General features: G+C 37.8%; 57 protein-coding genes and 1 pseudogene (1 of these 58 running past the window's edge). 23 read left to right on the forward strand and 35 right to left on the reverse strand.

Translation table 11 applies throughout. The features are described from left to right. Positions 1-384 precede the first annotated feature (384 nt). Genes BW724_RS21700 through coaA form a run of 5 tightly spaced genes read right to left on the reverse strand, consistent with a single transcriptional unit; the run spans position 385 to position 4,397 of the window. On the reverse strand, positions 385-762 hold the full coding sequence (locus tag BW724_RS21700; RefSeq protein WP_088077150.1) for a RidA family protein: 378 nt from the start codon (positions 760-762) through the stop codon (positions 385-387). Between the two features lie 38 nt (positions 763-800). Next, positions 801-1,757 carry a 5-oxoprolinase subunit C family protein gene (locus BW724_RS21705; protein WP_235849042.1) on the reverse strand — a complete coding sequence of 319 codons (957 nt, stop codon included), beginning with the start codon at positions 1,755-1,757 and terminating at the stop codon, positions 801-803. 4 nt (positions 1,758-1,761) lie between these two features. After that, entirely contained in the window at positions 1,762-2,535 is a 774-nt protein-coding gene (locus BW724_RS21710) for a LamB/YcsF family protein (RefSeq protein WP_088077152.1), read from the reverse strand. A gap of 2 nt (positions 2,536-2,537) precedes the next feature. After that, positions 2,538-3,407 (reverse strand): 5-oxoprolinase subunit PxpB, encoded by an 870-nt coding sequence (gene pxpB / locus BW724_RS21715; protein ID WP_088077153.1) that lies wholly within the window; start codon positions 3,405-3,407, stop codon positions 2,538-2,540. 39 nt (positions 3,408-3,446) lie between these two features. Further along, entirely contained in the window at positions 3,447-4,397 is a 951-nt protein-coding gene (gene coaA / locus BW724_RS21720) for a type I pantothenate kinase (RefSeq protein WP_088077154.1), read from the reverse strand. Between the two features lie 631 nt (positions 4,398-5,028). On the opposite strand from coaA, the gene BW724_RS21725 reads away from it, so the two are divergent. The 5 genes from BW724_RS21725 to BW724_RS21745 all read left to right on the forward strand — a co-directional run bounded on the left by BW724_RS21725 (position 5,029) and on the right by BW724_RS21745 (position 10,883). Next, positions 5,029-6,045 carry an ABC transporter ATP-binding protein gene (locus BW724_RS21725; protein WP_088077155.1) on the forward strand — a complete coding sequence of 339 codons (1,017 nt, stop codon included), beginning with the start codon at positions 5,029-5,031 and terminating at the stop codon, positions 6,043-6,045. Next, on the forward strand, positions 6,038-7,027 hold the full coding sequence (locus tag BW724_RS21730; protein WP_088077156.1) for an ABC transporter ATP-binding protein: 990 nt from the start codon (positions 6,038-6,040) through the stop codon (positions 7,025-7,027). Before BW724_RS21725 ends, BW724_RS21730 begins: the two co-directional genes overlap by 8 nt. Before the next feature lie 68 nt (positions 7,028-7,095). Then, entirely contained in the window at positions 7,096-8,808 is a 1,713-nt protein-coding gene (locus BW724_RS21735) for an ABC transporter substrate-binding protein (RefSeq protein WP_088077157.1), read from the forward strand. A 138-nt stretch (positions 8,809-8,946) separates the two neighbouring features. Further along, positions 8,947-9,948 carry an ABC transporter permease gene (locus BW724_RS21740; protein ID WP_088078152.1) on the forward strand — a complete coding sequence of 334 codons (1,002 nt, stop codon included), beginning with the start codon at positions 8,947-8,949 and terminating at the stop codon, positions 9,946-9,948. 11 nt (positions 9,949-9,959) lie between these two features. Beyond that, complete coding sequence (locus BW724_RS21745) at positions 9,960-10,883, forward strand: ABC transporter permease (protein ID WP_417891352.1); 924 nt, start codon at positions 9,960-9,962, stop codon at positions 10,881-10,883. 209 nt (positions 10,884-11,092) lie between these two features. On the opposite strand, the gene BW724_RS21750 is transcribed toward BW724_RS21745, so the two are convergent. Together BW724_RS21750 and mscL are read right to left on the reverse strand one after the other, a co-directional pair. After that, complete coding sequence (locus BW724_RS21750; protein ID WP_088077159.1) at positions 11,093-12,241, reverse strand: thiolase family protein; 1,149 nt, start codon at positions 12,239-12,241, stop codon at positions 11,093-11,095. A 94-nt stretch (positions 12,242-12,335) separates the two neighbouring features. Then, positions 12,336-12,836, reverse strand: coding sequence for a large conductance mechanosensitive channel protein MscL (mscL, locus tag BW724_RS21755; protein ID WP_088077160.1), 501 nt, complete (start codon positions 12,834-12,836; stop codon positions 12,336-12,338). A gap of 231 nt (positions 12,837-13,067) precedes the next feature. Between mscL and BW724_RS21760 the strand changes: the two genes are divergently transcribed. Continuing rightward, a complete protein-coding gene (locus BW724_RS21760) occupies positions 13,068-14,624 on the forward strand; it encodes an FAD-dependent oxidoreductase (RefSeq protein ID WP_088077161.1) in 1,557 nt (518 codons plus the stop codon). Between the two features lie 94 nt (positions 14,625-14,718). Here BW724_RS21760 and BW724_RS21765 read toward each other — a convergent pair whose 3' ends face one another. After that, entirely contained in the window at positions 14,719-16,368 is a 1,650-nt protein-coding gene (locus tag BW724_RS21765) for a glutamine--tRNA ligase/YqeY domain fusion protein (protein ID WP_088077162.1), read from the reverse strand. 374 nt (positions 16,369-16,742) lie between these two features. Between BW724_RS21765 and BW724_RS21770 the strand changes: the two genes are divergently transcribed. The 4 genes from BW724_RS21770 (at position 16,743) to BW724_RS21785 (ending at position 22,609) form a co-directional block, all read left to right on the forward strand. Then, entirely contained in the window at positions 16,743-17,960 is a 1,218-nt protein-coding gene (locus tag BW724_RS21770; protein WP_088077163.1) for a GGDEF domain-containing protein, read from the forward strand. A 249-nt stretch (positions 17,961-18,209) separates the two neighbouring features. Next, on the forward strand, positions 18,210-19,016 hold the full coding sequence (locus BW724_RS21775) for a DUF2935 domain-containing protein (protein WP_088078154.1): 807 nt from the start codon (positions 18,210-18,212) through the stop codon (positions 19,014-19,016). A gap of 169 nt (positions 19,017-19,185) precedes the next feature. After that, positions 19,186-21,141 carry an electron transport protein gene (locus BW724_RS21780; protein ID WP_088077164.1) on the forward strand — a complete coding sequence of 652 codons (1,956 nt, stop codon included), beginning with the start codon at positions 19,186-19,188 and terminating at the stop codon, positions 21,139-21,141. Positions 21,142-21,331: 190 nt separating this feature from the next. Further along, positions 21,332-22,609, forward strand: a complete 1,278-nt coding sequence (locus BW724_RS21785; protein WP_176371526.1) for a serpin family protein — start codon at positions 21,332-21,334, stop codon at positions 22,607-22,609. Between the two features lie 70 nt (positions 22,610-22,679). On the opposite strand, the gene BW724_RS21790 is transcribed toward BW724_RS21785, so the two are convergent. Beyond that, positions 22,680-23,051, reverse strand: coding sequence for a hypothetical protein (locus tag BW724_RS21790; RefSeq protein ID WP_088077166.1), 372 nt, complete (start codon positions 23,049-23,051; stop codon positions 22,680-22,682). A 229-nt stretch (positions 23,052-23,280) separates the two neighbouring features. On the opposite strand from BW724_RS21790, the gene BW724_RS21795 reads away from it, so the two are divergent. Both BW724_RS21795 and queF read left to right on the forward strand, forming a co-directional pair. Then, positions 23,281-23,964: a queuosine precursor transporter gene (locus BW724_RS21795; protein ID WP_088077167.1), complete on the forward strand. Its 684-nt coding sequence runs from the start codon at positions 23,281-23,283 to the stop codon at positions 23,962-23,964. Beyond that, entirely contained in the window at positions 23,954-24,457 is a 504-nt protein-coding gene (queF, locus tag BW724_RS21800) for a preQ(1) synthase (protein WP_088077168.1), read from the forward strand. The genes BW724_RS21795 and queF overlap by 11 nt, the downstream gene beginning before the upstream one ends. A gap of 326 nt (positions 24,458-24,783) precedes the next feature. Here queF and BW724_RS24485 read toward each other — a convergent pair whose 3' ends face one another. After that, positions 24,784-25,011 (reverse strand): DUF5344 family protein, encoded by a 228-nt coding sequence (locus BW724_RS24485; protein ID WP_176371527.1) that lies wholly within the window; start codon positions 25,009-25,011, stop codon positions 24,784-24,786. A gap of 375 nt (positions 25,012-25,386) precedes the next feature. Here BW724_RS24485 and BW724_RS21805 point away from each other — a divergent pair, with 375 nt between their 5' ends. The 5 genes from BW724_RS21805 (at position 25,387) to BW724_RS21825 (ending at position 27,969) form a co-directional block, all read left to right on the forward strand. Beyond that, entirely contained in the window at positions 25,387-25,698 is a 312-nt protein-coding gene (locus tag BW724_RS21805; RefSeq protein WP_088077169.1) for a hypothetical protein, read from the forward strand. 39 nt (positions 25,699-25,737) lie between these two features. Beyond that, complete coding sequence (locus BW724_RS21810) at positions 25,738-26,010, forward strand: hypothetical protein (protein ID WP_140355057.1); 273 nt, start codon at positions 25,738-25,740, stop codon at positions 26,008-26,010. A 211-nt stretch (positions 26,011-26,221) separates the two neighbouring features. Continuing rightward, the gene (locus BW724_RS21815; RefSeq protein WP_088077171.1) at positions 26,222-26,545 is read left to right on the forward strand and encodes a hypothetical protein; all 324 of its coding nucleotides are present in this window, start codon (positions 26,222-26,224) and stop codon (positions 26,543-26,545) included. Positions 26,546-26,638: 93 nt separating this feature from the next. Continuing rightward, complete coding sequence (locus BW724_RS21820) at positions 26,639-26,863, forward strand: hypothetical protein (RefSeq protein WP_088077172.1); 225 nt, start codon at positions 26,639-26,641, stop codon at positions 26,861-26,863. A gap of 251 nt (positions 26,864-27,114) precedes the next feature. Next, positions 27,115-27,969 (forward strand): SDR family oxidoreductase, encoded by an 855-nt coding sequence (locus tag BW724_RS21825; protein ID WP_088077173.1) that lies wholly within the window; start codon positions 27,115-27,117, stop codon positions 27,967-27,969. A 126-nt stretch (positions 27,970-28,095) separates the two neighbouring features. On the opposite strand, the gene BW724_RS21830 is transcribed toward BW724_RS21825, so the two are convergent. The 4 genes from BW724_RS21830 to BW724_RS21845 form a co-directional block, all read right to left on the reverse strand. After that, positions 28,096-28,581, reverse strand: coding sequence for a hypothetical protein (locus BW724_RS21830; RefSeq protein ID WP_088077174.1), 486 nt, complete (start codon positions 28,579-28,581; stop codon positions 28,096-28,098). Between the two features lie 244 nt (positions 28,582-28,825). Beyond that, complete coding sequence (gene yidC, locus BW724_RS21835; RefSeq protein WP_088077175.1) at positions 28,826-29,656, reverse strand: membrane protein insertase YidC; 831 nt, start codon at positions 29,654-29,656, stop codon at positions 28,826-28,828. Further along, positions 29,619-29,966, reverse strand: coding sequence for a hypothetical protein (locus tag BW724_RS21840; RefSeq protein ID WP_088077176.1), 348 nt, complete (start codon positions 29,964-29,966; stop codon positions 29,619-29,621). The genes yidC and BW724_RS21840 overlap by 38 nt, the downstream gene beginning before the upstream one ends. 475 nt (positions 29,967-30,441) lie before the next feature. Continuing rightward, a complete protein-coding gene (locus tag BW724_RS21845; protein ID WP_235849043.1) occupies positions 30,442-31,401 on the reverse strand; it encodes a dimethylarginine dimethylaminohydrolase family protein in 960 nt (319 codons plus the stop codon). Between the two features lie 233 nt (positions 31,402-31,634). Between BW724_RS21845 and BW724_RS21850 the strand changes: the two genes are divergently transcribed. After that, entirely contained in the window at positions 31,635-31,742 is a 108-nt protein-coding gene (locus BW724_RS21850; RefSeq protein WP_140355059.1) for a YjcZ family sporulation protein, read from the forward strand. Positions 31,743-32,745: 1,003 nt separating this feature from the next. On the opposite strand, the gene BW724_RS21855 is transcribed toward BW724_RS21850, so the two are convergent. After that, on the reverse strand, positions 32,746-33,729 hold the full coding sequence (locus BW724_RS21855) for an aldo/keto reductase (protein ID WP_088077178.1): 984 nt from the start codon (positions 33,727-33,729) through the stop codon (positions 32,746-32,748). Positions 33,730-33,979: 250 nt separating this feature from the next. On the opposite strand from BW724_RS21855, the gene BW724_RS21860 reads away from it, so the two are divergent. Further along, entirely contained in the window at positions 33,980-34,192 is a 213-nt protein-coding gene (locus tag BW724_RS21860; protein ID WP_088077179.1) for a YwbE family protein, read from the forward strand. Between the two features lie 112 nt (positions 34,193-34,304). Here BW724_RS21860 and BW724_RS21865 read toward each other — a convergent pair whose 3' ends face one another. From BW724_RS21865 to BW724_RS21900, 8 genes are all read right to left on the reverse strand, one after another. Beyond that, on the reverse strand, positions 34,305-34,826 hold the full coding sequence (locus tag BW724_RS21865) for a hypothetical protein (protein WP_088077180.1): 522 nt from the start codon (positions 34,824-34,826) through the stop codon (positions 34,305-34,307). Positions 34,827-34,950: 124 nt separating this feature from the next. Next, positions 34,951-35,742: a formate dehydrogenase accessory sulfurtransferase FdhD gene (gene fdhD / locus BW724_RS21870; protein ID WP_088077181.1), complete on the reverse strand. Its 792-nt coding sequence runs from the start codon at positions 35,740-35,742 to the stop codon at positions 34,951-34,953. Between the two features lie 16 nt (positions 35,743-35,758). Continuing rightward, positions 35,759-38,110: an FdhF/YdeP family oxidoreductase gene (locus BW724_RS21875; RefSeq protein WP_088077182.1), complete on the reverse strand. Its 2,352-nt coding sequence runs from the start codon at positions 38,108-38,110 to the stop codon at positions 35,759-35,761. A gap of 1,929 nt (positions 38,111-40,039) precedes the next feature. Further along, positions 40,040-40,777: a Cof-type HAD-IIB family hydrolase gene (locus BW724_RS21880; protein ID WP_088077183.1), complete on the reverse strand. Its 738-nt coding sequence runs from the start codon at positions 40,775-40,777 to the stop codon at positions 40,040-40,042. 125 nt (positions 40,778-40,902) lie between these two features. Continuing rightward, positions 40,903-42,156: an ATP-binding protein gene (locus BW724_RS21885; RefSeq protein ID WP_088077184.1), complete on the reverse strand. Its 1,254-nt coding sequence runs from the start codon at positions 42,154-42,156 to the stop codon at positions 40,903-40,905. 107 nt (positions 42,157-42,263) lie between these two features. Continuing rightward, positions 42,264-42,944, reverse strand: coding sequence for a Na-translocating system protein MpsC family protein (locus tag BW724_RS21890; protein ID WP_088077185.1), 681 nt, complete (start codon positions 42,942-42,944; stop codon positions 42,264-42,266). Positions 42,945-43,262: 318 nt separating this feature from the next. Further along, a complete protein-coding gene (locus BW724_RS21895) occupies positions 43,263-43,982 on the reverse strand; it encodes a Na-translocating system protein MpsC family protein (protein WP_088077186.1) in 720 nt (239 codons plus the stop codon). A 337-nt stretch (positions 43,983-44,319) separates the two neighbouring features. Continuing rightward, entirely contained in the window at positions 44,320-44,598 is a 279-nt protein-coding gene (locus tag BW724_RS21900) for a thiamine-binding protein (protein ID WP_088077187.1), read from the reverse strand. Between the two features lie 253 nt (positions 44,599-44,851). Between BW724_RS21900 and BW724_RS21905 the strand changes: the two genes are divergently transcribed. From BW724_RS21905 to BW724_RS21915, 3 genes and pseudogenes are all read left to right on the forward strand, one after another. Further along, positions 44,852-45,031: an H-type small acid-soluble spore protein gene (locus BW724_RS21905; protein WP_088077188.1), complete on the forward strand. Its 180-nt coding sequence runs from the start codon at positions 44,852-44,854 to the stop codon at positions 45,029-45,031. A gap of 268 nt (positions 45,032-45,299) precedes the next feature. Then, on the forward strand, positions 45,300-45,869 hold the full coding sequence (locus tag BW724_RS21910; protein ID WP_088077189.1) for a VanZ family protein: 570 nt from the start codon (positions 45,300-45,302) through the stop codon (positions 45,867-45,869). Between the two features lie 318 nt (positions 45,870-46,187). Beyond that, positions 46,188-47,651 (forward strand): annotated as a pseudogene (locus BW724_RS21915) (IS1182 family transposase); the annotation flags it as partial. A 258-nt stretch (positions 47,652-47,909) separates the two neighbouring features. On the opposite strand, the gene BW724_RS21920 reads toward BW724_RS21915, so the two are convergent. Beyond that, complete coding sequence (locus tag BW724_RS21920; RefSeq protein ID WP_088077191.1) at positions 47,910-48,701, reverse strand: carbon-nitrogen family hydrolase; 792 nt, start codon at positions 48,699-48,701, stop codon at positions 47,910-47,912. 177 nt (positions 48,702-48,878) lie between these two features. Between BW724_RS21920 and BW724_RS21925 the strand changes: the two genes are divergently transcribed. Further along, on the forward strand, positions 48,879-50,060 hold the full coding sequence (locus tag BW724_RS21925) for a pyridoxal phosphate-dependent aminotransferase (protein ID WP_088077192.1): 1,182 nt from the start codon (positions 48,879-48,881) through the stop codon (positions 50,058-50,060). A 68-nt stretch (positions 50,061-50,128) separates the two neighbouring features. Here BW724_RS21925 and BW724_RS21930 read toward each other — a convergent pair whose 3' ends face one another. The 11 genes from BW724_RS21930 to argH all read right to left on the reverse strand — a co-directional run. Further along, entirely contained in the window at positions 50,129-50,491 is a 363-nt protein-coding gene (locus tag BW724_RS21930; RefSeq protein WP_176371530.1) for a DUF4181 domain-containing protein, read from the reverse strand. Positions 50,492-50,596: 105 nt separating this feature from the next. Beyond that, positions 50,597-51,163 carry a hypothetical protein gene (locus BW724_RS21935; protein ID WP_088077194.1) on the reverse strand — a complete coding sequence of 189 codons (567 nt, stop codon included), beginning with the start codon at positions 51,161-51,163 and terminating at the stop codon, positions 50,597-50,599. A gap of 124 nt (positions 51,164-51,287) precedes the next feature. Next, positions 51,288-51,467, reverse strand: coding sequence for a hypothetical protein (locus BW724_RS21940; protein WP_205160378.1), 180 nt, complete (start codon positions 51,465-51,467; stop codon positions 51,288-51,290). Positions 51,468-51,554: 87 nt separating this feature from the next. Next, positions 51,555-52,403: a GNAT family N-acetyltransferase gene (locus tag BW724_RS21945; protein WP_088077196.1), complete on the reverse strand. Its 849-nt coding sequence runs from the start codon at positions 52,401-52,403 to the stop codon at positions 51,555-51,557. A gap of 178 nt (positions 52,404-52,581) precedes the next feature. Further along, a complete protein-coding gene (locus BW724_RS21950; RefSeq protein WP_088077197.1) occupies positions 52,582-52,902 on the reverse strand; it encodes a hypothetical protein in 321 nt (106 codons plus the stop codon). A 105-nt stretch (positions 52,903-53,007) separates the two neighbouring features. Next, positions 53,008-53,487: a GNAT family N-acetyltransferase gene (locus BW724_RS21955; RefSeq protein WP_088077198.1), complete on the reverse strand. Its 480-nt coding sequence runs from the start codon at positions 53,485-53,487 to the stop codon at positions 53,008-53,010. A gap of 56 nt (positions 53,488-53,543) precedes the next feature. Then, the gene (locus BW724_RS21960) at positions 53,544-54,020 is read right to left on the reverse strand and encodes a GNAT family N-acetyltransferase (protein WP_088077199.1); all 477 of its coding nucleotides are present in this window, start codon (positions 54,018-54,020) and stop codon (positions 53,544-53,546) included. A 59-nt stretch (positions 54,021-54,079) separates the two neighbouring features. Further along, positions 54,080-55,063: a phosphotransferase enzyme family protein gene (locus tag BW724_RS21965; RefSeq protein WP_088077200.1), complete on the reverse strand. Its 984-nt coding sequence runs from the start codon at positions 55,061-55,063 to the stop codon at positions 54,080-54,082. A gap of 23 nt (positions 55,064-55,086) precedes the next feature. After that, positions 55,087-55,869, reverse strand: coding sequence for a class I SAM-dependent methyltransferase (locus tag BW724_RS21970; RefSeq protein WP_088077201.1), 783 nt, complete (start codon positions 55,867-55,869; stop codon positions 55,087-55,089). Between the two features lie 469 nt (positions 55,870-56,338). Then, complete coding sequence (locus BW724_RS23905; RefSeq protein ID WP_176371531.1) at positions 56,339-56,509, reverse strand: hypothetical protein; 171 nt, start codon at positions 56,507-56,509, stop codon at positions 56,339-56,341. A gap of 326 nt (positions 56,510-56,835) precedes the next feature. Next, positions 56,836-57,671: the 3' portion of an argininosuccinate lyase gene (gene argH, locus BW724_RS21975; RefSeq protein ID WP_088077202.1), read on the reverse strand. Its footprint extends 541 nt past the window's final position; 836 of the gene's 1,377 nt are visible here — the last part of the coding sequence; the start codon falls outside the window, past its right edge; its stop codon occupies positions 56,836-56,838.

Here is a 57,671-nt window from a genome sequence, read left to right on the forward strand (position 1 = left end):
CCTTAGTTAATAAATTTCGCGAAAAATAGGCTGAATAGAAGGAGAAATTCCGCTTATTGACTCCCATCTACTTAAAAAGTGGGAATTTCCTTTGCTTAGGCGGAAAAACTCCACTTATTTGCCACGAAATTAACAGGATTTTGTATTTAAACGGAATTTCTCCGCTTATTTTATTTCACTCTTAAGGATAGGAATACATCGAATGAGCGATAAGCTATACTACTTGAATTCGAAGAATCTTATAAATCAATAACTTAAAAACCGCCACAAGAATAAGTCCCTTGTGGCGGCAAAAGTAAACTATAAATAATAAATTGACATGAGGAATTACAAATAACAAACTACACTTCCGAAATCCTACAGAAACCCTACTTCCCTACTATATTATTGCTTTTTAGCAATCACTTCGATTTCAACTAAAGCATCTTTAGGTAGTCGAGCAACTTCTACTGCACTCCTTGCTGGGAAAGGCTCATCAAATTGCTTTCCATAAATGTCGTTTACTTTAGCGAAATCATCCATGTCCTTTAAGAAAACCATTGCTTTTACAACATCGTTTAGTCCACAGCCTGCAGCCTGCAACACAGCCTCTAAATTTTTAAATACTCTTTCGGTTTGTTTTTCAACACCTTTTTCTAGCTCCATTGTTTCAGGGTCTAATCCGAGTTGACCAGATGTATAAACAAAGTCTCCTACTACCACTGCTTGTGAGTATGGTCCGATTGCATCTGGCGCTTGTTTTGTATGGATAGGTTTTTTCATAATAATCAATCTCCCCTAACTATGTATTTTAGTTTATATTACCTTAATGCTACTCCGAGTTCCAACTGTCTGAACAGTTTCTCCCTATTACGCCATTGACGTTGTGCTTCCACAACGCTTACTTTTTCAAACACTATTTGTTCTCCTGGTAAACGCTGTGCTACTTTATACAATTCAGCACTGATGACGTTTGCGATTTTAGGATATCCACCAGTTGTTTGTCTATCAGACATTAATATAATTGGCGAGCCATTTTTAGGGACTTGTATCGATCCTTTGGCAACTGGGTCTGTAATCATTTCTTTTCTTCCCTGATCTCGGAGGGCTATTCCCATATTCCCTTGTAATCTATATCCCATACGATCTGACTGGTTGGTAATCGTAAAGGGACTATTTAAGAAGTCGTGAATAGCCCCTTCTGTGAAATGGTCCCACTGCGGTCCTTGGACCACTCTAATTTTTCCCAAAAAAGAAGGTTGGGCATCTTTAGACAATTTCTTTCTAGTCATTGATTTATAATCTGTGGGTACATTTGAAGCTTCAACAATATCTCGTTCTGCTAATGGGCGGCCATTCATGCCACCGAAATTTCCTTTCACATAGGTGGATTTGCTCCCCATCACTTCTGGCACATGAATACCGCCAATGACTGCTAAATAGGCCCTAGCGCCTGCTACTGGTTTTCCAAAGCGCAGGGTTTGTCCTTTTTCCACCAGAATATTTCGCCACATGTCAACTGTTTTTCCATCTAGACTCGGGCTTAAGTTTGCTCCCGTTATGGAAATTATCGTGTCTTTTAAAGCTTTGAGGGTCGGACCAACCATTGTTATTTCTAGGCTTGCGGCGTTCCGTGGGTTACCAAGAAGTATGTTTCCGAGCTGGTATGATACATCATCCATGGCTCCAGCTGGGCTAATGCCATATTGTTGATAACCATAGCGTCCTAAGTCCTGAACCGTCGTATGTAATCCTGATTCCATGACTTCAAAAACCATCTGATCATACTCCCGTTGGATTTTTCACATTAATTCTATGTTCACTCAAAGCTCTGCGAAGCATTTGGACAAATTGTAAGGCATGGTCACTATCTCCGTGTACACAGATGGAATCGGCCACAATTGGAATTCGGCTTCCATCAACTGCTGTTACAAGTCCCTCACGAACCATTTGGATCGCTTGCGTCACTGCAACATGCGGATCATGAATCACGGCGTCGGGCTGAGATCGAGGTGTTAATGTCCCATCAGGTTGATAGGTTCGATCGGCAAAGACTTCTTCTACAACCTTGATTCCTGCATAATGGGCGGACTTCACAAGTTCACTTCCAGCTAGGGCAAATAAGAGCAAGCTTCCGTCTTTGCTAATATCTTTCACTGCTTGGCAAATAGCATCAGCAACGCTTCTGTCTTTTGCAGCCATATTATAAAGGGCGCCGTGGGGCTTCACATGCTGTAGTCTATGTCCATAAATGTTGGCAAAGCCTTGAATGGCACTTACTTGATAAACGGTCATATTGTATACTTCTTCTGGTGTTACCTCCATCTTCCGTCGGCCAAAACCAGGTAGGTCCTGTAGGCCTGGGTGCGCCCCAATTCCAACACCGTACTTAGCCGCTAATGCGACGGTTTGATGCATCACATTGTGATCTCCTGCATGGTATCCACATGCGATGTTGGCAGATGTAATGTGTTTAATCACTTCTTCATCCTGTCCGATTTTATATACACCAAAGCTTTCTCCAATATCACTGTTCACATCCACAGTCAGGTTCATTTTTACTCTCCTCCCTGGCAGCTATATTTTTCGATCATTGGTTGATAGCTTCCAGCTTGCACTTCGCTCATGATGAAGTCAAACTCCTGCTCATCTATTTCTGTAAATCTTATCGTATCTCCTGCTCTGATTAATACTGGAAATGAAGAATGATAGGCGCCTTCTTGATGTTCTGTTCCTTTTAGTTGAAAGTGAGGATCATGATGTGGTTTAGGGAAATTACTTATATTAAATAATGGCACTGGTGTTTTTCCGATAATCTGCCAACCACCTGGACTGTCTAGTGGATAAATGCCTGTCTGTGATCCTGCAATTCCCACTGACCCTGCCTGCACCTTTACTCTTGGTACTTCATGACGGGGAGTGGCGATTTCCTCTGACATTCCTCCAAGGTATGGGAAGCCTGGGGAGAATCCCATCATGTATACTCGATATTCCCTACTAGTATGTATCTTAACTACTTCTTCAATGGAAAGCTGATTGTGCTCAGCCACGATTTCAATATCCGGACCCAGCTCTCCACCATATAAGACTGGAATAGTAATTAGGCGCCTTTCTTTAAAAAACTCATTGGTTTTTGCTTTATCGGTATTTTTTTCATACAGGGCTTGGAGTCGCTCCTCCATGAGGGCTTTCATTTGATCGTATGTCTTCATCAATGGGTTATAGAAAACAGCTAAACTAGAATAAGCAGGGACAAGCTCTGTCACCCCTGCTAACGGAACGTTTTCCAAATGATAAGCGAGTTGATGTACTTGATCATTTATTTCCTCAGAAATAATTGCTGGGTAAAACTCTATTAAGAGAGCTATGTCACTTAAAGGTTTGATGGTTGGACTTGAACTTGCATTTGTTAGTTTGTTACCTTTCATTGTCCACTCCCCCTTTTACTTCTGGGACCTTACCTTATACTAAATTTTTCTAACCATGATGTGATCTACGTGATGATTGTCCCCTTTATATAAGATTAAATCTGCTCGATATCTAGTAGGTAATATATTTTCATATAAATTTACTTTGTTGATTCTGTCCCATATATCTTTGGCGATTTCGAAGGCTTCTTCATCCTCCACTCCAGCATACTTCCTAAAGTATGAGTCTTTATGTCGGAATGCCGTATCCTTTAGAATCTTAAATCGCTCAACATACCAATGAAATATGTTCCTCTCCGCTGCATCAACATATAGAGAAAAATCAAAGAAGTCCGACACTGCGAGCTGATTTACTTGGTTACCTTCCGATACCTTTGGTGGTTGAAGTACATTAATTCCTTCCACTATTAAAATATCTGGGCTTTCAATTCGCTGCATTTCGCCTGGGACGATATCATATGTAATATGTGAGTACACTGGCGCCGCGACTTCCTGAACACCTGATTTCAGCTCCGTCAATACATGTAATAACTTTCCAATATTATAGCTTTCAGGGAAGCCCTTTTTATTCATGAGGCCCCTATCTTTTAACACTGCATTTGGATATAGAAAGCCATCTGTGGTGAGCAGTTCTACTTTAGGAGAGCTTGGCCACCTTGAAATAAGCGTTTGCAAAACTCTAGCAAAAGTACTTTTCCCAACGGCAACACTACCTGCAATTCCAATTACATATGGAACCTTTTTAACATTTGATTTTAAAAATTCATTCCTACTCTCATAAAGCTCACGTGATGCCTTGGCATGAAGATATAATAGCCTCGATAACGGTAAGTATATATCTTCAACTTCATCTAAGTTCAGTACCTCGTTTAACCCCTTCAATTCCTTCAGGTCTTCTTCAGTCACCGTCATTGGTGTTGATGATCTTAGCTCCGCCCACTCTGCTCGATCATGCTTGATGTATGGTGTAAAGTTGTCTTTTCTCTCCATAGCACACCTCTGTTTTTCTCTCTAATATAGCTTATGCTAGCTAGCTTCTATCTTTTTATTTTTCTATCATACTACAATTACGTAAACAGATAAAAAAATTCAGACTTCCACAAGTTAAATATTTTTTAGTCACCATGAAATTTGCTACTCAGACTCATAGTAGTCTTTTAATTACTTGCGCAAAGTCTTTATTTGAAATATTTGTTAAATACTTTTTAAATATAAAATTATACCATAATACGAAACTACATTTTTGGGTCTATTTTAGGCCTGTTTCATATATTTATAAACTGTAATGGTGTAAATCTTGTATGATCACATACTCACAATATATAGCCACTATTTAATTACCTTATTGTTTAATTTTGTTGGATTTCTGCAGTTTATGTAAGTATTTCTTACATAGAAATTACTTTTTTACAGACATATTTCTCCAATTATTCTTTAATTAACTAAACTTTACTGAATTGTTACAAAATTTTAAATTTTGTCTTGATTTATTTTTTGAAATATAGTAATTTTCTATATAACATGAAAATTATGACAAACATTCGGGTTTTAATACATACTAATTAAAAAAAGAGACGAGTAGAAGGTTACTACATATATTTTTAAGAGTCAGGAGGCCCTTATGAAAAAACCTGTACTTGAAGTAAATCATTTAAAAACTCATTTTTTTACAGACCGCGGTGAGATTCCAGCAGTAGATGATGTGAGTTTTCATGTAAATGAAGGAGAAGTCCTTGGAATTGTTGGTGAATCGGGTTGCGGTAAAAGTGTAACATCCTTATCCATCATGGGACTCGTCCCTAATCCTCCTGGTAAAATTGTTGGCGGTGAAATCTTATTTCGCGAGCAAAAAGGAGATAAAGAGGCATTTGAAGATCTTGTTAAGGTCAAACCGAAAAGACTCAGACAAATACGCGGGAATCAAGTGGCAATGATCTTTCAGGAGCCAATGACATCACTAGATCCACTGTTTACCATTGGTTTTCAAATTATAGAAGCATTAAAAAATCATATGAAGTTAACTAAAAAGGAAGCCCGTAAAAAGGCGATTGAATTAATTCAACTTGTTGGTATCCCACGCGCAGAGCAGATTGTAGATGAATATCCTCACCAATTGTCTGGTGGAATGAGACAACGGGTCATGATTGCTATAGCCATGGCCTGTGATCCAGAGGTACTCATAGCAGATGAACCAACTACTGCACTTGATGTAACGATCCAAGCACAAATACTAGACCTAATGAAAAAGTTGAATAAGGAAAAGGGCACTGCCATTCTTATGATTACCCATGACCTTGGGGTTGTGGCTGAAATGTGCGACAGAGTAGTCGTTATGTATGCTGGGAAGGTCGTTGAAGAGGGCGATGTCCGCACGATATTAAAGTCACCAAAACATCCATATACTAAAGGACTCATACAATCCTTACCTAAAATACATCAACGGGAAAAACGGCTTTATTCTATTCCTGGTAATGTACCAAAGCCAGGATCAATTAAAACAGGATGCCGCTTCGCTGCAAGATGCTCCGAGGTATTTGATAAGTGCTATGAAGAGGACCCTAATTTATTAGAGTTATCCGAGGGACACTCATGCCGTTGCTTCCTCTACGAAAAGGAAGGGGAGGTTGCCCATGTCTAAAGCATTATTAGAAGTTAAAAATCTTAAGAAATACTTTGACGTAACGGGGGGAGTTTTATCCCGCAAGGTTGGAGAAGTCAAAGCAGTGGATGATGTCTCTTTTGAAGTCTATGAAAAAGAAGTACTAGGTATTGTAGGAGAGTCTGGCTGTGGTAAATCTACTACAGGAAAAACACTCCTAAGGCTAATAGAGCCTACTGAAGGAGAAGTACACTTCGATGGTGTAGATATTACTAAGCTCAACAGTGAAGGTATGAGGAAGCTTCGAAGGGATATGCAAATTATTTTTCAAGACCCATACGCTTCCCTCAACCCACGCCATAAAGTTGAAAAAATATTAAGTGAACCTTTAATCGTACACGGAATTACTTCCAAACAGGAGCGACAAGAGAAAGTTAGAAAAATCCTTGAAGTTGTTGGTCTCCCACCAGAGGCTGCTAAAAGGTACCCCCACCAATTCAGTGGAGGGCAACGGCAGAGGATTGGCATAGCTAGGGCACTCATCGTAAATCCAAGACTCATTATTTGTGACGAACCCGTTTCAGCTCTTGATGTATCGATTCAATCGCAAATACTCAATCTGATGGAAGACTTACAAGAGGAATTTGGATTAACCTACGTTTTTATCGCACACGATTTAAGTGTAGTGAAGCACATTAGTCATCGTGTTGGCGTGATGTACTTAGGACGAATGGTAGAGTTAGCTAGTAATGAAGACTTATACGATAACCCGCTACATCCATATACGAAATCTTTGTTGTCGGCAGTTCCAGATCCTGACCCTGACTTAAAGACAGATCGAATTATTTTAGAAGGAGATGTTCCGAGTCCATCTAATCCACCTTCAGGATGTGCTTTCCATACTCGATGTTCTGAATGTATGGATATCTGTAAACAAGTAAGACCTGAGTTTGTGGAGATAAGGGATAACCATTTTGTAGCCTGTCATCTCTATAACGATGATGTTATGGAAAACAATTGACAGATTACAAGTTTCATATTTTTTAGGCCAATGCCTTTAAGTAACAAAAATTCTAAGGGGGAAACAGAATGAAGAAAAGTTTATTATTACTTCTTCTATCATTGTTACTAGTTGTATTTATGGCCGCATGTGGCGGGGACGATGAACCTGCTGATGCTGGTGATGACGACGATGATGTAGAAGAAACAAATGATGGTGGCGACAGTGATGTTGATGACAGTGACGATGGTGATGAAGGTGACGAAAGTGCAGAAGCTCCAGCTGGAGATCAAACATTAATCTATGCACGTGGTGGGGACTCTCAAAGTCTTGACTTTGCTAGTACACAAGATGGTGAGTCTTCTAGAATTACTCTTCAAATCTATGAATCATTACTTAGCTTTAATGAGCATTCCTTTGATGTTGAGCCTGGCTTAGCAGAGGATTGGGATGTTGCTGACGACAATGTTACTTACACTTTCTATTTACGTGAAGGGGTTAAGTTCCATGATGGAACTGATTTCAATGCAGAAGCTGTAAAGACAAACTTCGAGCGTTGGTCAGACCCTGATCACGAATTCGCATTTACTGATGAAGGTTATGCATACAGTGTGTATGGTAATCAGTTCGGTGGCTTTAAAGGGGACGATGGTCATATTATTGATGAAATCAACATCATCAACGACTATGAAATTGAATTTATTTTGACTGAGCCATTTGGTGCTTTCTTACAAAACATGGCTATGAGTTACTTTGCTATTACTTCACCAGCTGCATTGGCTGAGTATGGGGCAACCATTAATGAAAATCCAGTTGGTACTGGTCCATTCAAATTTGTAAGCTGGACTAGGGACGACAGTATTGTTCTTGATAAGTTCGAAGATTACTGGATGGAAGGTTATCCAAAATTAGATCGTGTTATCTTCCAAGTTATTCCTGATAATTCAGCTCGTCTAACTGCACTACGTGCTGGAGAAATTGATATTATGGATGGTTTAAATCCAGATGACTATGAATTGATCCAAAACGAGCCTGGTCTTCAAGGTTTTGAACGTGAAACTAATAACTTCGGTTACTTAGGATTTAATGTGGAAATGGAACCATTTGATGATCCACTAGTTCGTAAAGCGATGAGTCATGCTGTTGATAAAGAAGCTTTGATTCCATTGTTATACGCTGGATTAGCAGAACCTGCTATAAACCCGCTACCACCATCTTATTTAGGGTATAACGACAACCTTGATCCATACGAATATAACCCAGAATTAGCTAGAGAGCTTCTTGCTGAAGCAGGTTATCCAGATGGATTTGAGTTTGATCTTTGGACCATGCCTGTTGCTCGTCCTTACATGCCAGACCCAGAGAGAGCTGCAGAAGTTCTTCAAGCGAACTTTGCTGAAGTAGGATTAGAAGCTAACATCTTTACTTTAGAGTGGGCAACCTATTTAGATGAACTTACTAAGGGAGTTCAAGATGTCTTCATGTTAGGTTGGTCTGGTACAAACGGGGACTCTGACTACTTCTTAGGAAATCTATTAAGTACAGCAGGTATTCCTGAAAGTAACCGTACATTCTACTCTAACACTGATGTTGATGCTTTACTTGCAGAAGCAAGAACAACAGTTGATGAGGGAGAGCGTGCTGCCCTATATGAAGAAGCACTAGCACTTATCCATGAAGATGCACCAATGATCAATTTAGTTCACACTACTCCAGTTTTGGCAGGTAGTGATAGAGTACAAAATTATATTCCTCACTTATCTACTAGTGAAGCTTTAACAAAAGTTGAGCTTGCAGAGTAAAGGTAAGGAAACAACTAAATTGTCAAATTGAATTTAGACAGCACTTAAAGAGGACAGTGTTTGGGAAAAGGATTCCTACTTCCTTTTCTCCCTGTCCTTATTTTTTACATATGTAAATGGAAGTCAGAGGTGAATGTTATGCTCGCTTATACAATCCGAAGAATATTAATGCTTATTCCAGTTTTAATTGGAATGTCGATTGTAACTTTTGCAATCATTCATTTCATTCCTGGGAACCCTGCAAGAGTCATTTTAGGGGATCAAGCTACAGCTACAGCGATTGCGAATTTAGAGGCCCAGTTAGGTTTAGACCAACCCCCCTATATTCAATATTTTCATTATGTTTTTGATCTTCTAAAAGGGGATCTTGGAACATCACTAAGAACGAATACTCCTATTGCAGCAGAGATATGGCCACGTCTAGCAGCTACCATTGAATTAACAGTGTTTGCTATGATTTTCGCTATCGTCGTCGGTGTAAATGCTGGAATTATTAGCGCTTGGAAGCAAAACTCTATTTTTGACTATACTGCAATGATTATTGCTCTTATCGGTGTTTCAATGCCTATATTCTGGCTAGGACTAATGCAGCAATGGATATTTGCTCAGGAACTCGGTTGGCTACCTGCATTCGGAAGGGGGAATCCAAGAGATCCTGTAGAAACTACAACACATCTCTACGTTATTGATACGATTATAAACGGGCGTTTTGACCAATTGTGGACATCTATTAAACATCTTGTCCTTCCAGGTATTGCATTAGGGACTATTCCAATGGCCATCATAGCTAGAATGACAAGATCAAGTATGCTTGAAATTCTTCGATCTGATTATATTCGTACAATTGAAGCTAAGGGGTCTAGAACCCTTTCTGTTATTTACCGACACGGGTTTAAAAATGCTGTCATTCCCGTATTAACTGTAGCAGGTTTACAAACAGGTTCCCTTCTAGGTGGAGCTATATTAACTGAAACGATCTTCAGTTGGCCTGGGGTAGGAAGGTATGTTTATGAAGCAATAGGAACTCGAGATTACCCAGTAATTCAATCTGGAATTCTCGTCATTGCATTTATGTTTGTCATTATTAACTTGATCGTAGACTTGCTATACAGTTACATCGATCCTCGGATAAAGTATTAAAGGGGGAATAAGTGATGGAATCTATTACGCCAACGAAAAAACAACGGACGTCTGGTCCTGAAAAGCAAGATCCTAATATAGATAAAACTGAAGCTGTTTCCCCTTGGAAAGAGGCTTATTGGCAGCTAAGAAAAAATAAGTTAGCTATCATCGGTATTATTATCATCACTTTTTTTATTCTAGTGGCAATCTTTGCACCACTTCTTACTTCTTACTCACCTACTGAAGTGGGTGCTGGTGAACGTTTAACAAGCCCGAATGCTGATCATTGGTTTGGGACTGATGATTTAGGTAGAGATACATTTACTAGAATTGTATTTGGGGCGCGTATATCTTTAATTGTTGGCTTCTTCGCAGTTTCAGGCGCACTAGTATTCGGTACTTTTTTAGGAATCCTGGCAGGGTATTTCGGAAAATGGGTAGATATGTTTATCTCACGTATATTTGACATTATGTTAGCGTTCCCTAGTATTTTACTTGCAATTGCAATTGTTGCAATTCTAGGTCCTTCCTTGGAAAACGCATTGATCGCTATAGCAATTATAAACATACCTATATTTGGACGACTCGTCCGATCGAAGGTTATATCGATTCGAGAAGAAGAATATATCATGGCAGCCAAAGCCCAGGGGATGAAAAGTGGAAGAATTCTCTTCCATCACGTCCTACCAAACAGTGTTGCACCAATCATCGTGCAGGCAACATTGAGCTTTGGTACAGCCATATTGGAAGCTGCAGCATTAGGTTTCCTTGGATTAGGAGCATCGGCACCGACGCCTGAATGGGGTAAAATGCTTTCTGATTCTAGACAATTCATTCAGAGTGCACCATGGACAGTGCTATTCCCAGGTTTTTCAATTATGCTAGTCGTTCTAGGATTCAATATGATTGGTGATGGTCTCCGCGACGCATTAGATCCAAAGATGAAGACTTAACTAATTTGAGTATCGATGGAACTAAGAATGAATGCTTATTGATACAAATAGAATAGAGTGTTGATGAATTCTCCAAGGTGGCTGTTTCCCCTGACTCATCAACACTCTATTATTATGTTTATTCATTTCGAACGAGGGTACTCATTATTAGGCACTTCCGAAAGATCCCCCGCTTTAATGAACCTAAGTGGTGAGATATTCACTTACAATTATATTCTTTCAATAATCGTTGCATTCGCCATTCCAAAGCCTTCGCAGATTGCCTGCAAACCGTAACGGCCCCCTGTTTTTTCTAAAGCCGTCATCATCGTTGTCATTACTCGAGCACCACTTGCACCTAAAGGATGACCCAGTGCGATTGCTCCTCCGAAAATATTTAACTTCTCTATATCCACATCTAACTCCTTTTGCCATGCTAGTGGCACAGGCGCAAATGCTTCATTCACCTCAAACACATCTATATCCTCCATATGCAATCCAGCTTTTTCTAATACTTTTCTAGTAGCAGGAATAGGTCCCGTTAACATGATAGTAGGATCTGAGCCAACCACACTCCTGGCAACAATGCGAAAACGTGGTTTCAGTCCAAGCTGCTCAGCTTTCTCTCGACTCATCAGCAGCATTGCGGATGCCCCGTCACTTATTTGTGAGGAGTTACCTGCAGTAATCATTCCATCTTCTTTGAAGACAGTTTTTAATTCACTTAACTTCTCTATGGTTGTTCCAAGTCGAGGTCCTTCATCGACTGAAACTGTTTCAACAGTTCCATCTTCTAAAGTAACATCAATAGGAAGTATTTCTTGTTCGAATACACCTGTTTTTTGAGCATGAATGGCTTTTTCATGACTTCTTAAGGAAAACATATCTAGCTCTTCTCTCGTCATTCCCCACTTTTCTGCTATTCTTTCTGCAGAGACTCCTTGATTTATCATTTCGTATTTATCTGTTAAGAGTGTGCTATAGGACGTCCCTTGTATATTTGAGAGCATTGGTACTCTTGACATACTTTCCACTCCGGCAGCAACTACAACATCCATATCTGCACTTGCGATCGCTTGCGAGGCGAAGTGAACTGCCTGCTGCGATGAGCCACACTGTCTATCGATGGTGACACCAGGTACTTCAATGGGAAAGTTAGCAATTAAAGCGGCTGTTCGTGCGATATCTGGTGCTTGTTCACTTACTTGGCTAACACACCCTGCAACGACGTCCTCCACTTCTGTTGGAGAAACGCCTGCTTTTTCCATTAACCCCTTTAAAGTTTTTCCCAAAAGCTCATCTGGCCTTATTGTACTTAGTTTGCCATTCTTCCTACCGATTGGTGTTCGAACTGCTTCAACAATTACCGTCTCCCTCATTCTAATCCCCCTTCGTTCATGTGTGTAGTCTAATAACATGTACACTTCTAATCTATTGATATATTATTTATCTCCACCACGATTTCCTGCTAGTTTACTTAGCATTTTTGGCATTAATCCGAACAAGCATATCTTCCCTTCTCTGTTGTACCTTCTCCTCTACATTTACATCTGAAGTACATTTCGGGCATCTCACTGCTCTAGACGGAATATCTGAAAAACAATATGGACAATTCTTCACTTTAGTGGACTCCATCGGGGCTTTACGGAGCTTTACCATCTGAAGAATTACTAAATAAGCAGCAAAAGCAATAATGATAAAATGAATAACAGTCTCTATGAAAAGACCATAATTAATTGTTGCAGCACCTGCCTCCTGTGCTTCCTTTAAGCTAGCATAGTTTCCCCCTGATAAATTGATATAGAGACTTGAAAAGTTTACTTTTCCTAAGAGAAGACCAATGGGAGGCATGAGGACGTCTGAGACAAAGGAGGTGACAATATTTCCAAACGCAGCTCCAATGATAATCCCTATCCCCATATCAACGACATTTCCCCTAATCGCAAACTCTTTAAATCCTTGAAAAAAACTCATCAAACCACTTCCTAATATTAGTGTATATACGTTGCTTCAAATACCCTGATATGGTTTTTCCCTCATTATTATCTACGTTTATACATTTGTATGAGGTTGTCCCTCCGTTATATACCTTGTATTTAAATTGTCATCAGATGGATTAGTTAGCTTTTCCTTGTATAGAAAACTATGTCATTGTCAAAAAATAAAGGATATTAAATGAACTGTGTTTCATAGGAGGTACATATTATGTCTAACTATTATGACGAATTACCCCAATATCCAGAATCGTATTGGCTTGATTCTACCAATCGCCCTGGTTTCCCTAAGCTTGATAAAAATGAAAAAGCAGAAGTGGTTATCGTTGGTGGTGGAATAACAGGGATTACAACGGGTTATTTACTTGCTAAAGAAGGCGTTGATGTCACGATTCTAGAAGGGGACCGGATTTTTAACGGCACAACTGGCCATACAACTGCGAAAATCACAGCACAGCATGAACTGATTTACGATGAACTAATCGAACATTTTGGCGAAAACTTCGCTAAAATCTATTACGATGCGAATACGAAAGCTTTAGATTTTATTCGTAATACTGTGAAGGAGCATGGGATTGATTGTCAGTTTGAAAACAAAGATGCTGTACTTTACGGAACTGAGGAAAAATCTGTCCGCAAGCTTGAAAAGGAGTATGAAGCATACCAGAAGTTAGGAATTCCAAGTGAACTAGCTGGATCAGTACCTTTTAATGTGGATGCTAAGCGGGCCTTAATCATGAAAGATCAGGCTCAGTTCCATCCTTTAGAATACTTGGCAAAGCTACTAGACGAATTTTTGGCAGCAGGGGGAAAAGTATATGAAAATACAACTGCAGTTAGCATCATGACCGAATCTGAAACTGGGGCAGACGAGCTTGAAGTAGAAACGAGCGATGGTCACTTTATCTCCTGTCATAAAGTATTATCGTGCTCTCACTACCCGTTCTATGAAGCAGAAGGCTATTATTTCATGCGCATGCATGCAGAGCGATCATACATTGTTGCCGCAAAGGGGAACGTGGAAGAGTTGCCAGGAATGTATTTAAGTGTGGACAAAGGGGAAAAACGTTCCGTACGTACTGTGAAAATAAATGGTGAAACGCATCTCCTACTTGGTGGTGAAGGTCATAAGACTGGTCAGGGAGAACCCACTTTAACTCACTACGAGAACCTTTATGAGTTTGGTAAGGACGTTTTCGAAATAACTGATGTACCATACCGTTGGTCAGCACAGGATTTGTATACACAGGATAATGTTCCATACATCGGTCCTGTTTCAGCACTCCACACTAATATTTTCGTAGCAACAGGCTATAGAAAGTGGGGAATGACAAGCAGTACTGCAGCGGCACACATTCTAAAAGATTATGTTCTTGGGAACGATACGCCAGAGATGGAAATCTTCTCAACAGAAAGATTCCATGCAGACCCTAGTTTGAAGCATTTCTTTAGGGAAAATTGGGATGTCGCTAAACATTTTGTAAAAGGAAAGCTTCAGTTTGGTCAAAAAGACTTAGATGATATTAAGCCTGGTGAAGCTGCCGTTGTTCGAATTGGTGGCAATCGTGCCGGTGCATACCGCGATGAAGATGGCGAACTGCACCTCGTGGATACTACTTGTACTCACATGGGATGTGAAGTGGAATGGAACAATGGGGAGCGTTCATGGGACTGCCCTTGCCACGGCTCTAGATTCACTGTTGATGGAGATGTCATGGAAGGCCCTGCCAAAAAGGGGTTAAGTAAGGTGGATGACGGCTTGTCATAAATGAAAGGAAACAGAGGAAACAGAGGAAACAGAAGGGACGGTTCTCCCGTTTACAATTGTCTGACAACTGTGAACGCAAGAACCGTCCCTTTGTTTATAGTTTAAACGAGCTCTTTAATTCCACGATTCGGTTAAACACTAGTTTATCTTCTGTTGTATCTTTCGGATCGACATTGAAGTATCCATGACGGAAGAACTGGAATTTGTCATTTCCCTTTGCCTCTGTCATATTAGGTTCAACAAATCCATTTGCTACTTCTAGTGATTTAGGATTTACTTGCTCTAAGAAGTCATCTCCGCTTTTTTCATCTAAAATTAATGAATCATATAAACGGAATTCTGCTTCCTTTGCATTCGTTGCTTCTACCCAATGAAGTGTTCCCTTTACTTTACGACCAGTAAAACCTGTTCCACTTTTCGTTTCAGGGTCATACGTACAGTGAATTTCCACCACTTCACCATTCTCGTCCTTAATAACATCATTACATTTAATAAAGTAAGCATGCTTTAAGCGAACTTCATTGCCTGGGAAGAGTCGGAAATATTTTTTTGGTGGGTTTTCCATAAAGTCACTTTTCTCAATATAAATCTCACGTGAGAATGGAATCTTACGAGTACCCATTTCTTCATTCTCAGGATTAATATCAGCATCGAGCCATTCTACTTCACCTTCAGGGTAATTTGTAATTACCACTTTTAATGGGTGTAAAACGGACATCGTACGTGGTGCCTTCAGCTTCAAGTCTTCACGAATAAAGTGCTCCAGCATTCGTACATCCACTGTGTTATCAGATTTAGCTACGCCAATTTCGCGACAGAAGAGCTTAATGGATTCTGGTGTAAAACCACGACGGCGGAATCCAGAAATAGTCGGCATTCTTGGATCATCCCAACCGTCCACAAAGTTTTCATCAACGAATTGCTTCAATTTACGTTTACTCATTACTGTATTTGTTAAATTCAAGCGAGCAAATTCAATTTGTTGTGGTTTAGCTTCCATCTCACAGTTTTCCACAACCCAGTTGTACAATGGTCGTTGATCTTCAAACTCTAGCGTACAAATGGAGTGTGTCACCCCTTCAATCGCGTCCTCTAGGGGGTGGGCAAAAGAGTACATCGGATAGATGCACCATTTATCACCTGTATTGTGATGTGTGGCATGAGAAATACGATAGATGACAGGATCACGCATGTTGATATTTGGAGATGACATATCAATTTTTGCACGTAAAACCTTTTCACCATTGCCGAATTCTCCATTTTTCATTCGCTCAAATAAATCAAGGTTTTCCTCAACTGAACGACTTCTCGAAGGGCTTTCTTTCCCAGGCTCCTTTAACGTGCCACGGTACTCTCGAATCTCTTCTTGAGACATGTCCTCCACATAAGCAAGACCTTTTTTAATTAGTAAAACGGCACGGTCGTACATCTCCTCAAAGTAGTCAGATGCAAATTTTAAGCCATCCCATTCGTACCCCAGCCATTCAATGTCATCCTTAATGGAATCGACATACTCCTTGTCTTCCTTTAAAGGATTTGTGTCATCAAAACGAAGATTTGTTTTACCACCGAACTCGTCCGCAATCTCAAAGTTCAATACAATCGATTTTGCATGTCCGATATGGAGGTAACCGTTTGGCTCTGGTGGAAATCTCGTTACAATTTCATCATGTTTTCCTGTAGCAATATCTTCTTTTATAATGTTCTTGATAAAATTGGATGATGTGTTATTTGTCTCACTCATACAATCAACCTTTCATGGGCGTTTTATTATACTTGAAGTTATATCATAAATGCTTTGATATAGCTATGTAATCTCACGAAAAAGATAGCAGCATTGTACTCAAACCACTTATTAGCCTATATTTTCCTATAATCCATATATTTTAACATGTTTTCCACTATATCTGTAGCTATTCAAATATGGAGAATAAATTTCCCTTTTTTCCTAGAGTTATTGTAGAAACGCAATACTATTTTAAGACTATCGATTATAATAGAACTAACTGCTAAATTTTTCTTGCTGAAAAAAATAACGCGAGAATCACGCTAGCTCAGAAGAATAAAAACGAACTCATTACGTTTCATATATTCGTGCAAAAGAAAGACGGTGTAGTAATGACACAGACACATTCATCTTTTATTAAGAAGGAATTAGGATGGCTTATTCATCCTGCTACAAAGGAAATCCGACGTACTAACTTACAGCGGATGTTTTTCTCGTCCATTTTGATGGCCATCGTTCATATCGTATTTGTTGTGTCATTTTATTACTATTCTCCTCCTCAAGATCAGGTACATACCATCCTCTGGCAGCAATGGGCAATATATGGTCATGTCTTTATGTTCTTTATAGTGATCGCAACAGGCCTTACAACTTATCAACTATATAAAAAGGGAAATGTAGAAAGTGTTCTGTCTCATCTCTTACCCCTTACTGCATGTATTTTATATTTACTTTTTGGCATTTACATAACTACGATTGAACAACCTATTTATCCTACAATTGCACCCTTTTTACTCACAACAGTTGGAGTTGGTGGGTTACTGTTAATACGGCCTGTCTTCTCACTTCTGACCTTTAGTATTGCCTATTTCATTTTCTTCGATGTTGTAGAACTTACACAAATGAATAGTGATCTATTAATCTCTATCCAGCTAAATGGCTTAACTGCAGTTATTCTCGGTTTTGGCATATCCCTTTTAAACTGGAGAAACCATGTGATTTTAGCTAAGCAAAACAAGTTTATTCAAGTTCAAAATAAAAAGCTGGAAAGAAAAAATCAAAAACTCATTCATATGTCTACGTACGACGCCTTGACGGGACTTTATAACAGAATGAAATTTATGTCTCTAATAGGGACTGAAATGAAAAAGATGAAGCGTTTTAGCCATGATGGCTGTCTTATCATCTTGGATATCGACAATTTCAAGAACATCAATGATCAATATGGCCATCCTGTTGGAGATTTGATGCTTCAAAAAATTGGACGAATCATTAGTAAAAACGTAAGTGATAACGATATTGCTGCAAGACTTGGGGGAGAAGAATTTATGATCTTCCTACCTAGGGTATCTGTTGATGAAGGAAAGGAGTTAGCAGAAACACTGCGCCTTGGGATCGAATCATTTTCATTAGAAAATAAGGGAGAAGAAGTTCACGTAACTGCAAGTTTTGGTCTAGCCCCCATCATACCAACGATGGAAGATCCTTTTCATATAAGTTACTGTGCAGCTGATGAAGCGTTGTATCAAGCAAAAGAAGCTGGACGTAATCGTATTAAAGTAAGCAATAACATAATGGCGGCAACACAGGAGGACGTCCCGAGAGCATAGCTTAACTTAAGCTTTTGTGCTTTCGATGACAACCTCTTTTTCTGTTAACATAGTCAGGAGTTATCGTATGGGAGGGCAGGGGTTAGCCCCTGCGGAAAAGAAGACACTCGAGGAATGAGCAGTGTCGCACTTATCTTTTCGTGAAATAGACTAATGTACTAAGGTAAAACTATTTTATTTAAGTATTCATTATTATGTTTCTTCTTCATATAATTTTACATAGCAAAACCATGGAGGTGATTGATGAGGATGACTGAAACTTTTCGTAAAGAGGCTTTGTTCGAGATGCGTTTTTGGATGCAAGTACTTGGGGATCATGGAAGATTCATTCATGATTCACTGTCTCCAAGTGAAAAGGTTTATGTAGAGAGGGCCCAATCTTTTATAAACAAATTTGATAAACTGCTAGATAATGTAAGGCACCCCTTAACTAATGTACAACTATCCTCCGTATTAAATGAATCCTTGAATTATAGTAAAGAAATAAGGAGCTTGAAATTAGATATAATTAAAGATCATTTAGTTGGTGACGTAAAAATTCAACTCCCGCCGTCTTTTCTCAACCATATGGTTAACGAAGTAGATGAAGCAATAAGAGTATTGACCTCCCTTGTAAATGGGGAGCTTCCCCCTAAGGTACACCCCTTACATCACGACCTCATTTGGTTGTTAGATGCTGCAGGTCACGCTGGCGCCATCACTGATAATCTGGATCACGTGGAATATGATTTACGCTACAAAAGCGAGCAGTTTAAAAAGGATTGGGAAGATTTCTATTTTAAAGCAGTCGAGTTAACTGGTTATTTACGAGCAAACGTGAAGCATTTCCCCGCTTTGGAAAAGTTCCATAAAGATATTGAATTAGAGATGGTTGTATTTAAAACATTCCTAAATGAGTTAGAGGAAATGAGATTAAACAAAGAAAGCTTAGGTGTATTATCCCCCCTCATGGCAGATCATATGGCCCGTGAAGAATGCTATTATTTAATGAAACTTGCTGAAACGACAGAGCTTGAGCTGCCTGAATGCGATCCTACAACACCAAGGACAGAGTAGAATACTTTTGGATTGATGTGTGGAAGATGGAAATCGTCAAATAAAGTACAAGAAAGTACAAGGACCAGGTCCCTGAACAAAAGTTCAGGGACCTGGTCCTTGTATATATTGTGACATTTAGTAACAAAGTAAGGTTATGGATTTATTGCAAAAGAAAGGAGTTTGAGTAATGCGTAAACGGTGGTGGATTCTGGCGATAGCAATCGTGTTTTTAGCTGTCATTGCTTACAACATAGAGTTTGAATATGCTTATATTCCTGATGAAGACGATCTTTTAAATGATACTAGAGCATATTTTAATGGCTATGATGTTTGGGGAGAAATGGTACCTATTAACAACAACAACCCTTCTGGTCAAATGATCCATTCAAATATCGATAGTCATCAGCTATCTCCTGAAAGTGGAGCTGTTCGAGTTGATGAGGACTTCATTCAGTTTGGTCGAGAACAATTCTATACTGAAACCTTTAACAATGAAGAGTATATGACTGAAATTTTAGGTGTTCTTGATGGGGGTATTACCCTCTGGTCCATGTCGAAGGCAATCATTAAACAAAAGCTATCAGGAGAACCAACCAACAACCTTCAAGTGGCGTTAGCAAAGGACATCACAATCGGAGATAGAACGTATAAAAAAGGCGAGCTCATTGATACTGGCCTCGACCTACCGAAAGGCGCACTGTCTCCAATGGGCGTGCCTATCAGTTATTCCAGAGGGAAAGTTCAGGTGGGCGCAAGTTGTGCCTCCTGCCATGCTACGGTGGATGAGTCATCGGGAAAAATCGTTGAAGGCGCGCCTAACGCCAATTTTAACGCTGGAATGGTTCTTGCGCTCGCACCTAACTCCGCCGCATATTTTACAAACACAGAAGTGGAAGCAGTCGAGAAGTATGTAGAGGATGTTACCCGTGAAGTGGAAACGAGTGATGGTGGTAAAGAACCTTTACCTGATGCTGAAAAATTTGAAGCGGCTGTTGACGAGTATTTAGCTAGCTGGCCAAAGGGGAACTTTGATTCCACGATGGATTTAACGAACAATCCAACTCAAATTCCTGATTCCTTCACTTTTGAAGACCATCCATATGGATGGAATGGATTTGCTAGTGTTGGTCCGTTTCGTGGACTTAGCTCCCTTAACAATAATGTGCACGCCCAAAATTCTGACTTATTGGCACAGTTTGAGCAAAGTAATGAGCTTTTTGATATTGATAAAGAAGTTTATATAGGCACTATCCTGCAAAACTCAGCTAGTCCAGACTATCGGTATGATCCCGAGAGTGATATGAAGCCATCTGACTTTTTCGCCAAACTTGATGATTCACCTGAGGTTCCAGGGGTTAATGAAATGATACGACCACCACATTTTCCAAAACTCTCGTTGTTTTCGCCTAATGGAACGATTGTAAGCTCTCCTGGGTTTAATGTGGCCGAGCAAATCAACGCTATGTCTGCGTTTCAAAACATGTTAAGGCCCCCATCTCCTGAGGAGGTCGCGACAGAGAGTATTCATAAGGGGCGAGAAGTGTTTGAAACAGCTGGTTGTACCTCTTGCCATGCGGGTAGGGGATACACGAATCATCAAGTTATACCGCAAGAGAAGGTAAAGACAGAACCTTCTAGGGCTAAAGCTTTCCGAGACACGGTAAAACTGTTAGATAAATCACTTATTTATTCTCCCGACACACCAGTCCCAATACCTGACGACGCAAAAATCTTAGAAGTTCCTACTGACCATTTAGATGAGGAAACATTGGAACTCGTTCTAGCCCAAGGGAATGACGGTGGCTACAAGGTAAAAGGACTCATTGGCTTAGCTTGGTCTGCACCATATTTGCATGATGGTGGTGTAGCTGTCGGGCCTGATATGGAAAAAGATATTGGGATTCCTGGCACGTTGGACAAGGCTGTACTACCTGACCCACGTAACAGCTTGCAGGCTTTGTTAGATAGGAAGTTGCGTGAAAAAGTCGTGGCAGCAAATAAAGGGAATGCCAATTTGCAAAAAGCCCACGTAACTGGTGAAGGGCATGAACATTGGATAGATGAAGAAGCAGGGTTTACAGAAGAAGAAAGGGAAGCAGTGATCGATTTCTTAATATCGCTGACGAAAATAGAAGGGAACTAAAAAGTTCGGGGAAAATTCGGGGACCTGGTCCCCGAATTTTTTGTGAACAATATTTTCTAACTATTTAGATAATACTGTGATAAAATTTAACTAATACATCATGTGAATTTTTGAACATTTTAGTTTTTAAGCTAAATAGGTTAGGTTTGAATTGGAGTTATTGAAGTTACTTTCAATGGGGGTATGTGGAATGAACAAACTGTTATCGTTTTTCCTACTTCTGCTTCTGCTGTTCTCCATACTATTTTTAGCTAGTTGTGGAGCATCTAGTGAAGTAATCGACGAAGAACAAAGTAAATTAAGATCTGAATTAGAAATTGAAAGCAATTTTATAAACAAAGAAGTCTTGGGGCAATTATCTACGGACGATATGAGAACCAAAATAGGTGCAGGCATGCAAGACTTTTCAAATTCACTATTACAGGAGTTATTTCAATATGATAGTAATCTCGTGGTCAGCCCATATAGTGCTGTAACAACCTTATCCATGACTTCAGCAGGTGCAGTCGGTCCGACAAAAACTGAAATGAAGGACGTCTTAGGCGTTCCCCAGCTATCAGATGAAGAACTTCATACTGTTCATATGGCATTGATTGATACTTTAAATAGCCATAGGAGAATAACATTACATACTGCCAATTCAATTTGGCACAAGAAGGGTGTGACCTTTAACCAAGAGACACTCCAATTAATTGAAGACTTTTATGAAGCAGATGTTAAAGAGATAACGAACGAACAAGATATAAATGATTGGGTAGCAGAAAAAACAAATGGAAATATTGAGAACATAGTAGAGCATATTGATCCACAAACTATGATGTTTTTACTAAATACAGTTTATTTTTTAGCCGAATGGCATGATCCATTTATTTCGGAATATACAGTGGACAAGGAATTTCATACTTTCGACGGTAGTTCAGTAACTGTTCCTTTCATGACCCAAGGGAAAGAATATAAATACGATATCAATGAAAATTACGAAATAATTCGGCTTCCATACCGTATGGGGAAATTCTCAATGGAAGTTTTATTGCCTTCAGAGAATAGTACACTTGAGGACACAATCGTCAAATTAAATAGTGGACAAATTGAATGGACAAGTCCAAGTACATATTACGAAGGCTCTATCCATCTTCCCAAGTTTTCCTTTTCAAGCAATTCAAGCTTAACGACCCCATTAAAAAACATGGGAATGAAAATTGCAATGGACGAGAACTTAGCAGATTTCTCCAATTTGTCTGAGGAGGTGCCATTATTTATAGATGATGTATTACAGAATGCTTTTATTACAGTAGATGAAGAGGGGACGGAAGCTGGTGCAGTGACAGTTGTTGAAATGGCAGCAGGAGGTGTACCAACAAGCAATTTTCACATGAATGTGAATCGCCCATTTTTATTTCGTATTATACATGAAGAGACTGGAGTAGTTATGTTTATTGGAAATGTGGTTGATCCATCAATGGATTAAAATAGTAATTAATAAGCCCAATAGTTCACAAAATGTTCGGGGACCTGGTCCCCGAATTTTTTGTGAACATTTACCCTTCAACTAAGTGTACATACACATATTCAGGTAAAGCATATTTATCTTTCACCGTTTGATCTTCCTCATATGATTTAAAAGAAAACAGTTCTTCTCCTTGTTCCATAGCCAGTAATTCTAATATATGCTCATCATTTTCCCCTTTTGTCTCAAGCTTTAGGGAAATAGGTCCAATCGTTAATCGATATTCATTAAAAACAAGCCCAAGGAGTTCCTGTGTTGTCTTTCTCGTGTCAGGATGATCAAAAATAAAGGATGCCAATTCCCATATTCGAATGTTGCGCTTTTCTCCGTGCTTAAATAGTTTCGATACGCCCTCTCCTAAGTGCTTTGAGAACATACCCAGCTTATCAAGAAATTCACTCATAGCCTTTCGCCTCCTGATCCCTAGCAGGTTTGTCCTTAGTCTTTGTTAATGGCAAAGGAAATATAAGAAACCCTGAAAAAATAATTTACAAAATTGTCGGGGACCAGGTCCCCGACAATTTTGTGACATTTTTCCTTATCCATTTCTCATATTTTATGTTAAAGTATTATGTTAGCGGAGTTCGAAACCATCCTTCGCTTTATAAACAAAAACTAGGAGCTGATTATAAATGAATAATTACGAAGGTTTCAATGAGTCAAAGCAGTTTAAGCTAATTCTCCTTTGCGCATTGTTTTTTACTGCTCTGCTCGTTTCCAATGTTATTTCAGCGAAGCTGTTTAGCATTGGTTCTATTGTCCTGACTGCAGGTATCATCACCTACCCACTGACTTTCCTCATCACTGATTCGATTTCAGAAGTGTATGGAAAGGCAACTGCAAAACGGGTTGTCATTTATGGACTTTTATCCAATGTGATGATGATTGGATTTTTCTATTTTGCGATTACATTGCCACCAGCTGGTTACTGGCCAATGCAAGCAGAATTCGAAGCAATCCTTGGCGCTGTTCCTCGTATGGTAGCTGCATCACTTATTGCTTACTCCATTTCTCAGCTTTGGGACGTTCATCTTTTTCACAAGCTCAAAGAAATGACGAAAGGGAAGCACTTGTGGTTACGCAATAACGGAAGTACCCTAACTAGCCAATTAGTGGATTCATGTATCTTTGTATTCATTGCCTTTTATGGCACCATGCCATTACCTGCATTATTTGCAATGATCGGAACACAATATTTGGTGAAAATTGGTTTTGCCTTAGCTGACACACCATTCATTTACTTAACGGTAAAATGGCTAAATGGGAATACTTCTACTAAACAAACGACAGAGGAGGCGACAGCTCATGTCTCATAATGCAAAAGAACATGATCGCAGTGAAGAAGTTACATTACTAGGTAACCAAGACAATGACTATATTTTTGACTACAATCCAAAAGTTCTTGAGGCTTTTGAAAATAGACATACCTACCGAGATTATTTTGTAAAATTTAATTGTCCCGAATTTACAAGTCTTTGTCCAAAGACAGGTCAACCAGACTTTGCGACAATCTATATCAGTTATATTCCAGATAAAAAGATGGTCGAAAGTAAATCCCTGAAAATGTATTTATTTAGTTTTCGCAATCACGGGGATTTTCATGAAGATTGCATGAACATCATCATGAATGATCTTATTGAGCTGATGGACCCTCGTTACATCGAAGTATGGGGGAAATTCACTCCACGTGGCGGAATCTCTATCGATCCATACACGAACTACGGTAAGCCAGGGACTAAGTACGAGAAAATGGCGGAGCATAGAATGATGAACCATGATATGTATCCAGAAACGATTGATAACAGATAACGTTCTTACTGGTTTTTAGATTTGTTAGCACTTGATACTACTTTATGTGACTAGCTGAGAGTATATGTAGCCAGAGAAAAATGCAAGAGAGTGCCCATTATTTTAGTGGTCACTCTCTTTTCTTAAACTATATGGATCCTTAAATCCAGTTATAAATATCCACCTCTAATAGAATCCATTGCATATAACCTCTATATATCATATATAGCTTCAATTACTTCTCCTAAGTAAGTGCATTTATTTTACCTTATAAGGCTTTATGAGACTGTCTAGTGTTATTTACGTATTAACAATCATTAAAATGGAAAAAAACCTACTAAGTAAAGTCAGGAGTTGTTTTGTCTTTGATTTGCTAGTTTATTATCGGTATCTACTAAACTTTGTACTGACTGCTTTGTAATGTCAGTATCCTTTAGAATCAATGACTGATATGTATCAATTGCTTGATTGATACTTTGATTTAGTTCGATTAATTTTGTTATTACTGTATTTGAGTTATTTCCTTTTGTTTTTGATGGGAAAGTCAATGTTGGAGATATAGAGCTATTATACAATAAATTTCTATATATGTTAAATTCACCTAGTTAAAATACAGAATTTTACTTGGGTTATTATGGTAAAAATAGGCGAGATCTAATATAATTGTTACTGTTAACTATGTAGAGGGGGAAAAATCAGCTCTAAGATTTAGACCGAGGGCAATGGGCTACACTACACCCAATCCTTGATAGAGTACAGGAACTTAGCAAATATATATCAAATCAATAAAATGCAATTTAGTCAGGTTTGCTAAACCCGACCATCTACAATCCTGGCACAGGAACTAACCTAATTCCAGCTGACGCCAAATCTCTTGCAGAAAAAGCAACTAAGTATAGAAGTTTCCTAATGATTGAGAGATAGGTTTGGATACTAAGGGGGTATAGATTTTGATAATTTACCAAGATCTATGTTGGAAAAATAAAGTTTTAGCTTTTATTTTAATGCCGTGCTATATCTTGCTGTTGCTAGCTTTATCAAACTTTATATATAATGGCGTTTTTTTAGATTTTACTACTTTAATAGGTATAGCAATAGGTGTATTTTTTATTAATTTTTTGTATCCTGTTTTTTTAAAAGAGGAGTTCTCTAAAATCTACATTGAGTACGGGGATAGTTCATTAATTATTAAAATTAAAAAGAATAAGTCATACTATATTTTCCTAACATTACTAGGGTTAATTGCAGGTTTCTTTTTTTAAAAGTTCCTTTTAGATCTTATAAACGATAAGAACAAAAGGTTGATAAAAAGGAAAATACACGGCCCATTTGTTACTAACGAATTAAAAATTCTAAGTATGTACAGTGGGTATATGAGTTTTGTTGGTGGAGTGAAGTATGATGAAGGGAATCCAAAGCTGAATGGAAAAGAGAAAAATGATGAAATTACTGAGATCATCAATACCATTGACGCAGGTGAGTTATTCCAAAAATGGGTTGGATGCTTCTTGGGGTTTACCGAATACACCCAGTTTTCCAGTAAAACAGGTTGGAAGTACTGTAGTGAAAAATAGTGCGTTGGGTGCAATTCCAATTGTAGGGACACCAATTCCGAAGGCGGTCAGTCAGTAAATAATTGTTTGCATAAGTGATAACGACGGTGATACTTGGGGTAGCCAATTATATAGATATTGATAATCTTGGTGGTGTAAGAATTTTAGATTATAAGGATAAGGATGACAATAAGTTCAAACAATGGTTACGAGAAAAAAAGGGGTTTAATAGATGGAGGAGCCAAAGAAAATAAATAAAAAGAATAAAATATTAGCATTTGTTATCCTACCTTTTTATATTATTCTTTTATTAACGTTATTTAATTTCCTTTTTACTGATAATTGGGAAGGTGTTATATCTTTACTTGGTTATTATACTGGGATTTACTTAATATATTTATTATACCCTATTTTATTTACTGACATTTACGAAAAAGTTTTTTATATAGATGGAGATTTAAGTTTATTTAAAAAAATAAAAAGGAATAAATTTTTCTTTATCGTACAGACTTTGTTGGGTATCGGGTTAGGAATCCTATTTAGTTTTTCACCATAAAAAATAAAAGGAGTGTGTAGTTTTAAGATACACATTCTTTAGGTACAAAAGAAGTTCTTCTTTACATAAGCGAAGACTGTGGAGAATCTTGGAATGATAGAATCTTATTCACCATTCTTCCTGATGGAAATGTCCATCCAAACCCTAAACTATAAAGATATGGGGAGCATTTTAATGTTATATTTTTTCTTAATTTCAACTGGGATTTTTGTATTAGCAAAATATTTTAAAAGTACAGAAATGAGTTGGCCTCAAACCATTATTGCTATTTTCATACTTACTGTTCTCTTGTATGGATTTGATTATTTCTTTAAGTAATAATAGGTTAGGTTCGTACACTAATATGACGTTCTGCACAAGTCATAGTTAACCGTGCTCTATTTTGATTGGAGTTCACAAAAAATTCGGGGACCAGGTCCCCGAATTTCGAATTACTACCTCAGTCACAATTCCATATTGTACTGAGGTTTTTTTCATGGTTTTATTAAGGGAAGAGTATATGCAAGGTGTGTGTAAAAAACAAAGTTATGCTTCTAATACATATTTTTTCACTAGACAGGAGGATTCCAATGAAACCTAGAGAAAACCAGCAAATCACGCTTGTCACTGGTGCAAATTCAGGAATGGGCAAAGCCACATCACTCGCTTTTGCAAAATTGGGTACCCATGTCGTCATGATGTGTAGAAATAAAGAAAAGGGCGAAGCAGCACGCCAGGAAGTCGTCTCAGAAAGTGGCAATCATTCAGTCGATTTACATATTTGTGATTTAGGCAATCTAGAAGACATACGGCAATTTGCCCAGACGTTCAATCTAAACTACCCTAAGCTAGACGTTCTCATAAACAATGCAGCCATTATCACTACAAAGCGGAAAGAAACAGGGGACGGCTTTGAGCTTCAGTTTGGCGTGAATCACCTCGGGCCATTTTTACTGACTAATCTTTTGTTGGAAAAGTTGAAGACTGCTAGTTCTGCAAGAATAATCAATGTTTCATCTGGTGCACATAAAATTGGTACGATTGATTTTAACGATTTACAGACTCAACATAAAAAATACCGTACTTTTTCCGTGTATGGTCAGTCAAAGCTCGCAAATATTCTTTTTACAAATGAATTGGCAAGGCGCCTCGAAGACACCAATATCACTGCAAACAGCCTGCACCCTGGCGCTGTTGCAACAAATCTTGGGATAGATCGAGAGACTGGCTTTGGAAAAACAATAGTGAGAATGCTCCGCCCATTTTTTAAAACACCAGAAGAAGGGGCAGATACGGCAATTTATTTGGCAACTTCACCTGAGGTAGCTGGTGTAAGCGGAAAATACTTCATCAATCGTAAAGTAGTAAAAACAAAGAAAGCAGAAGATCCAACAGTGGCAAAAAAGCTGTGGGAAGTAAGTGAAAAACTCGTGGGGCTTCGTTGATTATTAATTGGTGAAGAATTCAGCCTACTAATATAACAAAACAAGATATATAGAAATGGCTCCGTCCATTTAGTACGGAGCCGTTTAAATGAAACGATTCAAGCACACCTATTTGAAATCATTCTATCAATCATAGCCACCCGTAGGTTCAGGAAGTGATTGGTACTCCTCTTTTGGGAATATCATTTCCCGGATTATAACGTTCAAGGTTCTATCCCACTTATTAAGGGCCCTTGACTCGCAAGATAAATCCCAGCTTAATTGATAGTCTTCACCATTTGCAGTCATGGTGAGTTCATACCTATTATATGGCTCCATGCATGCTGATCCACCTTTTTCTTCTGGTAACGCCAAAACATCAGCACTTCTAAATTTTTCATAAATAGTTTCCAGTTCCTCATCAGACAGAACCAATTCCGTTGTTGCAGTTCCATCCTCCACCAAATCTTTTGTATAAGTATTGTCATATGTATTTATCTCATTTGCTGCTGTTATCCCATACTTCAAAGAAAATGCAAAGTCCTCAGGTTTCTCGGCAGGTAAAGCTTCCTTCGTTGTGTTACATGCACTGAAAATGACCATCATTAATAAAAGAAATACTAATTTCCGCATAACTCCACCCCTAACCTAAACCTTTATTTTATAGACGACAAATGCTTCATGAAGTTTCTTATCTTGGTTAAGTTATGATACTATTTTTTTCGCAAAACACTGCCGATCGTCACATTCTCCATTAGCAACCCAATAAAAAAAGCATCTCTAATAGTTAGACTGTGTCCAACCATTGAGATGCAGTTCAGTATTTTTATTTTGGATTTTCATATATATACTTTTTTAAATTCGAACTCGATATACTTTATTTTTCCACAGATGGATTTAATGCTGGCGTTGTATTCGGCTTATAAATCATCTTCGACAATAACGTCTGGAAGATAAGGAACAGTCCACCAACTGTCCAGTATAAAGGTAGGGCGGCCGCCATGTTGAAGGAGAAAATCCCCATCATCACTGGCATTGCTAGTCCCATCACCTTCATCATTCCTTCTTGTCCAGGTTGGACTACTACGCCAATCTGTGAAACTCTAAATTGAATGAAATATACAGCTGTGGCCAGTATTGGGAGAATCATATCCCGCTCGCCAAGGTTGAACCAGAGAAAACTGTGCTCTGCGATTTCAGGGGTTCTCATAATGGCCCAATAAAACCCTATCAAAATCGGCATTTGAATTAACATTGGTAAACAGCCCATCGATGCAATTGGGTTAAAATTGTGTTTTTGGTAGAGACCCATCATTTCTTGTTGCAACTTCTGTTGGGACTGCTGATCTTTTTTATCTTTATATTTATCTTGAATTTCCTTCATTTCAGGTTGAATAACAGCCATTTTTTCTCGCATTACAAGCTGGTTCTTCGACTGCTTCATCATCAATGGTAACAAGCCTAATCGAATGAGCAATGTCATTAAGACTAATGACAGACCATAGTCACCATTAAATAGCTCTGCGAAAAACTTGATTGAAAATGAAAATGGGTAAACGACATAGTGATTAAAAAATCCTGCTGTGTCGGCGTCAATTGGTTCATTTGTTGCACCACAGCCTGCTAGTGTCACCATTAAACCTAAAATTAAAATGAGTAAACCATACCTTCTAAAGATTGTGAATACAGAACGATTTTCCTTTTCCATTGTTGTCCTCCTCGAATGTTTTCATAATTAATTGAGTTGGGGACAACTGGTATTCGCCATCATCTTCTGGGGCTTCCTTTCGCTTCACAATCCTTGTAATAAAACTTTGTCTCTGCTCCATTCCTTCTGTGCTCTGATCTTCTGACATTGCCTCAAATAGGGCAGTCTGAATGTCTTGGTTGGAACGGTAACGATGCTGTACAACATATTCCTTCGCGAGGCTGTTCATTAAATGTGCTGCGAAAACTGTTAAGTATAAACTAATGGATACAAGTATAGGGACAAGATCATTGGAAAACTCGAAAATCATCTCTGTATTCACCTCCTTTTAAGTGAAACCTACTGTGGAAATAGTTTTTGTTGGAACAGCCTACGGTTTACTCGCTTTCCGTGGGCGAACCGCAAGCCTCCTCGTTCCTGCGGGGTCTTGCCTGGCCCGCTGTTCCCACAGGAGTCTCTTAAACCTCCATTTGTTCCAACAAAATATTACAAATAAAGTTTTATACTCCATGGTCTCTTTACTAATTGCATAAAGGTCTACCTTTAATCCTAATAAGGACGAGTGTACCTTCCACAAAATTCAGTTTATAAATCAACACTATCCTTAAAACAGAGCTGAAGTATCTATTTTAATCTATTTACTTATGATACTTATTTCATGGATTATTGTGAAAAAGCGTAATATCCTTATCATCATGTATTTAGCCGATAATGTCAAAGTTTATTAATATCCTCTAAATATCCAGTATACCCTTTCTATCGTTTACTATGTATAAAAAGTTTCATTATTTTGGCAGGACGGGATCACGTTTTAAGAAAGCTGTCATGCAGTGTATTGCTCCCCAGCCATTCATCACTTCGTCCATTTCTACTTCCAGCACCTCTACACCATGACTTTCTAACAGTGCCTTTGTGTTTGGTGAACCGGCTGGTGTAACAACCTTCCCTGGCTCCAGCGCAACGAAATTCATACTCATTCCTTGTTTTAATTCTTCAATATCATGAAGTTCAATTAATTCTATTCCTAGATCCATCAGCTTTTTAGCACAGTCATACCCCACATGCCACGGAAAAACTAGAAGCTTATTTTCACCCACCATATTCATATAACCATCAAGGTGGATAGACCCATATGGGATTTCTGTACGAATAATATTTTTTACCCCAATATTCTGCAATTCTGCCTCCACTTGTCTTGCCCCTGAGTCATTTGTTCGACTACCCGTTCCGATAATTACTGTTTCTCGATTAATCCACATCGCACTAGCACCTTCAAAATAACCATCACCATTTATCGTTTTAATAATTGGAACGCCTAAAGAAGCTAATGTCGCTGCTACTGCACGTTCTTCTCCTCGGCGTGCTGGAATTGCTGGTCTGCAGACGATGGCCCCTTCAGGTGTCATCAACATCAAGTCCCTCATGAACATAGCGTTTGGACGGTCAACCCGCTGATTCTGAACATAATGGACATCAATCCCATGATTACGATAGACATCGGCTAGAGCCTCCTGCTGATATCTCGCCCTTTCTGGATTCATAGGAGCCCTGAAGCGGTACTCGGAAAAATTGTGTTCTGTTATCCCTTCCACTTCTTTCCCTGGTCTGTGCATGAGAACAGAACGTAGTTTTCCAACCTCAGAATCACAATACCAATCACCCCATAAATCCTTAAGCTCATCAGAAAACGAATTCTCAGACGGAAACCACCGTTCTCCCTGTACTTTCACTTTGTTCATACTCATTTTCGATTACCTCCTCACGATTATCTACCTCTCCTTAAAACGACTATCAATCATAACCCCTTTTTTGTCAAGAAACTCATGAGGATAGGTTCGATTAACTACCTTGCAGCAGTCGTTCCTGTTATTTGTCTATGATTCTATCAACCATTTATTAAAATACTAGGATTTATATCTAGTCCGAAAAAAAACTTTACCATATGATGTACTATCCCTCAACGAAAGGGGGTGTTTTTATGAGTCACGATTATGGCAGACGAACAGGATTTGCAGGAGGATTTGCCTTTGTTGTAGTAATCTTCGTCCTTCTGGTTATTATTGGCGCTGTAGTTGTAACTCCTTAGTGTGTGGTGTGACTCCTTAGTGCGTGGATCTACGTGGAATGTATGTAATTCTTATTCTGCGTGGAGTGCTTGTCCTGTATGGTCTGCTCAATAGCAGTATCATATTAATATGCAGCATCTGGCATGTAGTGCGGTATTTGTTCGTTGTGCAGAATCTTGCGTGTCCAGAATGTGCACCCATCGTGATTCCTCCTTCTTAGACCCGATCCATGTTTTTCATGGGTCGGGTCATTTCTATTACAATAATCGGAAAATAGTTTTATGTACCTGAATTTGTTGAAGGGGTGGTAGAAGGTAAAAGCTGGTCTTAATGCCCGAAGTATTCATGTAACCTCCTCAAAGGGAAATTAAACCTAGTTTATTTTACCGAATCCCTGCTCATACCTCCTCAAAAGGCAATTAAATCTAGTTTATTTACCCGAAGCATTCACATTACCTACTCAAAGGGAAATTAAATCTAATTTATTTTACTGAATCCCTGCTCATACCTACTCAAAGGGGAATTAAACCTAGTTTATTTTACCGAATCCCTGCTCATACCTTCTCAAAAGGCAATTAAATCTGTTTATTTACCCGTAGCATTCACATTACCTACTCAAAGGGAAATTAAATCTAATTTATTTTACCGTAGCCCTGCTCCAACCTCCCTAAAGGGAAAATAAACCCAATTTATTTACCCGTAGCATGCACGCAACCTTCTCAAAGGGAAATTAAACCTAGTTTATTTTACCGAATCCCTGCACACAACCTCCTCAAAGGGAAATTAAACCTAGTTTATTTTACCGAATCCCTGCACACAACCTCCTCAAAGGGAGATTAAACTCGAGTTTCAATCACCCCAACCTTGGACATGACTACTCAAGGGCAAATGACCCCAACTTTTATCGACCAAAGCTATCCTCCTCCCCTCCCTTCTAAAGAGTATTCGTTCTCCTCACAAAAAAAACCAGCTTGAGTTTTCTATACAAACCCAAACTGGTTTCCACCAACATAATTAAATTCTTTAGTAAACGCCACGAATGTTTTCGTGAACTTCTTGCTTATAGAATTCCTGCAGCTTCTTCAGCTCGTCTTCTGTAAAGTTTGGAACTTCTAATGCAGCAAGGTTGTCTTCCACTTGCTTCACATTTTTAAATCCTGGAATAACTGATGTTACAGAATCTTGATCCATAATCCAGCGTAATGCTGCACGAGTCATATTGCCTCTGCCATCAGCGATCCAGTTAAGTTTCTCACTTAACTCTACACCTTTATCAAACGCAAGGCCTGCGAAAGTTTCCCCAACATTAAAGGCCTGTCCATCACGATTAAAGTTTCTATGATCATCTGCTTCAAAAGAAGATGCCTTAGTGAATTTTCCTGTTAAAAGTCCACTTGCTAAAGGAACACGTGCAAGGATTCCAACGCCACGCTCTTTCGCTAATGGAAATAATTGCTCTAATGGCTTTTGACGGAAGATATTAAAAATCACTTGAAGTGCTTTGACATTTGGGTTTTCTAAGCAAAATAACCCTTCTTCCACCGTTTCCACGCTGACACCGTAGTGACGAATTTTCCCTTCTTGTTGCAATTTATCGAGTACTTCAAACACTGCCCCATTTTTCAGAACATCGAATGGTGCGCAATGAATCTGATAAAGGTCAACCCTTTCTCGCTGAAGGCGACGAAGACTGTTTTCTAAGTAAGTTCGCACTGATTCTTCTGAGTAATTATTTGGATCATGGATATCACCAGCACGGCAGAATTTTGTAGCAACATGGATTTTGTCTTCCTTGCCCTTTGTTGCCTTTGCCAAGAGCTCCTCACTGTGTCCATCACCATAAACGTCTGCTGTGTCGAAGAAGTTGACACCTGCATCCATGGCACGATCCAAAGCTCTGAGGGATTCCTGATCATCGGTTTTACCCCACGCACCACCAATTGCCCATGTACCAAAGCTTAATTGACTGATCTTTAGATCTGTGTTTCCTAATTGTCTATAATTCATATCTTTTCCACCATCCTGAAAATTTTTTTATCCCATAAGATTTGGGGATTGATAGCCGTTTGATTAACAACTTTATTATGTAACACTCTATTCAATTACAGTCTCCCACAAACACCGGTATTTTTGCAAACGAATTCACCTTATCGTCATGAAAGTGTTAATGTATATTTCAGTACCTATTGCAAAAACTATGATAAAGTAATTTAAAAGAAGCACGATCTATTATACTTTGAATTGGAGTTTTCTTAATATGAATGGACAAAATCGCGATAATATCACACCTGGAGTAGAGGTAAACATTGTTTTAAAGCAGGATCAGCGTTCTGGTAAGCTTACCAGAGGTGTTGTAAAGGACATATTAACGAAATCTAGTAACCACCCCCACGGGATAAAGGTACGCTTACAAAGTGGAGAAGTGGGAAGAGTGAAGGAAATCCTTTCTAGCCAGTCGCAAACAGACTAAGTAACAGAAAAAGCTCCTACGCACTATTCCGACGTTGAGGAGCTTATTCTTACTACTGACCGCTTCTGAAAATAGAAGAAGTAAAAATCTGATAGGCACACCCTCAGTCTTCTCATTCCACCTCTATGACAAAGGTATACGACACTTCACCGTTTTCCCATACTGCAAACACTTCAAAAATGTATTCCCCTGCTCTATCTGGAAGTGTCATAGGGTTACTGTCATGAAGCTTGTGATAGACTGATTTCCTACCATCTTCATACCACAAATAAATATTTCCTGTAGGATCGTCTACTAGATTAAAGGTTACCACACTATTTTTTTCCAAAACAACAGGATCCTTAGTTTCGGCGATTTGTAGAGGACTTGCAGCATCTGTCATGGACTCTTCTATTGAATCACCGACTTTCCGCTCCCAGCGATGGGCACCAGGATTCAAGGGATATTCTGTTCCCTCCACTTCAAAGCTCCCCAACATATTTGGTGGAAAAACATCAGCTCGTTCACTCTTCACGACATTTGTTTCCGAAGTAGCATTGGCCCCTTCACTAGCACTTGTCATACACCCAGCTAAAACTAATGTTAAGCACAATAGTAGACACACCATAGAGCCACAAAATTTCCTTATCTTCATGACTACTCCCCCTATTAATAATTGACTATTTTCTCAAAATTGCTATCTATAAAAAGCTTTTAAAAATGAACGGTCAATTTAATAGACGAGGAAGTATGAAGTTGGTTACAGAATATTTCGTAAATTAATCACCTATCCGCTCTGGGTGGCTATATATGTTAAACCTCTTGCCCCTTGCAAAGCCTACAAGGGTAATTCCTAAGTCCTCTGCTAGTTGGATTCCCATCGTTGTTGGGGCAGATTTTGAGAGAATAATTCCGACACCGATTTTGGAAACCTTTAGCAGAACTTCCGAGGAAACCCGCCCGCTAAATACAATCACCTTGTCCCTTAGCGACACTCCATTTTTCAAGCAATAGCCATAGATTTTATCAAGTACATTATGGCGTCCAATGTCAGCCCGTGACACCAACACTTCTTCCTTTGTGCAGAGCGCTCCGTTATGCAGTCCCCCCGTTTCTTGAAAGTGACCTGAAGTGTCTTCGAGTGACTTCATTAGCTGAAAGGCTTGTGCTGGATTGATCTTTGTTTTGGAAAAAATCGTTTTGGCCGTTTTCACATCGTTGCTAAAATAAAACTGTCTACTTTTTCCACAGCAGGAACCAATCACTCGCTTTGACATGGACCGATAATCGGACGCTAGCTTTCTTTTTAACGAAACGTAAGCAAATCCTTTTCCTTCATCGATGGAAAGAGAGTCGATTTCTGAAGGTAATCTAATCACCCCTTCAGATGCAAGAAAGCCAATCACAAGTTCCTCCATGTGCGATGGCGTACAAAGCATCGTTCCGAACTCTTCCCCGTCCAGTTGTATAGTGAGGGGAAATTCTATGGCAATTGCGTCCTCCATTTTGTGAAAACCACTGTCCTGTTCATATTTAACTATTGGCAATGCTCGACTTACGTTGTTTTTCATAGAACGCCCCCTCCCCTTAGCTAATCTCTGTTTCTAGCTCTTCAATCCGCCGCTCCACATACTTCCTATCCTTATGGGCATGGTAAGTGTCCGCTTTTTCCACAATAACAGCCGTGTTATACTCTGGAATTCCTGCGTGCTCTTCATAGACGCCTTTCGGAATGACCACATTCCCCTCTGGCCAATAAAGTGAAATATTCCCTCTGCGCGTTCGATCGTACTTGGCCCTTCCATGAAAAACACCAAACTTGTTATAAACCACCACAGCTTCCCCATCAGAAACGCCAATTTCTCGGGCATCATCTTTGTGAATTAACACATCGTATCTATCAGCGTTATTGTTTGGATCTCGCTCACTATAAATCATGGAGTTGAACTGTTTTCCCCGCCTAGTTGTCACATAAAAATGTCCCTCAGGTTTTCTTAGCTCAGGAACTTGAATCGGTAGGAGATTGCCTCGGCCATCTTCCGTTGGGCATATTCCCCCTTCACAGAGCCAAGCCCCTCCCCATTGAAAAACATCACCTTTATTCTGAAGATGTTGGACACCGTCGTAAACAGGGTTTGCCAATGCTATTTCTTCCCTTATTTGTTGCGCACTTTGAAAATCTATCATTTCTGCTTGTTCTGGTTTTACTCGCTTCGCCAAATCCACATAAATCTCCCACTCTGATCGCGCCTCACCAATGCGCGGTCCTTCTATTTCCGGGGAAAAGTAAACCATGCGTTCAGTTGAGGTGGAAGTTCCTCCTCCAGCTTGTTCGTAGCGCGTCATGGCTGGCAAAACGATCACTTCCTCCTTGGCATCAACGAGGGTGGACGTGTTTAAAATAATATCTTGATGAACCCTTATATCTACGTTTTCTAGGCACTTCATTACAAACTCTGGATCTGGCATCGTTTCAAGAAAATTACCTCCAGAAGTATAAAAGAGTTTTAGTTTTCGCTCGTGTGCTGCAGGTAGCATCGCATTTTCAAGGGATACGCCTACGATATCTCCCTGCCACTCTGGAACTGGAAAATCCCATAGTTGCTCCATTCTTCTCCTATTTTTTTCATCAAAATCACTCCCTGGTAAAACAAATGGATCTGCTCCCATCTCAGCCGAGCCCTGCACACCAGAGTGACCTCTTATTGGCATCAAGCCACAGTTTTCTCGGCCAAGAAATCCCTGTAGCATCGCTAAATTGGCCACTTGTGAGACATTGTCCGTTCCGAAACGGTGCTGCGTTAATCCCATGGACCAAACGAAAACACCAGATTTTGATTTTGCCAGAAGCTTCGCGAATTCCAACATACGCTCTTTTGTTAGTCCAGAGGATTTCTCAAGTGTTTTCCAGTCTTGGTTATGGATATGTCTCTTAAGCTTTGAAATACCATTCGTGTTTTTTTCAACAAATGCCTGGTCTATAGCAGATCCTGGATTTTCCTCCTCCATTTCAAACCAGTGCTTCATGACACCGTTCATGAAAGCAATATCTCCACCAATATTCACTTGAAAAATATCGTCCGCTATCTTCGTTCCAAATAGTGCACTCTCAGGAACAGAAGGAATCCAGTATTTATCCATGGACGGCTCATGGTACGGATTAATGACAATAATCTTCGTCCCTTTTCGTTTCGCCGCATACATGTACTTCGTAGAAACAGGCTGGTTATTTGCCGCTACAGAACCCCAGAAAACTAAGACGTCCGTACCGATCCAATCCTTATAATTACAGCTAGATGCGCCAATGCCAAGGGAGCGTTTTAGCCCCGTTTTACTCGGAGAATGACAGATCCGTGAAGCATTATCAATATTATTCGTTCCAAGGAAACGGGCTACTTTACCAGCAACATAATAAGATTCATTCGTAATACCCCTTGCTGTGAGAAAAAAAGCGAGTTGCTTTGGGTCCACAGATTTTATTTTCTTCGCAATTTTATTAAGGGCATCGTCCCAAGTAATTCGGGTGAATTTCTTTTCCCCAGGCTTTCTAGAAAGGGGATATGGTATGCGACCAAGCTTTCTAAGCTGTGAGCTTGAAAGGGTTCGCAAATGGGCTATATCTTGGAATAGAACATCATCCTTTATAGCTGACATGGTGTTTAGTCGAAGAACATTAAGCCTCGTCGTACAAATGTGTGGCCCAGTAAGTGTCTGATCCTTAAGGCCAGCAACACCTAATGCACACCCATCACAAACGCCACGTGTAATAATTCGTGACGCATATGGCAGGTTATCCTTGTTCTCCCAAACAGCCTTTGCCGTATCCCTAATATGTTTGGGCTTCACTTTACCTATTCCCAGTGGCAGCCAACTTGCCCATAGCTTCGGATCAGGGATTTTAGGTAATTTAACAGGTCCATCGTGCTTCGTTTTCCCCATGGTATCACCCTTTTTTGTTTTGATTTGATTTGTTTTGCTTATAAAAAGTTAGTTTGTACACGCTTACATTTTGGTGCGTTTTTTGTGCGTTTTTTGTGCGTTTTGGTACGTTTTAGTACGTTTTGATATTTTAGTTAGTTGGGTCTGATTTCTGCATAGGTGGTTATTATTTTAAGTAAGTTCGCATACGTGTTGATTTACTTTTTATCGTGGTGGTTTATTCTAGCTAAGCTAAAGCTGATTTACACTGTGTGTTGGGTAGTTGGAGTTGGTTTATTACTATAATAGTAGTGTTAAGTTAATATTATTATAGCATTTATTAGTCTGATATTACGTCTTGAATTTAAAGGCTATATTGTGGAATGAGGAGGAAGGTTTGAGGATTGTAAATTGAGATTTGAGAATTTCAGGTGTGGTTTTCCCAAAAGGAACTAAATAGTAAGTTTGCTCTAACGACATTCCTTCCTTATCTTGCTCCGATTTTGTCGTTAGATCCTCTTATTAACGACAATTTAGCTCTTTTCACTCTTTCTTTTGTCTTTAGATCCTTCAACTAACGACAATTCACCCTTTACACACTTCTCTTTTGTCGTTAGATCCTTCTTCTAACGACAATTCACCCTTTACCCACTTCACTTTTGTCGTTAGTTCATTCTTCTAACGACAATTCACCCTTTACCCACTTCACTTTTGTCGTTAGTTCATTCTTCTAACGACAATTCACCCTTTACCCACTTCACTTTTGTCGTTAGTTCATTCTTCTAACGACAATTCACCCTTTACCCACTTCACTTTTGTCGTTAGTTCATTCTTCTAACGACAATTCACCCTTTACCCACTTCACTTTTGTCGTTAGTTCATTCTTCTAACGACAATTCACCCTTTACCCACTTCACTTTTGTCGTTAGTTCATTCTTCTAACGACAATTCACCCTTTACCCACTTCACTTTTGTCGTTAGTTCATTCTTCTAACGACAATTCACCCTTTACCCACTTCACTTTTGTCGTTAGTTCATTCTTCTAACGACAATTCACCCTTTACCCACTTCACTTTTGTCGTTAGTTCATTCTTCTAACGACAATTCACCCTTTACCCACTTCACTTTTGTCGTTAGTTCATTCTTCTAACGACAATTCACCCTTTACCCACTTCACTTTTGTCGTTAGTTCATTCTTCTAACGACAATTCACCCTTTACCCACTTCACTTTTGTCGTTAGTTCATTCTTCTAACGACAATTCACCCTTTACCCACTTCACTTTTGTCGTTAGTTCATTCTTCTAACGACAATTCACCCTTTACCCACTTCACTTTTGTCGTTAGTTCATTCTTCTAACGACAATTCACCCTTTACCCACTTCACTTTTGTCGTTAGTTCATTCTTCTAACGACAATTCACCCTTTACCCACTTCACTTTTGTCGTTAGTTCATTCTTCTAACGACAATTCACCCTTTACACACTTCACTTTTGTCGTTAGTTCATTCTTCTAACGACAGTTCGCCCTTAGCACACTTCCCTTTTGTCGTTAGTCACTTCATCTAACGACAGTTCGTGCCCTGCACACTTCCCTTTTGTCGTTAGTTCATTCTTCTAACGACAGTTCGTGCCCTACACACTTCCCTTTTGTCGTTAGTTCATTCATCTAACGACAGTTCGCCCTTAGCACACTTCCCTTTTGTCGTTAGTCACTTCATCTAACGACAGTTTGCTCTTAGCACACTTCCCTTTTGTCGTTAGTTCACGCAACTAACGACAGTTCCATCCTAACCACACCTCCTATTGTCGCAAGTCGCTTTCAAATAACAATGATAAAGCCGAAATGATTTTAAGGAGTCCATTAACGACATTTGTTTTTCAAACAAACAAAAATACCGGGCAATAATCGCCCGGCACTATCACTTACTCATTTAATCTAACTGGACTAACTTATAAAACCCATTTTCTAATGGCTTTCCCTACGCCCGCATTATTGTTCGTATCAGTCACCCAGTTTGCAGCGTCCTTCACTTTATCCTGTGCATTTCCCATAGCCACACCAAATCCAGCCTCCGTTATCATGGCTAAATCATTTAGGCTGTCTCCCATTGCAATGACTTCATCCATCGTAATTTCCAACCGCTCACATACTTTTGTTAATGCAACTGCTTTGTTTACGCCTACTGCATTTACCTCAAGGTTTGTAGGACTTGAATTACTAATTTCAAGATCTTTGTTTTTTGATAAGTGCTCAAGAATTGTTTCTCTCACCTTGTTATCTTCTATATCAAAACCGAACTTCAACCATTGGTGGGAGGGAATATCAGTTAAATCATCTGTATTATTCCATACCTTATTTTCAGATACTGCCCAATACCCAGTTTTGTGTTCGTTGCGGAGATCCCACATCATTTGAATATAGTCAGCTTGAATTGGGTTTTGTTCTATCAGTTCCCCATGCTCATCGTATATTTCACTGCCGTTCACAGTAACCAAATAAGATGAAAGTTTAAGTGCCTGTGCGTATTCTCTACAAGAGGCCAAAGAACGACCTGTACTTAGAACTACGTGTATTCCTTTCTCTTGCGCCTCTTTAATTGCAAGAGCATTTTCTTCTGGTACTGCATGTTGGTCATTTAATAATGTTCCGTCCATATCTAAGGCAATTAGCTTATATTGTTTGTTCATCTCGCACACCTCGCTAAAACAAATTCAACCCTTAGTATACCTTTTTTGTTAAATAAACACGAATCGAAGAAAAGTACAATGGCTTAAAGTTCATAAAAAGTTCGGGGACCAGGTCCCCGAACTTTTTATGAACTCGAACTTTTTAATGGTAGGCTAATTTCTACTTTCGTACCTACTCCTACTTCACTTGTTATATCCATATCACCTTTATGTTCTCGAACGATATTTTTGCTTATCATCAAGCCTAGCCCTGTCCCATCTTGCTTCGTTGTATAAAACCTCTTCCCTAGGTTAGCTAGTTTATCCTTAGAAATACCAGGACCCTCATCAATAAATTGCATAATAATACGATCGCCTAGCTTTTTAAACTTAATGTAAATGTCCCCCTCCTTCTCCATTGCTTCTATAGCATTTTTAAGAACATTAAGGAAGACTTGTTTCAATTTATTTTCTTCACATTCTATATAGACTTTATCAATTTCTTCATTATAGACAAGTTTAATTTGAATATTGTAGAGTATTGCTTGCGTATTAGCAATCGTAACAACAGTTTTTACAAGAGATAATAAATGCTTAGACTCATAGTCTGCTTCCTTTGGTTTTGCGAGTAGCAATAATTCATTAACAATAAGATTAATTCTTTCTAATTCTGAAGTCATTATTTCCTGGTAGGTACTTGCTTCTTTTGATTCATGACTAATTAATTGGATAAATCCTTTCAGGCTAGTTAAGGGATTCCTTATTTCATGTGCAACTCCTGCTGCCAACTCTCCAATTACAGATAGCTGCTCTGAGTGCTGTAGTTGCTTCTCGCTATTTTTTAAATCAGTAATATCTTTAATAACTACGCCATATCCCCATGTATTCTGAAGAAATAGATGTTCATATTGGAGTTGGATATCTATCGTTTCACCATTACCTTTATTAAGTAGACCAATGGCATTTCCTTTACTTCCTCCACTTTTATGCTTTGAAAGAGTCTCTTCCATCGTGATAGGTTCCCAAAATTCACGAGGAATGTAATTAAAAATGGATTGCCCTTCAATTTCAGCTAAGTTGTTGGCACCAAACATTTTTATCGCTTCTTCATTCGCATAACTAATTTTACCTTTTATTAAAAAACAAACTGCAATTGGAATATTATCTATAAAATTCTCATTCTGGTTTTTAAGTAGTTGAATATTTTTCGATTCGTTTTCCATGATGCGTCTTTCCTGTAGGAGTATATATATTTGAAGGGATAAAAGAAGAACTACCAAAGTTACCACTAAAGTAACCCAATGAAAGCCCAATTCTATTAGTAATATACCAATAACTATTATAGTTAAGGCCAATACTACTTGAATTTTTATATCCTTTATTTTTCGCAGAGCATTCATATTAATCTCTCCTTTTATAAAAAAACAGACCTAACCTCTTATTATAAAAGAAGTTAGGTCATGTACAGCTTCCGTCATAATTAACGCTTCTCTACATTTACCCTTAATTATTTAAGTACAAACCCCATTAAAGATTTATCCTCCTTAAAATCCCAATCTATAAATAAATCTAAAACAGGAGTTGTAAATATTTTTTCAAAATTGGCATCTCGATGAAAATAACTTTTCTCTAAATCGTCTTTCGTTAAGAGGAGTTCACTTGAAAAACCTTTTAGAATGAGAGCTTTTTCAATCGTTATTAAAATTCCAATTCTCTCCACCAATACAAAATTACTGCTAAGATAATGTGTTCTTATTATATCTGGTTCTTTTTGTACAATGGATGTTATTCTTGCCACTTCCAACTCGAGCTCGTTCGGGTCAAAATTAGGAGTAATTTCAGTTGTTTCAACTGGATGATTAAGTATCATCATTAACATCCCAGCATTGCTAGGAAAGTTCCAGTCATGATAATACTCATCCACTTCAACATCGAGGCTTATTTGTACAACGCCTTTTAATTCTTCTAATATATGCTGAACGATTACATCTCGAGCATGATTAACATACGCAGTTTGTCCCTTTTCAAGTAGTATTTCTTCCATTGGAGAAACAAACCCACGAATATATATAACAAGGTGGTTTTTATGTATCGTTGTTCTGCATGATTCTGGACCCCTGCCGAACTTTTGTCGAAAAATTTTACTAGTATAGCTACTAATTTTATTTAATACTTCCTGTGGTACCATTATTAACCCTTCCCCTAAAGGTACATCTATAGTTTACGCCTTTAAAACGTTAACCTTTTTTATCATAGCATAGATATTGTCCTATTCAAATGCTATTCATGACATTTTACTCATTTCAATAGTTGTAATGATATATAGTGTACCGGTTATTTTAAACCCTTATAAAAAGATCTTTTAGATAGGTTCATTTCTATTCTACCCAAAGAGGAAGGAATTATTTCAAAATATTTCTAAATGGTGTAAATTTATGTTAACTTATCTGCATTTGAACGTAAGCCTACAGAAGTTTTTATGATAATGGTAGCATTGTCAATTCTTTTATAAATCTTTTAGAATGATAATGAGGTAACTTTTACCGTTCCTTTCATCACGAGCAAAGAAAATATCTTCAATTTCTGATGAGATTGCTCTTTCAATTAATTCTTTGTGATCTCTCACACTATCTGTTATACCAGAATAGTATTCTGTCAACAGCTCTTCATGCCCCTTTTCTTGTAAAAGGTTTTCTAAAGGGAACATTACCTCGTCACTTCTCACTAAATATATTTTTGGATGTACTAAGAATGTCTCTATGTTACTAGGCGGCTTATGAAAACTTGAGTACATCTCTGCAACTGTGTTTTCCAATACATTAGTGGAAAAGGGAATGTTCTTTTGGGTATGGGTAAAAATAGTACTGTCAGTATTCCCTAAAATTAGTAGTACACCTTTATTTGTCTCATAGCTCCAGTCATGAAGTATATCTTGAAAGTTGAAACCTGTCATTCTAGATAGTTCCGTTTTAGTTGAGTCGAAGATAGATTTTATTAGTAAAGATCGATATGATGCAGCAAGGTGCATTTCATCTTTTTTTACCATGATTTCTTCTGCAGGTGTCATAAAATTTCTGACTTGGATCAACACAACATTTAAATCTTTATTAATCGTACAATGACAAGCTTCAGGCCCCTTACCAAAATGCTTCTTCAATTGTTTACTAATATGACTGCTTACTTGAGTTGAGACTTCTTGAACTTTCACTTCTTTTTCTTCAATCATCCCCACTTCTTCCTCCTGATCAATCCTTAATAATAAAAAAGTGGCCTAACCTCAAAGGATGAAGTTAGGCCACGGATAAGACTGCTATACTGTGATAGATCTTCCATTTACCATTTTTAATACATTTGTAATCAAATTTCGAAAACTTTAGTTCTTACTGTTTAAGCATCAATATCCATAGTGATACATGCCAGCTAGACACGAATCAGAAATATTTTATCATATAATATTACTTATTTCAAAATGAAATACACATTTAGGAAAAATTGCCTAACTATCTATTTAATTATTAAATTTTATTCATGAACAAGCCTGCATGTCAAGTATTTGGTACAACCTATAATGTTTTTTCTCCTATATTCACCCCTTTAGGACAGTAGTGAAATTTAACATTCGTAATCACTTCTTCGGCCCCTAAATTGACTGCTTTTCCCTGCAACTTTATTATCAATTCCATTACTTCTTGCATATCCCCTTCAATTACAGTTTCCATTGGTCCAACATTATAGTTAACATTCGACTCCTTAATGTCCTCAATAAGCTTTGTCAACATTCCATTGGTATTCATGTCCTTACCATTAGGAAGTACTTGTACACCAGCCATTACTGTACTCAAATTACCACCCTTTCTAGCTTTAGTTTGATGTTTGATGTCTGTCCTTATTGTTTTATAGGTCTATTTCCACATATTGAAAAAATTAAACTTTAAAAGTTCGGGGACCTGGTCCCCGAACTTTTTGTGAATATTTATATTTTCTCTTGCTCTTCATATATCTCTGCATAATCACGGGAGGATAAGTAAAACTATAGATGTAGTAAATACCTTGAATTTTTACCTTATTACATAACTACATGAGGAGGATATTGTCATGGAAAAACAGCGTATTATGGAAATTTTAGACTCCCCTGATATGATTAAAGTAACTTACGAAGGGAAGCCAGTGTTCATTCAACAAGTGGATCAAAATACGGAAAACGCACGTGTATTTCCAATGGACGAGCCAGAAAACCAATTCAACGTGGAAGTAACAAAGCTACAAGAACACTAAACCCTATTTATTCGTTCTACTATTCAATCGCAGTTTTAACAAATTAATTAGTATTAAACGGAACAAAAAGCATGAGAACACTTCACTCAGAAGTTTTCTCATGCTTTTATCAGTAGCTCTCTATTTCCAAAAATCCCAATTACTAAGTGGTAAATTATGCTAAAATAAGATAATTAGATGGGTTATTATGACAAATAGATTAGAAGAGCCATAATAGAGGACCCAAGATAGATAGAAAGATAGAAGAATTTACTTAAGAGGAGAACTGATGATAATGTTTGATTTTAATTCTATTATTCCATTCATAGCTGCATTGGTAGTTTTACTGTACATAATCATTGATTTTGCAAGAAACCGAACAAAAGGGTTGCTAAAAAGATTACTTTTGTATAGTTTTCTATTTTATTTAGTAAATGTTATCGACGTAACTATAGGTCATGTAGGCATATCTCCTTTTGTAGACGGATATTTAAGTGTTCAATTAATTCCTTTCTACTTTGTTAAAGATATACTCCTACATGAAATAGGTAGCTGGCATTTTTGGAATGCCACTAAACTATCATTTAATAACTTCATCATGTTAGCACCTCTTGGGGTGTATTTGACAATTTTATTTGATGTGAAAAAAGTTAGGAATGCTGTTACCATTGGCTTTTTAGTTAGTTTATTCATTGAAACCTATCAACTTATTCTTACATATATCGGCCTTACCTTCCGCACGTTTAACGTAGATGATCTTATCTTAAATACTCTTGGTTGCGTTCTAGCATTTATTGTGGCACGAACATTGAAGGAACTATACATACATTTCTCTAATAGACCTGGTAGCAAAGGTTAATTTAAGACGCTTTAACTTCGGCAAAACTTTGACACTGTCTCTATCAACATGTTTTTAATGACTGTTTGCCATGGAAAAATTGGTAAACTGTCTTTAGCATCGGAGTTGATAACAAACCAGGCCTTAGTTCGAACACGAACTTTCGGAACCAGTGAAAAAGTCTAGTAATAATGGAGAAATAAGAAGTTTTTGACCTAAATATATACAAAACGAAAAATTCTTACTAAAACGATATAAATAATAGGAATTATGAACAATAAAAACCCCCTAAATGGTATAATAAGTGTGACCAAACACAAACCAAAGGGGGTTTTTACTATGCTTCGACATGAGCCAAAACAATTAAGCTTTCACTCTGAATTATACAATAAAATACCTGAAAATCATATGTTGAAAAAGGTATCAAAAGTAGTCGATTTTAGTTTTATCAATGATTTACTAGCTGATTCGTATTGTAAGAACTTTGGCCGTCCCGCTAAAGAACCAGAAATGATGTGTAAAATCCTTTTTCTACAACATCTTTATAACCTTTCTGATGAAAGAATGGAGACAGAGGGGAATCTTAATCTAGTATTTTTATATTTTCTAGGATTAAATCCAGAAGATAAATTACCAGATAAAAGTCTGTATTCAAAGTTTCGGACTCGTCGTGTTGGCGAAGAAACTTTGGACGAAATATTAGAAGAGACTGTTAGACAGTGTGTAGAACACGGTCTAATTGAAAGTGATGGAGTAAGTGTAGATGTAACTCATATTGAGGCAAACACGATTAAGAAAACACCTGAACGGATTATGAAACATTTAGCAAGAAAAATTATGAAAAATTACGAGGAAGAAGCAGGAGAAGTGTTAGAAGGGGCACCTGAGGTGCCAGATTATAAAGAAATAGAAGACCACAATGAAGCAAAAATGGTGATGAAAGACTACTTATTATCAGTGATAGACAAGGTTGAGGACTCAGCACAAACTCAAATTAGTAAAACATCAGACTCAATAAAAAAAGCAAAGGAGATTTTAGATGATCCAAAGTTTTTAAACCAAAAAGGTCTTCGTTCCCTAATTGATGAAGATGCGAGAGTTGGTCGTAAAAGTAGAACACAGAGTTTTTATGGGTATAAAACAGAGTTTACAATGACAACTAAAGAAAGAATCATCACTTCCGTTCGAACAGAAAGTGGTTCTTATATGGATGGTAATCATTTAAGCAGTATGCTAAAAGCAACAAAGAAGTCAGGTATTAACATAAAAGAAGTATTCGCAGATAAAGCTTATTTTAGAAAACCTCTCTTAGATGAACTGGAAGAACTAAAAATAACACCATACATACCTGTCAGCCCTCTTATTTACAGAATTGATGAAAGCAAGTATACCTATAATAAAGATGCAGATGAGTGGCAATGTTCTTATGGAAATGCAACTGAAAAAAAGAAATATTTCAAGACTAGCAATAAGAATGGGACATTTGAAGGATACAAATATTATTTTGAAATCAATCAATGCAAGACTTGTCCTTTACATGATGAGTGTGCTGGGAAAGCAGCAAGAAAAATTCTGAAACTCGGTAAAAATACAGCTGAGTTTTACGATATTTCTCAGTATCAAAAGACGGAAGAATTCATAGAGAAATATAAAGAGAGAGCTTCAATTGAAGGGAAGATTGGAGAAGTAAAGAGATTCAATGGCCTATACCGAGCTAGAGGATATGGGCGATTAAGTGTGTCCAAACAATCAAAATTAACTGCAATAGCAGCTAATATAAAGCGAATAGCAGCACTAGTATCCGAATAAAAGAGAGGAATACTAGTGCAGATACCCTCTGTTCTGCTATATATATGGTAAATGAAGAGGAATTCTCTTTCTGGCTCTAAAAAAAGTTAAAAAAGCTTAAATTGGTGAAAAATATAGTGACTTTATCACTGGTTCCGAACTTTCCTCTACGACCAATATTCACGTTCGATTCATGCCCTATCGAACGCGAACTTTCATCTACGACCTATTCTCGCGTTCGATAGATGGTAGTAGGCCAGCCGAATACCCCTCTTATAATCTATAAAGCTCCGTTCGCCTGTCACTAAAGATAGGAATCGTCTTTCGAACCTTCTCCACCTCGGACATATCTAAATCGCCATATAGAATTGTTTCGCTTTCATCTGCTTCCGCTACGATTTCACCCCACGGTCCCACGATGATAGAATGACCACCAAATTCATTATTCGGATCTGAACCAATACGATTACACGCTACTACATAGCATTGATTTTCAATTGCCCGACTAATGAGCAATGCTCGCCAATGATCAATTCTTGGCTTTGGCCATTCTGCTACGACAAACAATACCTTTGTGTCATCAAGCATGTGCGTCCTGACCCATTCTGGAAAACGAATGTCGTAGCAAATCACGCCTGCACACAGCTCACCATCCAATTGGAACAAACCATCACTGTTCCCCTCAATCAAATACTTTTCTTCGTTCATGAGTCGGAACAAATGGGCCTTACTATATTCCTTTATGAGTTCTCCGTTTCTGTTAAAAACAAGCATCGTATTTTTTACACCACTGTCTGTAGCCTTAGGGATAGAACCAGCAATAATATTGACCTGAAAGCTTTTTGCGAGTTTTCCAATAAACTCCACAGTTGTCTTTCCCTCGTTATCCGCTATCTCATTGAGTCGGGTAAGATCATAGCCAGTTGACCACAATTCAGGCAAAACAATGACGTCCACTTTTTTATCAGAAGTACAAATCATACGAATATTCTCTTCTACGGTCCGAAAGTTTGTATCAGGATCACCAAAGGCGATATGCATTTGAACTAAAGCTACTCTACTCATTTATCCCCACTCCTTTTTCCTGTTCACTTGAGATCTCTTTTACTATAAGTCTACCACGCTTGCGCCAAGACTGAACATCATAACAATCCTACCTCACACATAAGAGTATATTACATTAGGTTCGGACCTACTCCTCTATGTTAAAATGAAATTAGCCTATATTTGGAGTGATGATTCATGCGTTATTTTGAACCGTCTCACACGATAAAACAATTACCAGAGCAATTTTTTGCCAAGCTTGTTCAGAAAGTTCAGAAACTAACAAAGGAAGGTCACGATGTTATTAACCTTGGCCAGGGGAATCCAGATCTCCCTACTCCTCCACACATTGTAAAAGAGCTTCAACAAGCTGCGGAAAACCCTAAGCACCATAAATACGCTCCATTCCGCGGATACCCATTTCTGAAAAAAGCAGTCTGTGACTTTTACAAAAGGGAGTATGATGTGGAACTGGACCCTGAAAAAGAAGTGGCGGTCTTGTTTGGGGCAAAAACAGGCCTTGTGGAAATTAGCCAATGTCTTCTTAATCCAGGGGACACTGCTCTTGTGCCAGATCCAGGCTATCCAGATTATTGGTCAGGAATTGCCCTTGCTGGTGGAAAAATGGCGTTCATGCCGCTCTTAAAAGAGAATGAGTTCTTACCGGATTATTCGAAAGTAAATCAAGACACTTTATCAGCAGCAAAACTCATGTTTTTAAATTATCCAAATAACCCTACTGCTGCCACTGCAACAAAGGAATTCTTTGATTCTACTGTTGACCTTGCTAAAGAACATGATATTTGTGTCGTTCATGATTTTGCCTATGGATCCCTTGGTTATGACGATGAAAAACCAAGGAGCTTCTTGCAATCTCCAGGCGCAAAAGATATTGGTGTGGAAATGTATACTTTATCCAAAACCTATAACATGGCTGGGTGGCGCATCGCCTTTGCTGTAGGAAACCCGTCTGTCATCGAGCATCTTAACTTAATTCAAGACCATATGTATTGCAGTATTTTTGGCGCAATTCAGCAAGCAGCAGCGAAAGCACTCACTGATACGCAGGAGCCTGCCATTGAATTAAAGAACACATATGAGCGTCGTCGGGATATTTTTATCAAGGAATTGAACAATATTGGCTGGAAGGTAGATGCACCGAAGGGAACGTTTTTCTCTTGGCTACCTGTCCCTGAAGGTTACACTTCAGAAGAATTTAGTGATTTTCTTTTGGAAAAAGCTCACGTTATGACGGCACCAGGTAATGGCTTTGGTCCAACTGGGGAAGGCTATTTAAGAGTTGGGTTATTAGATGATGAGGAACGATTAATAGAAGCAGTACGTAGAATTGAAAAACTTGGAATTTTCCATCAAAAATAGTTTTCGAGAATTAAATAACTTAACTTAGGGTGCAGGGGGGATTAATGATGTATTAATGTCCCTGCACCTTAGTGAAAGAAAATACCGTAAATGGCTACACCTATAATAAATAAACTACAGGTTATTGCATTCAAAATATGCTCGTTCGTATGATTCTTATATCGATAGTCTACGATTGCTCTGATAACAAATATGGCTATGGCAGGCACAAAAACAAAAGGCTTGAGCCAGTGGATATCCTCTATAAAAGCAACCATAACTATAATAAAGCTAATAATGCGTAGGAGTGTATCTATGAATCCATGAATCTTATTAATTGGTGTATATTTAGTATCCTTTGGTTTTACAATTTGATATTTTTTGATTAAAAGCCTTTTTGCCACATGGTCAATAATTAGTATCGAAATAAATATAATAATGATGCTAAGCAAGGTACTTCCCTCCATCAATAAGTCCTTTTCAAAAAATAGCGCATTCAATAAAATGCACATTGTAGGTGAAAAACTCTAACTGAGTAGGTATTATTTGTTTTGTTCCTACGTTCCAACTGTAAATGTTTTTTTGTGAAGAAAAACCCTATAAAACTCGATTAAGAATAAGAGTTTTAAGACCAATAAAACACTCATTAAGATTTGTGCTATCTCAGGGAGTGGAATAAAAAAATTGCATACTCCTGCTACAACGAATGTAGTCATCATTCCTGAACACAGTATATTCAACCTTCTTGTATTAAAAATTCCACCAGTACCAATCTCCAAACCTCTAATAAGATAAGTAATAATTACAAATACCATAAACATACCTACAATGATAAACCCTAACCCCACTAACGATATTAGAGCCATGTAAGAGGACATTTCTATTGTCAAAGGTGAATTTCCAGATACATTCAATAAGAAAAAGATAATACTGTGAAATACCATGAAGATGACAAATGGTTGCACCTTCATAATCCTATGATATTTTCTCCCTATCTCTTTTACCCCAAAATAAATTGAAATATAGCCAATAATATTTGTTATGTAATATGCAACCCCAATATCTAAGAAACTTAAATTAGGTTTTAAAAATACAAAAAGTAGTCCAAATAAAATATTAACCATAAGTAACCTTGCCTCCTTTATTGGTTTAAATAGTATTTTTTACACTTAAGTTATTCAAAAAAAACGTTTACTGACAAGAGCATTGTCACCCCTTGCTACACTAAACCAACGATTAGCAGAATATTCACCTAAACTTACTTGGGTTTTCAACCCTTATTGATATAACCTCTCCACAGTTCAAACAAAACGTATAGATCTTAATAGAACCCATTGCAAGCTTCTTTTCTAATGGTTTAATCGGCATAAAATCAGTACCCTCTGAAAATTCAACGCCATTGCACTTTGGGCATTTAGTTTGATCCAACGACAATACCTCCTTTCCCTAACAATTTGTTTTAAGGAGTAATTCACCACTTTCTGACCGATCCTTTATACTTTATGAGTTTTGTATTTAATACGTTTTCGGAATTACTACCGCATTGCAAGCTTTTTCATAAAACTCAAGTGGACCTGCTTCTCCAATAACTGCATATTCATATCCTATTTGTTTCATTTCATTTAAACACATATGAAGCAAGGTATAGCCTATACCTTCTAATCTTTTTGTACGAGTAGTCCCCATTGGACCAAATAAACCCTTTTTATTTCGGACAACATCAAAGCAAGCAAAACCTAGGATTCTCTTATTATCTAAAGCAATAAAGATAGGAATATCTTCTTTTAAAAAGCCGTTTTCAATAGAGGCTAACCAGCCATCGCCAAACTCTTTTTGTATAAAGTTTTTTAAAACAATAGCGTCACTTTCCTCAGCTTGCCTAAAAGTTATATTGTCTAGTAGAATGTTTGGAAACGAATAACTCCTCAAAGAGACTATCATATCTCTCGGAAAAGAAACGATATTACGGATACGAAGCACATTTAATCCATCAATGACCAACTTTGTTGAATCGTCTTTGCTACTAATAATTGCATCAACTATATGTCCTTCATTTAAGTAAATCTGATTGTATCGTTTCATTAGGTTATTTGCATTTTCCATCACACGTTTAGTAGATAGAGCAATTTTTTTTGTATAAGGCTTATAACTTATCCCTTGTTTAACAGTACGATTTAAATCCTTAAATCGTTCTTCCAATATATTCCCCAGACCGGGATAGTTATTATTTAGCTCTGCACACACACTTGTCCTTTCCTTCAATAAACCCAAAAGTAAATGAACTGGATGCACAACTTCATTTGTCTTTTCCGCTTCTTTTTCTGCGTTTTTAATTATTCTTAAAGTACGTTCTGTTATTTTCAAGAGCTTTCACCCATTTCAATTTACTAATTAGGATTTTTAATAAAATGTTAATTGTACTATTCTTAAGTCAGTCACCCCTAGTTTAACACTTTTTTTCAATAATTTGACACCTAAAAATGAACTGCTAAATTGCAACTCAAACTTTTTTATCCCTCCTATTATTTACAACAATAATTATTTATAACGTACTGTTATTCATAAGTTCAGTAAAATTCTCCTCAATTATTTCGCTCTTACTTTCCAATAGAACAGATTGAAACGACTTGAATAAATCTTTTATCTCCTTATCGTTATTAATTAATTCTATCCTTTTATTATATTCCTCCTCACTTCTATATTTAGTAATCTCCATCCACTTTGTTCTATCCTCACTACTCCGTAAATAGGTAGTTTGAGAATCAATATACCTACCGTATATTCCACCAGCTTTTTCTTGTATGCTAAGATATTCTTCTATTTTATCTATTTTTATGTGATAAATATAAATTTTTACATACATCTTTTCACAACCCCTAAAATGATATTTAGATACTCTCCCCAATACTTAGTTATTGGACTCTAAAAAACACTTTTCTAATTCCTTAATCTTCTACTTTCGCAGAGCTTAATTCAGTACCTTTATTAATTCAATTTCATCTCTGATTGGAATGCCGTCATTGCCAATGAAGGGTATCTCTGGTTTTATCTTTCTAGCTTTCTCAACAGCATCGTTTATAATTTGGGACAATATAAAACCTCGTTTTTGATAAAACTTTAATGCTCGTAGATTATCATTTGTTGTAATTAGTTTAACGAGTTTGCACTTTCTATTAATAGCAAGGTTTTCTACCGCTTGAACTAAATGTGTACCTATACCTTTGCCTTCTTCAATACTATCTAACGAAATTATTTCGCATTCTTTTTCTTTGAAAATGTAAGTAATTAAGCCAATTATTTTATCTTCTTCATTTAAAATAATAAAACCATCTAATGTACTACAATCATAGATTCCACTTGATATAACCATTTTAGAACTTCCCCAATGCAGCTTAAAAAAAGCAGCAATTTTATCTTTTGTTATCTCCTCATTTGTATAGATGTTCATATTTATGACACCTCAGTTATTATAAAATCTACTTTGTTTTCAGCGAATTATATATGCTAACTATTTATCAAATCTAACTCCCATCTCTCTTCCATAAGTTCCTTATTAGAAAGCACTGGTGTTTGAATTGTCTTTAATTTGAACCCAAATCTCTCATAAATTCGTCTTGCTGATTTTAATTCACTATTAGTCCAGAGAATAATATTCTTATATCCAATTTCTTTACTAAAATTAATTGCTGTCTCAACTAATTTCTGTCCATACCCAGTACCTCGAACATTCGGTTCAACAAGAAATAAACCTAATTGTGCATTTGTATCATCAACTTTTTTAATACTTACGGATCCACTTTGTTTTTCATCAATCTCTAAGATGAATATGGTTTCGTCTGAGGCTGCACGCTCTATAAACCCACTCACACTTTCTTCTATAAAACATCGAAAAGATAAATCGTAACCAAATTCTTTATTGTATAGCTCGTAGTGGGAATTTACTATGTAACCTTTATCTTCTAATCTATATGTGCGTATCATATAGTCACCTCTTCAACAATTCTACCCTTTTAGTAACAAAGGTCAGGGTTTGCTCTTAGTTATGTGAAGTCTTTGTAAGAAAGATTTACAAAAGGAGTATCGCTTTCTATCCTTGCCCTCATAGTATTTAGTTTTTGCTTAGTTTTTTTGTTAATCTTTTGGTCTTCATTTAAGAATCTTTCAAAATAGATGTAAGAATAAATTTGCCTGTAATTTAAGAAAAAAGGCAGTTTGGCTAACCAATAGCTATCAAGGTTATTTTCTTTTGAATATCCATGTAAAAATGCCTTCATGAAAATAGTGGCAAATTCCAATCTTCTATGTGAATCCTCGTCAGAAATAGACTGAACTGCGTGGTACAAAACAATTGCGATATCATAAACAAACCAGTTGTATTCGCAATCTCCAAAATCAAAAAGAATAACTTCATTATTGTATAAGAAGAAATTACCTTGATGAAGGTCATTATGTATCATTCCATAGCCTTCAATATCCATTGGTAGTTGGTTAAGCATATTTATATATTTCTCCCACTTTACAACTACGCCTTCATATCCATTGCCGAAATATTCAGAAAATAGAGGGCCCATATCCCATTCTTGTCTTTTTATGCTTCTGTCTGAGGGTTGATATTGTTTCGATAAGAAATGTATTCTCCCCATTGTTTTTCCTAATTTATAGAATATGTCTTTATTCCAAGTATTCTTATCAGATGTGTTAATGAATGTACCTTTTGCTTTCTCAAAAGCTACAACACAATATTCTTCTCCATTATTTATCCTAATAACCTCTATAAGTCTATTGTTACTTGAATAAATTGGTGCAGTTACCTTAACTCCAGATTTAAATAGAAAGCTAATCCAATCTAACTCTGCAATAATGGAGTCTTTATTATACTTTGAACTCGGATAAAACTTTAATATAACTTTTTTGCTATTCCTAACACCTTCAAATACATTATTTGAGAATCCACCAATTAATTTTAATGAAGATACGTCAACATTAAATATCGTTACCCCTTTAGATAAAATAGTTTTGTCCATAAATCACCTTCCAAGAAGGTTTTCTACGTCTTTTCAGCAATTACAAAAACATAATCCCCTAAATAGCTACTATATTTTCTTAAAACACTTTCTACATTTTGCGTATCAATATCTTTCTTCAACTTATTACATCCTTCTTCCATTTCTTCCTGTGATGCAAGTTTTGCAAAAGTAGAAATCCCAGAGCGTACTTTTTCGTCTAAATACATTTTCGGTTCATACTTACCACTATAAAGGAAAAAATCTTCTAAATTAGGTTGTATTAAGAAAGTTTCAAAACCAACTATATTAAATCCAACTGTTTTTAATGTATCACTAACTTCTGTTAAATTTGGCATCTGATTTGCAGACATTTCAATAGCTTTTGGAAAATATTCTTTAAGCCAGTAATTGTTCATTTGTTCAGGAGATGAAGTAAAGATTACAAATCTACCTTTATCAATAACCCTGTATACTTCTTGAAAAGGAACCAATAGGTCATCGAAATGATGAATGGCTAACGTGCAGGTTCCTCCTTTATAGGTGTTACTCTCATAAGGGAGGTCTTTTACATTCCCCACTTCCCATTCTATTGTTTTTGACTTTTCTTTTGCTTTCGAAATCATTTCTTTAGAAACATCAATGCCAGTCATATTTAAACCTAATTTTTCTAAAGCAACGGTATAATTACCTGTGCCACAAGCAATATCAAGTATGTCACTTCTGTCAGATACTTGTAAATGATGTCGCAACCGCCTTGCAATTTCAGGATCAGCTTTTCGTGTAGTATCATAACCTAAACCAATCTCATCGTATAAAGCTGCCATTGCAGTTCCCCTCCATTTGTATACATCATCAATTTAGAATTAAATTCTTAGGCTGAACTAAATCCCTTTCAATCAAAACTTCCTCTTTTTTTGTCTTTTGTACTGGAAAGGAATTTGGTGGCTTATTTTCTTATACATTTCATTCCAAATACTGCTAAACTTACATCATCATGTACATTTCTATATAAAAAGTCTGCTTATCTCTTCTATATATTTTAACATAAATATCCAATTATTTAATTCTTTCACTGTAAAATTCACATAAGGGAGATAAGAATTATTACCTCCTTGTTTGAATTAATTTCTGAATTTATATGGGGAAATGCGGACTGAATTCCAAGACAACCTTTAAGTTAGTCCGCATTATCGAAAAATGCGGACTGAAGTCCCGTACAACCATGATGTTAGTCCGCATTATCAAGAAATGCGGACTGAAGTCCCGCACAACCTTGATGTTAGGCCGCATTATTCAAATATGCGGACTCAATTCCAGCACAACCTTGATGTTAGGCCGCATTATCAAGAAATGCGGACTCAATTCCAGAACAACCTTGATGTTAGGCCGCATTATCGGAAAATGCGGACTCAAATCCAGAACAACCTTGATGTTAGGCCGCATTATCGGAAAATGCGGTCTCAAATCCCGCACAACCTTGATGTTAGGCCGCATTATTCAAATATGCGGACTGACACCTGCGATAACCGTAGATCTATTCCGCATTATCGAGGAAATAGTTCATTCCCCTTTCCGTGAAAATGAAGACTCGATTCACTTCGTAACCTCAGTTCAGCCTCCATTCAGAACTTGAAGCTATTAAATTAAAAAACCACTATAAAAGCTACCGACTTATATTAAATCTAATCTTTAATACAAAAAACACATGTAATTTCTCCGAAATCGAAATCACATGTGTTTGGTTGCCAATATCTTGTTTGCAGCTATCAAGTAAACCTGAAAAAATCCTTTTACTTCTTTAACGTTTCTTTCCCTAGTTCAATTTGCTTTAATACTTGTTTCTGTCCTGTCCCACCGTAGCTATCACGAGCTGCTACCACATTATCAGGGGTTAAAACAGAGTAAATATCCTCTTCGAAAAGGGTGCTGAATTCCTTGTACTCTTCTAGTTTCAGATCCAATAAAAACTTTTTCTGATCAATCGCATGTAAAACAATTTTTCCAATAACCTCATGAGCATCTCGGAAAGGCAATCCCTTCGTTACAAGGTAATCTGCAATGTCTGTAGCATTAGAATAATCTTGGCTCGTTGCCTCACGCATTTTATCATGGTTGACTACCATCGTTTCCATCATTGGAGCTAGAAGCTTGAGGGAGCCTTCAATCGTTTCCACGGTATCAAACATTCCCTCTTTGTCTTCTTGCATATCTTTGTTGTATGCAAGAGGCAAGCCTTTCAACACTGTAAGTAGACCCATTAGATTTCCATAGACTCTTCCTGTTTTTGCGCGAAGAAGTTCAGGTACGTCTGGGTTCTTCTTCTGTGGCATGATGCTTGAGCCTGTACAGAAGGAATCATCAAGCTCAATAAACTGAAATTCCTGACTGCTCCAAATTACCAATTCTTCAGATAGTCGTGAGATATGCATCATCATGATGGAAGCCGTAGACAAAAACTCTAGTATAAAGTCGCGGTCACTTACTGCGTCCATACTATTAGGGTATACATGCTCAAAGCCTAGTAACTCAGCTGTACGCTCACGATTGATTGGAAAAGTCGTTCCTGCCAACGCACCTGCACCTAGAGGAAGCCAGTTTACACGCTCGAGGCTGTCCACCAGTCGCC

This window comes from Litchfieldia alkalitelluris (assembly GCF_002153425.1).
GTDB classification, from domain to species: Bacteria; Bacillota; Bacilli; order Bacillales; family Salisediminibacteriaceae; genus Evansella; species Evansella alkalicola.

Excerpts from the sequence above, each read along its gene's own strand:
- BW724_RS21700 (WP_088077150.1), bottom strand. The coding sequence starts at position 762 with ATGAAAAAACCTATCCATACAAAACAAGCGCCAGATGCAATCGGACCA.
- BW724_RS21705 (WP_235849042.1), bottom strand. The coding sequence starts at position 1,757 with ATGGTTTTTGAAGTCATGGAATCAGGATTACATACGACGGTTCAGGAC.
- BW724_RS21710 (WP_088077152.1), bottom strand. The coding sequence starts at position 2,535 with ATGAACCTGACTGTGGATGTGAACAGTGATATTGGAGAAAGCTTTGGT.
- pxpB (WP_088077153.1), bottom strand. The coding sequence starts at position 3,407 with ATGAAAGGTAACAAACTAACAAATGCAAGTTCAAGTCCAACCATCAAA.
- coaA (WP_088077154.1), bottom strand. The coding sequence starts at position 4,397 with ATGGAGAGAAAAGACAACTTTACACCATACATCAAGCATGATCGAGCA.
- BW724_RS21725 (WP_088077155.1), top strand. The coding sequence starts at position 5,029 with ATGAAAAAACCTGTACTTGAAGTAAATCATTTAAAAACTCATTTTTTT.
- BW724_RS21730 (WP_088077156.1), top strand. The coding sequence starts at position 6,038 with ATGTCTAAAGCATTATTAGAAGTTAAAAATCTTAAGAAATACTTTGAC.
- BW724_RS21735 (WP_088077157.1), top strand. The coding sequence starts at position 7,096 with ATGAAGAAAAGTTTATTATTACTTCTTCTATCATTGTTACTAGTTGTA.
- BW724_RS21740 (WP_088078152.1), top strand. The coding sequence starts at position 8,947 with ATGCTCGCTTATACAATCCGAAGAATATTAATGCTTATTCCAGTTTTA.
- BW724_RS21750 (WP_088077159.1), bottom strand. The coding sequence starts at position 12,241 with ATGAGGGAGACGGTAATTGTTGAAGCAGTTCGAACACCAATCGGTAGG.
- mscL (WP_088077160.1), bottom strand. The coding sequence starts at position 12,836 with ATGAGTTTTTTTCAAGGATTTAAAGAGTTTGCGATTAGGGGAAATGTC.
- BW724_RS21760 (WP_088077161.1), top strand. The coding sequence starts at position 13,068 with ATGTCTAACTATTATGACGAATTACCCCAATATCCAGAATCGTATTGG.
- BW724_RS21765 (WP_088077162.1), bottom strand. The coding sequence starts at position 16,368 with ATGAGTGAGACAAATAACACATCATCCAATTTTATCAAGAACATTATA.
- BW724_RS21770 (WP_088077163.1), top strand. The coding sequence starts at position 16,743 with ATGACACAGACACATTCATCTTTTATTAAGAAGGAATTAGGATGGCTT.
- BW724_RS21775 (WP_088078154.1), top strand. The coding sequence starts at position 18,210 with ATGACTGAAACTTTTCGTAAAGAGGCTTTGTTCGAGATGCGTTTTTGG.
- BW724_RS21780 (WP_088077164.1), top strand. The coding sequence starts at position 19,186 with ATGCGTAAACGGTGGTGGATTCTGGCGATAGCAATCGTGTTTTTAGCT.
- BW724_RS21785 (WP_176371526.1), top strand. The coding sequence starts at position 21,332 with ATGAACAAACTGTTATCGTTTTTCCTACTTCTGCTTCTGCTGTTCTCC.
- BW724_RS21790 (WP_088077166.1), bottom strand. The coding sequence starts at position 23,051 with ATGAGTGAATTTCTTGATAAGCTGGGTATGTTCTCAAAGCACTTAGGA.
- BW724_RS21795 (WP_088077167.1), top strand. The coding sequence starts at position 23,281 with ATGAATAATTACGAAGGTTTCAATGAGTCAAAGCAGTTTAAGCTAATT.
- queF (WP_088077168.1), top strand. The coding sequence starts at position 23,954 with ATGTCTCATAATGCAAAAGAACATGATCGCAGTGAAGAAGTTACATTA.
- BW724_RS21815 (WP_088077171.1), top strand. The coding sequence starts at position 26,222 with ATGGAGGAGCCAAAGAAAATAAATAAAAAGAATAAAATATTAGCATTT.
- BW724_RS21820 (WP_088077172.1), top strand. The coding sequence starts at position 26,639 with ATGATAGAATCTTATTCACCATTCTTCCTGATGGAAATGTCCATCCAA.
- BW724_RS21825 (WP_088077173.1), top strand. The coding sequence starts at position 27,115 with ATGAAACCTAGAGAAAACCAGCAAATCACGCTTGTCACTGGTGCAAAT.
- BW724_RS21830 (WP_088077174.1), bottom strand. The coding sequence starts at position 28,581 with ATGCGGAAATTAGTATTTCTTTTATTAATGATGGTCATTTTCAGTGCA.
- yidC (WP_088077175.1), bottom strand. The coding sequence starts at position 29,656 with ATGGAAAAGGAAAATCGTTCTGTATTCACAATCTTTAGAAGGTATGGT.
- BW724_RS21840 (WP_088077176.1), bottom strand. The coding sequence starts at position 29,966 with ATGATTTTCGAGTTTTCCAATGATCTTGTCCCTATACTTGTATCCATT.
- BW724_RS21845 (WP_235849043.1), bottom strand. The coding sequence starts at position 31,401 with ATGAGTATGAACAAAGTGAAAGTACAGGGAGAACGGTGGTTTCCGTCT.
- BW724_RS21850 (WP_140355059.1), top strand. The coding sequence starts at position 31,635 with ATGAGTCACGATTATGGCAGACGAACAGGATTTGCAGGAGGATTTGCC.
- BW724_RS21855 (WP_088077178.1), bottom strand. The coding sequence starts at position 33,729 with ATGAATTATAGACAATTAGGAAACACAGATCTAAAGATCAGTCAATTA.
- BW724_RS21860 (WP_088077179.1), top strand. The coding sequence starts at position 33,980 with ATGAATGGACAAAATCGCGATAATATCACACCTGGAGTAGAGGTAAAC.
- BW724_RS21865 (WP_088077180.1), bottom strand. The coding sequence starts at position 34,826 with ATGAAGATAAGGAAATTTTGTGGCTCTATGGTGTGTCTACTATTGTGC.
- fdhD (WP_088077181.1), bottom strand. The coding sequence starts at position 35,742 with ATGAAAAACAACGTAAGTCGAGCATTGCCAATAGTTAAATATGAACAG.
- BW724_RS21875 (WP_088077182.1), bottom strand. The coding sequence starts at position 38,110 with ATGGGGAAAACGAAGCACGATGGACCTGTTAAATTACCTAAAATCCCT.
- BW724_RS21880 (WP_088077183.1), bottom strand. The coding sequence starts at position 40,777 with ATGAACAAACAATATAAGCTAATTGCCTTAGATATGGACGGAACATTA.
- BW724_RS21885 (WP_088077184.1), bottom strand. The coding sequence starts at position 42,156 with ATGAATGCTCTGCGAAAAATAAAGGATATAAAAATTCAAGTAGTATTG.
- BW724_RS21890 (WP_088077185.1), bottom strand. The coding sequence starts at position 42,944 with ATGGTACCACAGGAAGTATTAAATAAAATTAGTAGCTATACTAGTAAA.
- BW724_RS21895 (WP_088077186.1), bottom strand. The coding sequence starts at position 43,982 with ATGATTGAAGAAAAAGAAGTGAAAGTTCAAGAAGTCTCAACTCAAGTA.
- BW724_RS21905 (WP_088077188.1), top strand. The coding sequence starts at position 44,852 with ATGGAAAAACAGCGTATTATGGAAATTTTAGACTCCCCTGATATGATT.
- BW724_RS21910 (WP_088077189.1), top strand. The coding sequence starts at position 45,300 with ATGATAATGTTTGATTTTAATTCTATTATTCCATTCATAGCTGCATTG.
- BW724_RS21920 (WP_088077191.1), bottom strand. The coding sequence starts at position 48,701 with ATGAGTAGAGTAGCTTTAGTTCAAATGCATATCGCCTTTGGTGATCCT.
- BW724_RS21925 (WP_088077192.1), top strand. The coding sequence starts at position 48,879 with ATGCGTTATTTTGAACCGTCTCACACGATAAAACAATTACCAGAGCAA.
- BW724_RS21935 (WP_088077194.1), bottom strand. The coding sequence starts at position 51,163 with ATGGTTAATATTTTATTTGGACTACTTTTTGTATTTTTAAAACCTAAT.
- BW724_RS21950 (WP_088077197.1), bottom strand. The coding sequence starts at position 52,902 with ATGTATGTAAAAATTTATATTTATCACATAAAAATAGATAAAATAGAA.
- BW724_RS21955 (WP_088077198.1), bottom strand. The coding sequence starts at position 53,487 with ATGAACATCTATACAAATGAGGAGATAACAAAAGATAAAATTGCTGCT.
- BW724_RS21960 (WP_088077199.1), bottom strand. The coding sequence starts at position 54,020 with ATGATACGCACATATAGATTAGAAGATAAAGGTTACATAGTAAATTCC.
- BW724_RS21965 (WP_088077200.1), bottom strand. The coding sequence starts at position 55,063 with ATGGACAAAACTATTTTATCTAAAGGGGTAACGATATTTAATGTTGAC.
- BW724_RS21970 (WP_088077201.1), bottom strand. The coding sequence starts at position 55,869 with ATGGCAGCTTTATACGATGAGATTGGTTTAGGTTATGATACTACACGA.